Consider the following 57,671-nt stretch of genomic DNA (forward strand, 5'->3'; position numbering starts at 1 on the left):
GTTAGAGCAGAAATTGTCGCCCAGTTCCGGGCAGTGGCCAGGGCTGGCCTAAACATTACGCATGTCGATAATCATATGGGCAGTCTCTATGGCTTGGCTACGGGTCGAAGCTATCTCCCTTTTGTGTTCTGGGAGTGCTCCAAAAGAAAGCGGCCCTTTCGCATCTTCCGCAAAATTTATAAAAAAGACACCTTTCTCGCCTCCATTCCGAATGCGGAATCGATGCTGGAAGGGATCGTAGAGCTGGCTGATGCACTCGGTGTCGGAATGCCCGATTATTTGTTGAGTCATCCTTATGACGTGGAAGAGGGGGAGACCTACGACAGCTTCAAAAAATCGTTAATCGAGAAAGTATACGAGCTTCCGGAAGGGGTGAGTGAAACCTATATTCACCCGGCTGTGGAGAATGATGAGCTTAAAGCTTTTTTGCCGGCCTGGCAGAAACGGGTTTGGGAATACGAGCTTATACAGGATGAGGACTTTGCTTATGCCCTCAAGGATGCACGGGTAACTTTAACGAATTACCGCTCTATACGACCGCGTTCAGGGAGAGCCAGGGCACGAGCGGCATTGGCTTTAGCGGGCAGGCTTTTAAGAAAATGACAGTTTATGCTGGACATGTATTAACTCTAATTGTGCTTAAAGGGACAGGGAATTGTAGTAACGGCTCAAACCAAGTACAATAAAGCCGACAGAAGAAGCAGCATAATATTGGAGGCCAATGGTTTGACTGCATTAAAACTATTAGAGAACTGCAAGTCTCACATTCGCGGGAATCGGCCGCTTTTTATTCAAGGCGTTTGGCTGACTATTGCTTTCTTGTTAATGATCGTGATTACCCAACTGGAGGAAGGCCGTCCGTATTTGGTCGGACTGGCCGCCTTGCTTGCAGCGACGCTGCCTTGGATAAAACGGAGATTTACCCCGCTTCATACCGCTATCCTCGGTTATATGGCCGGTTTCTTGTTATATCGGGCATTCAATGATTGGATCGGCAGCATGATGATCGGTCATGAAAGGATCATCCTGCTGAACCGGCTCTCACTTATTTTAATAATCGCCCCCATCGCGCTTTTATCGTTTATGTATCGGGAGAAACCAATCCCTTATTTGGGCAGGCCTGATTTGCGGGCCAAGCTGTTTTTCCCATTCATTGAATCGGGATTTCATCAAGTCACGGTCAGGACATTTCTGATTATAGCCTTCCTTATCAATGCAGCTGTATTTGCTCCTTTTATATTCATGCGAAAGGAAAGCTTGGATCCAAGCTTTTTTGTGATCGCGATATCTTTTGCGGTTATCAACTCCATCCTCGAGGAGGTTCTATGGAGAGGTGTGCTGCTACGGAGGTTTGGGGAAGCGATAGGGGTCTACCCGGGTTTGATGGTTACCAGTCTCGGATTCGGGCTGCAGCATCATTCGCTCGGGTTTGATTGGTGGATCTGCCTGCTGTTTGCAGGAGGCGGGATCTTCTATGGAGCGGTCGTCCTGCGATCCGGCAGCCTCTATCCTGCAATTGTCTGGCACGGGGTGCTGAATCTGCTAATGGCATACAGCGGCCTGATTCTACTGCAAACCTCCTGACGGATGAAGGATAGCTGACAGGGTGAACCGGACCTATGTGCCGGCTAGTGCCCCCTTACCCGCGATTCAGCGGATAGGTGACGATTTCATTCGGCTTGAACGACTGCTCGCAGTCGGGGCCAGGGCGTACTCGGAACATGAGCTTCTCTGTATTGTAATCAATCAGGGCAATCCCGTCACCGCTCGGAACTCCGGCAAATTTTACAGGTCGGGCTGAACAAATTATACGGAATAAGGATCGTGAAGAAAACTAGGTGAGTACCTATTCCCTTTCCGGTGAGTATAATGTACGGAGAAAATAAGGGGAGGATGCTATGGGAACTTTCCCGGATGATAAGTTGGATTTGCAGAAGCTGTTTGACCATTTGACCAGCGGTCAATTTCCTTTTTCCTCCGATGATCGGGTGGCCTCGCTATTTCCTGACCCGGATTGGATACAAAATTATGTCCAAGGGTTGATAGCTGACCAGATTCCCGAGGTGAAAGGAACGGAATGGAGTCCAGACCCGGAAATTTTCGAAACTCACCGCTCCGTCTTTGTTCGGTTCAAGCTGCCGGAGGAGATCGATCCGTATTTGTTGAAAATCCGGGTTCAACCGGCTTCCTTGCGGTTGGATGGATGGGCGGACAAGGAGCTGAATATCAAGCTGCCGGCTCTCGTGGCGGCAAGCAGGAGCAAGGCAGTCATGAAAGAAGGGGTTGTGGAGATCCGCATGCCGAAGTCTTCCGATAAGGGGAGAGGAAAACAATTACACCTAGGTTTCTATTAAAAACATATCGCGCTTTTCCAGAAAGCAGAGGACGATCCTAACAGTCCCTAAAATGATGGATAAGTTTCAACAGGTGCGAGATAGGTTAAAACTACCATAGAAAGCACTCTACTTTAATCAGAAAGAAAGGTGATTTCTATGTTAGGCTGGGCAGCAACCTTTTTCATCATCGCATTAGTTGCAGGGATATTCGGATTTCTAGGAATTGCATCCGCTGCGGCAGGCATAGCCAAAATATTATTCTTCGTCTTTCTAATTCTATTCATTATCTCTCTATTTATGGGGAGAAAGACTCGCGTTTGATCCAGAATCTTGGCCGGTTCTTACGTACTTTACTCGTCGTCAATGATATTCTGAACGTCCAATAATCAATTTCGAAGGAGGAATTAACCATGATTAAAGCGACTAAAGTTCATACCGTGGGAAAGCTGACAGAAGCGCAGGAACAGGTTAATGAATTCCTTAGAGAAGGATATGCCAAGGATCACGTCTATGTTCTGACTCATGACAGGGATCGTACTGAACGCGTCGCCGATCGGACGGACGCCGAGCAGATCGGGGTGGACGAGGAAGGGCTGGGAACAGCGGTGGCCAACCTGTTCCGCTCCCGCGGGAATGAGCTTCGCGCCCAAATGCGAGCGTTAGGAATTTCCCCCGAGGCAGCCGAAAGGCTCGAGCGGGAAATGGATAACGACAAAATTGTCGTCATCGGATGGGGAGGAGAACAGTACGATGAAGATCGTTATGATCCTCATATCACTTACTATCCTCCCTATGTCCTCTAATATAATCAAGGCCTGGGAGATCAGAGATCAGGCCATGACAAGCAGCAAACCGTTCATCCTCTGTGATGGGCGGTTTTGTTGTTTTTTCATACAATAAATGTTAATGTTAAAAAAACCAACTAAGTTTATAGGTTAAAACAGTTTAATTCAGGAGGTTACTTTATTATGAATATCGCCAAAAATTTAACGGAATTGATAGGAAACACTCCTCTGCTGGAGCTTTCTCACTATAATCAAATCCATCTACTTGATGCGAAACTAATTGCTAAGCTAGAGTATTTCAATCCGTCAGGTAGTGTAAAAGACCGAATCGGCTATGCGATGATTAAAAATGCAGAGGATCAAGGATGGATTAATAGGGGTCACATCGCGTTTTATTGACTTTCTAGTGGAATGTACATTTACTGCGTAAGTAACTAATTATTCTAGTCTCAATCATTTTTTCATCAAATAGATCAGGGTAAAGCACAGAATGCACAGATAGGCCATCGATAAAAGCATGTAAATTCACTGCTTCCATTTATTGTGTCAGTGTACTTGGAGGGACTGCATATATTATGCTCACTGAATCGAAGAAAAAAGAGCAACGCTTGCTATTATTTTTGGCAATTGCCCAAGGAGCTTATTTTATATTGGGGATCGTCTTCATGCTTGGGATTGACCCTGTTATCGATCTGTTCCAGCAATTAAAAGAAAGTATATTTGTAAGTGTTATATTTCTTATAACTGGAATAGGACTTATATATCTAAGCTTCGCTTTACCTAAATTAACAAAAAACAAAAGTGGCAATATCTATACTCGTATCTTTCAAAAGATAGGGAATACTTTAAGTGTTAAGGTTGTTGTCACCATTGCTTTTTTAGCATTTTTAATAGAAGTAACTCAAGCAATACCTTATTGGGCGATGTTAGGACTGGTAACTTATCATCAATTGCCTCCACTTATATGGCTACCTACTGTAGCTATTTATAATATCTTGATGGTCCTGCCTTCACTTGTTTTATTATTTTTATATAAAACCAATCCCATAAAGACGGAATTAAAATTAGTAGGGTTTAGGAATCGATTGATGAAATCCAACGCAACTTTGTGGGCAATTGGAGGTGCAGGGGGGATATTTCTACACCTGGGATTAAATGGGATCATTCCACATTAATAGACCACATGACCATCAAAACCTAATCACACCAAGCGTCCATTCAGTTTATGCTGAATCTGACATCGTATTTATAAGGACTTTACAAATGAAACGCCTACCTTTGCTGAACTAAAAAACCTTCTGGAAAAGCAGCCTTTCATATTATGTGTTTGAATGGAGGGGTATTTTGACATATTTTCTTTTCAAGCTCCTTCAAACCGAAACTTCCCTTTCTCTTCCACTTGTTGCCCCATCTCTCTCATCAGAAAGAACTTAAGAAGCGTTTTATAACTATTGAATTTTATCGTATTTTTTACATTTAAATTTCTGAAAACAGAAGCGTCATGAAAACGATAACTAACGTTTGAAAAGCTCGTGATTCATTAATGTGCTGATTTAAAGACAGAAATACGTTGAAATTATACATAAATTTTACAAATAATGTTCATGGGGGTAGAAGACTAGAGTCTGAATCTATAATGGGTACGCAAATAAACCGAGTTTCTTATTGTGATTTTACATATTAAAATTTATAAAATTGCCGCCAGCCAGTCGGTAAAGGGACATTGGCATGCTGCTATTCCCGTCCTTTTCTGTTAGCTTCGCCTCCCACTCCTTTAAATAAAAGTAAAAATTACTATTTACAAAAAACGATTCATGAGCTAGTATTGGTAAGGAGTTTAATTGTAAAAATTACATAAAGGAGGAGTATTCATGCTGCTCGCTTCGATGGAGCAGGTTACATTTGGATATACGGATTCGCCTTGTTTGGAAAAAGCCGATTTGCGGTTGTACGCCGGTGAATTTGTGGCTGTTACCGGACCTAATGGTGCATCCAAAACGACGCTGCTCAAGCTTATGCTCCGACTATTGAAGCCTTGGAGCGGTCAAGTATGGTTAAGCGAGCTCGGAATCAGGGGAAGGAAGCTATCGATAGGCTATGTCCCGCAAAAAATCGCCTCTTTCAACAGCGGGTTTCCGAGTAAAGTGTTGGAACTGGTCCGTTCCGGAAGGTTCTACGGGACATTATGGCTGCGGAGATGGACGGCGGAAGATGAGCAGCAGACGGAGACGGCCTTACGGCAGGTCGGAATGTGGGAGCTGCGGGATCGCAAAATTGGCGAATTGTCCGGGGGCCAGAAGCAGCGGATTTGCATAGCCCGGGCGTTGGCCCAGCAGCCGGATTTGCTCGTGCTTGACGAGCCTGCGACGGGCTTGGACAAGGAGGCCCGCAGTCATCTTTATCAGCTGTTGGCTGCCCAGGTCAAGGACTACGGCCGAACCGTTGTCATGGTGACACATGAACTTACGGAGGTTAGCGAATATTTAGACCGGGTCATTCAACTGCAAAGAGAGGAGCACGGAAGATGGAAATGCTGCACTTCGATTTCATGCGGCGGGCATTTTACGCCGGTGGATTAATCGCGCTGCTCGCTTCCGTGCTCGGCGTCTATTTAATGCTTCGCAAACAGGCGCTGATGGCGGATACGCTGTCCCATGTCTCATTAGCCGGCGTAGCGGCCGGGGCTATTCTAAAAATAAATCCAACGTTAAGCGGGTTTGCGATTGCAGTCGTCGGGGCGGTAGCGGTGGAGAGCATCCGGCGCTTCTATCCGTCTTATAGCGAGATGTCGATTGCCATCATCATGACCGGGGGCTTGGCGACGGCTGTCGTTTTGATGAGCTTGAATCCAAGTGTGAATCAAGGGTTTTCCGCCTATTTATTCGGCTCAGTAGTTGCCGTCAACCCGCAGCAGCTTTGGCTTATGCTAATCGTTACGGTCATCGGCGGACTCTATTTTTGGCTGCTTCGCCGCCCTCTGTACCAAATAACCTTCGACGAGGAAACTGCCAAAGCGAATGGGCTTCCCGTTCGTTGGCTGTCGTTCTCCTTCAGTATATTGACTGGAATGACGGTAGCCGCAGCGATGCCGATTGTCGGTGTGCTGCTCGTATCGGCATTGATCGTTCTGCCTGCGGCGCTTGCCATACGTCTGGCGGCGGGCTTCACTTCAGCGATCCTGTTGGCTATGATCTTTGGGTTAACCGGAGTGTATACAGGGCTGACCTTTTCTTATCAGCTCGGGACGCCTCCGGGAGGGACGATTGCATTGCTGCTGCTGTTTTTATTGTCGGGAATAGGGTTGAAGAGGGTTTGGCTGCGAATCCGCATGCACAGGAATCGTAAGCTAGTCGATAGCGGGCAAGGGCTGCCAGTTGGAGCGTCCAGGACGCCGCAATAAGGGATACATTATTTTGGAGGGGAAAGAATGAAGTCACAATCCGTATTTAATAAAGCTCTCGTTATTATTGCAGCTTGTATGTTTATTCTGGCAGGCTGCGGTGCAAACAAAACTATGCAAAGTGAAGGCAGCTCGCCCTCACCTGAGGAAGAACCTAAAGAAACTAAGCTCAAAGTGGTTACTACGATCTACCCGATTTATGATTTTACCCGTAACGTTGCTGGAGAATATGCGGAGGTCATTCCCCTGATTCCTCCGGGAGCTGAGCCGCATGGCTGGGAACCAACTCCGCAAGATATGAAAACCATCGAGCAGGCGGACGTATTCGTATACAACGGAGGGATGGTGGAATATTGGCTTGAGCAAGTTATGGGGAGTATCCAGAATGACAAGCTGGTGAAGGTGGAAGCGATCGAAGGTTTGGAGCTGATGCCCTTCACTCATGATCACGGACATGACCATTCTCACGGTCATAGTCATGGTCATGATCATGGAGGAGACGCTCATGATGACGAACATGGCCATGACCATAAGGGCGAGTCTCATGGTGACGAGCATGGTCACAACCATGAGGGTGACGCTCATGGTAAGGAGCATGATCACGACAATGAAGAGCATGGCAGCCACGATCACGATCATGCCGGTGAACTCGATTCCCATGTATGGACGGACCCGGTTCTTGCCCAGAAGCAAGTTCTTAATATCATGGAAGGCTTGGCGAAGGCTGATCCGGCGCATAAAGACGATTACAAGAAAAATGCGGATGAGTATATAACAAAGCTTCAGGAGCTGGATCAATCGTTTAAGGAAATGACCGATACAGCTAATAGAAAGCAATTTGTTGTCCAACATGCTGCGTTTGGCTATTTGGCGGAACGGTATGGGCTGAAGCAACTGCCGATTGCGGGCTTGTCTCCTGAGCAAGAGCCGTCTCCTGCCCAGATGGCTGAAATTATTCAATTCGTTAAAGATAACGAGGTCGGCACGATCTTCTTTGAAACGTTAGCCGATCCGAAGATTGCCTCGGTTATAGCGAAGGATACCGGGGCCCGGACCTCGGTGCTTAATCCTGCGGAAGGATTGACAGCAGAGGAGCTGCAGCAAAATTTGGATTACATCGCTATCATGAAACAAAACTTGAACGCATTGCAGGCTGCTTTGAATGAGTGAGCTTAGCTCAGGTAGCCTTCTGACGAAGCTTACTATCGAATCTAGCTGGGGAAATTCGCACCAATCCATCGAAGACAAATCCATCGAGCGCTTGACTAGCCTTCCTCATTCATGCACTATATAAATATAAAACGTTATATAAGGGGTAGTAGAATGGCGGAAAACCAATCAGTTCAATCCATGCTGGACGCCATGTCCAAAAAAGGCTGGAGAATAACCGATCAGCGCAGAAGACTGGCCGAACTGTTTACCATAACCGACGGATACTTGTCGCCCAAAGATGTTTATGAATATATGAGTCAAAAATATCCCAGTGTAAGCTTCGACACGATTTATCGCAATTTGCGTCTACTGAGCGAGATGGGGATTCTGGAGCAGTTTTACTTCCTGGACAGCGGCCTGAAGTTCAAGGCGAATTGCTCCAATCATCATCACCATCATTTAATTTGTGTGAACTGTGAGAAAACAGTCACCTTTGATTATTGTCCCATGTGGAATATTTCCGGGCTGCCCGAGCAGTTCGACATTTTGAATCACCGGTTTGAAATCTACGGAATTTGCAGCGATTGCAAAACCGATTCGGCAAGCTGATTGCCGCCTGCTTTAAGCTTGAATAGGTCCAAGCCTTTCCTGAATCCGACAGCGGAACAGGAGAGGCTTTTTTCTTTTTATCCAGATATCAAACAAAACTGCTACTCGGGGATGCGAAAATTCGTGTTCGCTAATGAAATTAAGAACGGGCAACCATCCTTGAGGGACTCTGTTTGGAATTTTTCGCATAGGCCGTCGTTCCTCTTTGAAACGAGTCTGTTCAGATAATTAGGCGGAACATAATTTTCAGGTAGGCATTTGAAGGAGTAACAAAAGCGGATTTTTGTCATATGTTGTGGTATCGAAAGTCGAGGGGAAGCGAAATAAATGCGAGTCCCTCCGGCGTAATTTACAGAAAATATATGGGAGGATAACAAGATGAACGAGTTCCACAACCAAATTCAAAACCTGGAGGTTTCCGGATTCCAGGCCGGACAGGTGATCCCATGGGAAGTCCAACAGCAGCAAGAGGCAGACCCCGCCCGTCTATGCATTGGTTTTTGTGTCGGCTTTTGTACTAACTGCTTCAATTGCACCAGCTGCTTTCGCTGCTTTAACTGCTTTAACTGCTTCCGCTGCCACAATTGTTTCCAATGTTTTCGCTGCCATAACTGCGCCCATTGCCGCTAATTAGCCTTTATCCGATTTCCAGTGATGGGACCGCTTTTCTATTTTCATGATCATGGAATAAGGAAGCTGGTCCCTATTCTGGCCATTCTAGCCGATGAATGGTCTCCTTATATATACATCTAATAAATCAAAGGAATAAGCCATAGTTCGGAGTGATGCCGCGCTATGGTTTTTTGTTGCGGAGAAATAGAGAATTATGGAGCCGGGCAGCGTCTAAACAGCGTCCATATGGAATCGCACGGTGTTATTTAAGGAATACAAAACAAGAGTTTTGAAGCGTCGGAGGCCCTTTCCTCGGAGCGAAATGACTGCTTTCTTTAGTGCCGAATATATAGATGGGCATGTTGGACAAATAGCTGGACATAAAATGACTGTGAAGCTCGCGCGAATATAGAAAAGCTCTATAGTTAGGAGGAACAGGATGTCTGTTTTAAACCCTTCTATGCGTCTAAAAGTGAATCGGGATACATTTTTTATTCCGGATTCAACCGGTGGTGCTTATTTTCGCAACAACTCGGTCACGTTCCGGATGGAAGGCCGGACGATTGATCAGTGGATTGAACAGCTGCTGCCCATGTTCAATGGAAATCACACGCTGCACGAACTGACCGATGGCTTGCAGAGCCCCCATCGAGACCGGGTCTACGAAATTGCGGAGGTGCTGTATCAGAACGGCTTTGTCCGGGACTTGAGCGCAGATCGTCCCCATCAATTGCCTGCTGATGTTCTCGGGAAGTATGCCTCGCAAATTGAATTTTTGGACAGCTTGGGCCAATCGGGGGCATACCGGTTTCAAAATTATCGTCAGTCTAAAGTGCTGGCCATAGGCTCCGGGCCTTTCTTTGTCTCCCTGGTTGCGGCGCTGCTTGAATCGGGATTGCCCCGATTTCACATGCTGATAACCGATTCGGAGCCGACTCATCGGCAAAGGCTGACGGAATTGGCGGAACATGCCCGTCAATCGGATTCCTCCGTGGCCATTGAAGAAATTTCCTTCCATAAGGACGGTTGGCGGGAAGGAGTACGGTCCTACGATGCGATTCTGTATGTGTCGCAGAACGGAGAGCTGGAGGAGCTGCGGCTGCTTCATGCGGTTTGCCGGGAGGAGAGCAAGGTTCTTCTGCCTGCTCTCATTGTCCAGCAAGCAGGACTGGCCGGGCCGTTAGTCCATCCGGAAGCGGACGGCTGTTGGGAATCGGCCTTTCGCCGCCTTCATCAATCGGCGATTAGCAAAGACCCGCAGCTGCATACTTTCTCGGTTACAGCCGGCGCGATGCTGGCGAATATCATCGTGTTTGAATGGTTAAAAAGGGCTGCGGGAGTGACCAGAACGGAACTGAGCAATAAATTTTTCCTGCTCGATTTGGAAACGCTGGAAGGCGGTTACCATTCCTTCCTGCCTCATCCGCTGGTGCACGGGCATCGGAACGTGGAAAGGGTTGACGATTTGGAATTACGGCTCAAGCATGATCCGCCTAATAAGGAATTCAGTTCCTTGTTTCCATACTTTATGCGGCTGACTTCGCCGCAATCGGGCATATTCCAGCTTTGGGAAGAGGAGGACCTGATCCAGCTGCCGCTCTCCCAATGTCGAGTACAAGCGGTCGATCCGTTAACCGAAGGACCGGCAGAGCAGCTTGCGGACATTGTCTGCTCCGGTTTGACGCATGAAGAGGCGCGGAGGGAAGCCGGACTCGCAGGAATAGAGGCCTATGTTTCAAGATGGATCTGTTCGCTTGGAGCAGCGTCTTTTCCGGGGTGGGGAGAAGAGGGAAACCTTACGGATGAGCGCAAACCTCCAGTTGCCGTCGGAGCGGGAGCGACGATGACCGAAGGGCTTGTTCGCGCGCTGCAAGCTTATTTGAACGAGGAATTGCGCAAGCAGTTGACGAAGCGCGACACTTTGGTCTCCCCCTTACGGTTAGATGCGAATGAAGATAGGCACTGCCGGTATTACTGGCAGGCATTGACTACGATGCAAAGGGCCCCGGAGATCGGCTGCGGGGAAGAAATATTCGGCTTTCCCGTTGTATGGGCTAAAGTGGAGGGCCGATGGTATGGCAGTGCCGGCTTGAATAGGACTCTGGCCTGGCGCCATGTGCTGCAGCAGGCTCTGATGAGTATCCAGAACAAAGAGGCGGTAACAGCTGCATATGCGCTGGTAGCTGAATCGGTGCTGCTCGAGGAGAAGGCTCCGCAAAGCATGGTGATTCCTGCGCATGAGGAAGCGGAACAAGCAGATGTTTTGCATCGCGCCTTAACCATACTGGAGAGCGGTCGGCAGCAGTTGATGGTTTACGATTTGTCGTTGGAACCATTTATGAATGAGGAACTGGCAGGAGTGTTCGGAGTGCTGCTGCGAGAGGAGGCATCCGCGTGAGTGCTGTTGTCGTGACGATTGTCGGAGAGGGGCTGCTGGCGGACCTTGTAGGCGAACGGCTGGCTGCCCGACACAAGGTCGTTCGTCAGACTGATTTCAAGGCAGAAGCGGCGGAGGAGACGAAGCTGAACCTCGTTCTTCACGATGCCTGGCACCCTTCCGTTCACCGCGAGGCGGAGGAGGTGCTGCGGTCGCGGGGCGTTCCCTGGCTGCGCGGCTTTGTTTCGTTCGGTGAAGGAATCATCGGACCGCTGGTACGCCCGAAGGCGTCCGGCTGTTCCCGCTGCGCCGATATGCGCCTCTTGATGGCAGGCCGTGACCGCCGGGAAATGTGGGAGCTGGAGCGGAAGCTGGAGAAGGACGGAGGGGTGGCATTCGACGCCTGGGCTTCGCGTACAGGTCTGGGCCAGATGGCTCATCTGCTGGAAGCCGAAGTACAGAAAGTGCTGCAAGGCCGCCGATCCCGGTTGGAAGAACGGCTCATTATGGTCCAACTGCAAACGTTGAAGAGCTCCAGTCATTTCTTTTTGCCCGATCCGGCGTGTCCTGTTTGTTCCCGGCTGCCTGAAGATTCTGCGACGTCGGCCCGGATTTGCTTGCAGCCCAGTCCGAAGGTGAATGCGGACAGCTTCCGCAGTCGGTCATTGGATGAGCTGCAGGAGGTTTTGGTTAAAGATTATGTGGACTACCGAAGCGGATTTCTGAATGGAAAAGTGCGCGATCTGCTCTCTCCCTTTGCCGATGCGAGTGTTAATCTGCCGTTATTTACGGACAATGAGGGCTGCGCGGGCAGGACCCATTCCTATGAGGTTAGCGAGCTGACGGCTATCCTTGAGGGCTTGGAGAGATACTGCGGCATAGCCCCTCGTGGCAGGCGAACCGTCGTCCGCGATAGCTATCGCAAGCTGGAAGACCTGGCGCTCAATCCTGTGCGGGTAGGGCTATATGAGGAGGAACAATATAGGCGGCCCGGTTTTCCGTTCCAGCCGTTTGATCCTGATCTCCCGCTAGATTGGGTGTGGGGCTACTCCTTTATGACAGAGCGCCCTATTCTCGTTCCCGAGTCGCTAGCTTATTACGGCATGGGCTGCGGGCAGCGTTTTGTTCATGAAACGTCCAATGGCTGCGCGTTAGGCGGAAGCCTGGAGGAGGCCATTCTGTACGGCATATTGGAAGTCGTGGAACGAGACTCGTTCCTGATGACCTGGTACGCGAAGCTGCCGCTTCCGCGGCTCGATCCATCCTCGGCCCAGGACCGGGAATTGCGGTGGATGATCGATCGATTGCAGACGGTGACGGACTATGACATTTACTTGTTTAACTCGACTATGGAGCATCGCATTCCAAGTGTATGGGCCATAGCGAAAAACAGAAAACGGCAAGGAGCAAATCTCATTTGTGCGGCGGGGGCTCATCCAGACCCGATGCGGGCGATTAAAGGCTCGATTCATGAATTGTCCGGGATGCTGCTCAATCTGGACGGGAAGTCGGAGAAAACGCGGGAGAACAGCTTGCGGATGCTTCACGATCCTTTTCTGGTGAAGGACATGGAAGATCATTCCATGCTGTACAGCTTGCCGGAGGCGGAGGCCCGACTTGAGTTTTTGCTTGCTGCTGATCGCCCTTTACGAACACTTGCTGAGGAATTTGAGTTCAGGGAAAGATATGCGGATTTGACCGACGAGCTGAGCGATATTTTACACGTATTATGCCGGTTGAAGCTCGAGGTCATTGTGGTCGATCAAACGGCGCCGGAAATTGCCCGGAACGGACTGCACTGCGTGAAGGTGCTGATTCCCGGCATGCTGCCGATGACATTCGGATATCATCTGACCCGTTTGGCGGGGCTGGAAAGATTGCGGAGGGTGCCGATGGAGCTGGGTTATGTGAAGAAGCCGCTGACGAGAGAGCAGCTTAATTCGCATCCGCATCCGTTCCCGTAATAGTCCATGCTTGGCAGAGACTTAGGAGGAATTCATGATGAGTCTGGACGATTTTTTGCGTCAATTGCATGTGGAAACTGAGGAAGCCAGACCCGCGGATTGGGAAGTGAACTGGGCGGACGCCCCGCTGCCCTTTAAGCTCTATCGCGGCCTGCCCACCGTTACGCTTTGTTCGGAAGTGCCGCTGACGTTGGAAGGGCAGAAGGCGCCCGTGAAGCCGGATACTCGGTCCGTCGGTCATTTTCTCTGGTATGTCTTTGGCCTAACCCAATGGTGTCAGGCCATTCCTGCTCTGGATTCCGAGGAGCAGAAGGAAGCCTTCTTCCAGCTGCGTCGACGATTCGTTCCCTCCGGCGGTGCGTGCTATCCAAGCGAATTGTACTTGTATTTGAAGCTGGAGGATTTGCCGGCGGGAATATATCATTATGATGTGGCGCACCACCGGCTGGTACAGCTGCGGGAAGGCTTGTTTGATTCTTACTTGGACCGGGCGCTGGGTCATCGGTGTCCGATATCGGATTGTTTTGGCGTTGCGCTCGTATCTACCTTTTATTGGAAAAACTTTTTTAAATACAGTAACTTTGCCTATCGGCTGCAAGGATTGGATGCCGGAGTGCTGATCGGACACCTTCTGAAAGTGGCAGAACAGGTTGGATTCTCCTCTGCGATATTATTCCAATACCTGGATCGAGCGGTTAGCCATTTGCTTGGAATTAACGAACAGGAAGAAAGTGCATATGCGCTCCTTCCGTTGTCGCTCGAGCCGATTAACCTTAGTTTAGATAACGACGGTGGAGAAGTCCGGATGGAAACCGCCATGGAACTGTGCCGGGAGCTGCCGTTGCTCTGCCATGATCATTACATGCGGTCTCGCCATATTAAGGATTACTCCATGCTTACTCGGATGAACGAAGTGTCCAGGCAGGAATCGTGGCCATCGTTTCGACTGATGAAACCGGGAGAGGGAGAGCAACGGCAAGGGATAACGGCCTCTCAAATGTCGGGAGAAGCGTTTACGCTGAAGGAGAGTAACGAATGGAATAACGGAGGAAACCATGAACTAAATATCGAAGGGAATGGACAGGGCGAGATTATCGCACTGCCCGCCGTAAAGCGGCTGTCTTACGATTTGGCTTCCGCTTGCTGCCACCGTTCTTCGCCCGATCTTGATTTCGTGCTTAGTCGCATAAATCAAGTGCAATTGGCCGCTCTGCTGCAAGAGGCGACGGCTGCCTTCGGTTTCCAGAGCGATTTGGAGCGAGGTCAGGGGAGGCCCAGCCCGCGTCTTTCTTTATACGGTTGTTTGTACGGCATCGAGGGTATTCCGAACGGGGCTTATCAGTATGACGAAGCCGCTCATTCATTAAAGTTGATCCGGCCCGGGGACCACCGGCTTTGGCTGCAGCACGGCATGAGCCTGCATAATGTCAATTTATGTCAGGTACCTCTTTGCCTGCATGTCGTGGGTGACAAGAATCATCTGAGAACAGTATGGGGCTACAGAGGCTATCGGATCCAGCAGATGGAAGCGGGGATGCTCGTCCAGCATTTGCTGTTGGCCGCATCCGCCATCGGGTGGGGAGGACACCCGCTTCTCGGCTATGACGTGAATCTGGCCGATGAAATCTACGGCTTGGCCCCTCAAGGCGAAACCTGTCTGATCCAGGTGCCGATTGGCCCTTATCGCCCCCGCCTTCGATTGACGGGTGGCTTGCATAGTTAAAGGAACGGATTGTTTTAGCCTCCTGTCGAAACATCAAGCTGAGAGTAGCGCCGATAATTAATACGGGCTCCCGACGCGCGCAGCTATGGCGCGCGTTTTTGGCATGTCATGATGGAAGTCCCCCGCGGCTATCAGACCGCTCTTAAAACTCAATCTCTTGTATTCATGAATCAGGCGCACTTTGTTACGGGATGGCTGACAGGGCATCCTGAATCATAGCTTTGTTATGATATAGCCAATAGAGAGCTTCTAAGTTTGCCCGGGCCGCCTCTTCGTTGTCCATATCGAAGAAATAAGCGGCAAAGAACTGTCGATATTCCCGATCATGAGTTAACCTCCAATCAATCTAGACCAATCGTTAAATGCTATCCAGGCCAATAATGTTACGAGCGATGTTAAAGGTCCCGGAAATTTCCTTGATATTATCGTTTGATTCTATTTCAAATGAAGGGAAATATTTACACCCTGTTGAAGTACAGTGTATTATGATCTTAAACGAATATATAAATTACTATTTTGAACATGTTTGAGATTTAAGCTGCACAAGCTGTCCAGCCGAGCTTCCATCTGATTAATAAAAGAAGAGGGAGTATATAAATGAATAAGAATCAGTATAAGTATACCTTGAAATGCTCGGAATGGCTGCGAAACACGATCATCTAACAAGTAGAAATGTTGTCAGGGAGGTTATCGGATGAAGAGGATGCTATTACCCATTCTGGTGCTATTGATTACAGCGGCTTGCTCCGCCAGGGTTCATGGAGAGCAAATGAATTCAAGCTTATCTTCGGATCATATGACAGAGGATAACCAACAAAGTGTCATAACGATAGAGACGCCCATGACCGTCTCTGAAACGTTGATTCCCGGCACGAATCAGACGTTGAAGATCAAACTGGTGGAGGGCTCTTACTTCGAGGATGATCATCCGGGTGCTTACATGGGCGCCAATTATGAGGGAGCTTTCGAATTCGAAATCAGTGACGACCAGGGAGAGGTTTTAGGCAGAACAAAGGTTAATGACTTTTACCAGCAGGAAAGCTTGACGTTTGTCGATTCTTTCGAGCTTGTCTTCCATGATTATAACGAAGACGGATATTGGGATTTTACATTAGGACAGCCTATGAACAGCAATGGAAAGCTGTATAAGCTTTTTACGATAGGTCCGGACTATACGATTCGCGAGCTGCCGGTTAAGGATCACCCCGAGCTGTACATCAGCGGCGGGGAAGGAAGCCGTTATTCGGTTAAGCTGGAGATGGAAGGGGAGGAGTTTGTATACCAGTCCTATGACCAGCTAACCGGTGAATACGTTCATAAAGCGTTGAAATGGCAGGACGATGCATTTGTTGAAGTATCTCGGGACATACGGGATATTGAGGACACTCAAGATACTCAGGACACCCAGGATACTCGGGATTCTCAGGAAACCCAAGTGATTTTGAACGATTTGCCAGAGACGGTCACGGAGCTGAAAATGAGCCTTTCAGGCAAACTGGAAGGGGAACTGCTGCCTTATTTTTTTTACCAAATTGAAGATGGTCATCATTACTTGGCCGAAGGAAGAATAGATGTGGAGGATAATGGTGATTTTGCAGCGGATATCCGGCTAAAATCGCCCACCAATGGGTTCGGTAGTATTGTGTTTTACGGCGATGCGGATCATGATGGGCAATTCGACGTAGAGAAGGATACGGATAGAAAGCTGGGAAATTCCTTTTTTCAGTTCGAGGAGTCGCTTATCGTCCCGCTGTCGGGGCTTGAAACAGAGTAAGGTATCAACCATCCATATCAACTATCAACCTATGCGCCAATCACATCATCCATTCCAGCTTTCAAAATCAACCTTCAGAATCAACCATTCGGTTGATTCTTTTCTTTTTCCAACGAAGTACGATGGTTGCATAAGGAGTGATGAAGCCCATGAAACCCATGAAACCGATCATTGAGGTAAAGCAACTTGAAAAAAGCTTTAAAAAACATAAAGCGCTGCAAGGTATATCCTTTGATGTTTATCCGGGGGAAATATTATGTTTCCTCGGACCTAATGGTGCAGGGAAAAGCACGACTATCAACATCTTGTCAACTACGCTGCGCTGCGATCAAGGGGACATTCACTTTCATGGAGAGAGGGTGACCCACAAATCCTCGAACTACAAGCAGCGATTAGGGATTGTGCCCCAGGATCTGGCGATTTACGAGGAAGTGTCGGCAGAGCAAAATGTGAAGTTTTTCGCCTCCTTATATGGACTGCACGGTAAAGAGCTGCAGCGGAGGACGGATGAGGCGCTTGCTTTTGTCGGTCTCTCCGAACGGAAGCGGGATAAGCCGAAAACCTTCTCCGGAGGGATGAAACGGAGACTCAATATTGCCTGTGCCATCGCGCACGAGCCGCAAGTCATCGTCATGGATGAGCCTACGGTCGGCATCGATCCGCAGTCCCGCAATCATATTTTGCAATCGATCCAACGATTGAAGGAGCAGGGGGCGAGCATTATTTATTCGACGCATTATATGGAGGAGGTGGAGGAAATCTCCACCCGCATCGTTATTATCGATCACGGCCGAATCATTGCGAGCGGGACTAAGGAGGAATTGAAGGAGCAGTTGGAGGAAGAAAAGCTGTATGAGGTCGATGTAGAGGATTCCAGCGGACTGAATGAAGATGAGCTGTATCGGATTGACGGAGTGAAGAAGGTCTACATCGCTGAAAACCGCATTCGAGTAACGACATTGAAAGGAATTGAAAATTTGGACAAAATTATTCAGTTCCTCATGAATAGAGGATTCAAAATTATAAACATGACTTCTTCCGCAGCCAGCCTGGAAATGGTGTTTCTGAAGCTGACCGGCAGAACGCTGCGGAATTAGGAGGCGGTAACTATGCAAGTTCAAAGGGCTCGCGGTTTTCTCGCTTTATTTAAACGGGATTTGCTCAACCTGCTGCTTAGTCCCGTTCTTGTATCGCAAAATACGGTCTTTCCTTTTTTGCTGGTTCTCATTCTTGGATACATGGGCCGCGGCATCTACTCGGGAGGGGAAGTGACCTCCTATGATTACTACGGGATTACCATTATGATCTTTATGGTTCTGAATGTTTCGATGACCGCGTCCAACAGTTTTATGGAGAGAAGCATCAAAACGAGTAACCTGCGCATTTTGTATTCTCCCATGCCTACATCTTTTGTCTATTTGTCCAAGATCGTCGCCACCTTCATCTTCACCAGCATGAGCCTGCTCCTGATTGCCGGCTTGCTCCATTCTATCCTTGGGGTCCATGTAGGAGGCCGGGATGCGGTGTACGTTATGCTGCTGCTGCTCGGGTTCAATCTGTTTTCCTCTGCGCTCGGCGTTGCATGCTGTTGTCTCTTCAAGAGTGAAGAGATAAGCAACAAGCTGCTCAGCATCGTCAACAACATTCTCGCGTTGATCGGCGGCTTATTTCTTCAATTGGATGGGTTGGGCAAGACGGTCGAGGCAATTTCCTATCTGTCTCCAGTCAAATGGGTGGCGGAAGGCATCTTCCGGATGATCTACGATCAAGATTTTGGCCTGTTCTTCCCTACTCTCGCGATATGCGCGGCCGGCTCGCTCTTGCTGGTCGGGGGCTGCAAACTATTCTTTAGGGCGGAGGATTATGTATGAGGGGAATGACTCATGTTTTCATAAATAACATTTATCGAATGATAAGCCGCATCCATTATTTGTTCTTGTCCCTTGGCTTAACGATTGCCGTCATGGCGCTGGCCATTTTTTTTACCTCGCAGCTGGAAGTGGAGGGCCGTCTTGCTGTCGTCGGAGAACCGGGCCATTTGCCCGCCAGTGTCCACGAATACCGGCTGGAGTCATTAGAGCAGGTGCCGCCCAAGTCTCAGCTTGTTCGGAATAAATATGACGCCGTCCTGATCGATCAAGGCAACGGACATTATACCGTAGAGACGATCAAAGGGGATGAGTTCAAGCTAAAGCTTCAGCAGGCGCTTGAGCATCCCGGCAGCCCTCCTCCTGAGGAAAAGCGGCGGGGGGCCGCAGGCCAAATGTTAGGCTTTTTAACCATGATAATCCTGATGGGAGGGCTGCTGTTTATGACCTTTTTTCCGGAGGATAAAAGGAACGGGACTTTCCGCAGATTGGCGGTATCTCCGGTCCGTATCGGCAGCTACATGATCGCGCAATGCCTCTTTTGTTTTGCCATCATTTATGTGCCGACCTACGGGCTGATTATCGCGGCCCATCTGCTGCTGCACATCGATATCGGCCTGAGCCTGCTTTCCTATGGCTGGCTGCTTGGCCTGCTGGCTTTGCTGGCTACAGCCTTTGCCATGTTCATGACATCATGGCTGGAGCATAACGATAATATGCTTGTCCTGTCGGGCAGTCTCATCGTGCTCACCTCGCTGCTGTCCGGCAGCTTCTACAGCTTCTCACCCGAAGGGCCGATGAAGTGGGTCACGGCAGTGCTGCCGCAAAAGCAGTTTCTCACCGCGGTAGAAGGCTTGGAGCAGCACGTTCCTGTGGTGGAATGGGGCGGGTCCGTCCTGTATTTGCTTATTTTATCCGGTGGACTATTGGCCGCAGGCTGGCTGATCTGCCGAAGAAGGCTGGCGGACGGACGATATTGAGATTGTTCCGGCATGTGGCAGCCAAGCTGACCTTTAATGTCAGGAAGACTTACAACATGGGGATCTAAATGGAATTCATGCAGCTAGTTTGCTCCGTTGAGGTTAAAAACGAAAGCTAAGTGGAAAACCTCCATCTATTTTGTGCCAAAAGAGGGATATCAGCAAAAAAACTCCATTTTAAATGCGGTTTTTCCATTTAGTCCAGTTCATTCGCCCCATTCGCTTCCATTTACCTACACAAAATACAGTTAGACGCTACCCTTCTCCTAGGCGAAAAAAAGCAAGGTACCTGATCTCTTCGCGCTCCGGTCCCTGCAAGGTTTCCAGCTGATTTTCGCTCAACGAAAGTGGACTTATAACAACCAATGTAAGCAGGGAGGAAATGATGCTACTGCAAAATCCAAAATCGTTAAGAGAATTCCCCCTCCATTCCATTGCTAACCCGCAAATAGATAAATTCATTAAACCATACGGGCTGGAAGAATTAAAAATCAACCTTAAGGTGATGGGAAATTATTGATTCGCTTTGATGATACATCAGAGGTACGGATCATTGGCGCCGGTGAACCCCATTTACTTTCAACCCGGGTGGAGAGAGTTGGAAATAAATTATTTGTGGAAGGAAGAAATTTAGGCCGTTACTTGCTGAAGCGCCAGAAGCACAACTTTTAACCGAAATCGTCGTTCCCAACCGAGTTAGAATCGACGCCTCTTTATGGCCGGAGTATTGATCCTGGATGGCGGAGAGGGGGAGGTAGCGGTCAGGGGCAAATATGGCGAGGCGTCGGGATTAACCCGGCTCCAGCAAGTGAGAGTGAATTTAATATTCAAGGCAAAATCGGTTTTGGAGGCCTCGATTTGCTGGAATGCACCTCCGAATCATAGCTATTGATGTTCGGCTGGCGGTCTGGCATGATAAAAAAAGGAGGGGAGCGTCTGCCCTGACATCATTATCAGAATTCGGATGGGATAGCAATGAAGGATGGCGTAAAGCTGATTACAACTAAATTAAAAGCCCCCGCTCCCCGCAAAAACTATGTTCGCAGGGAAGCGTTGTTTGACAAGCTGGAGCTTGTCCCGGAACGTAAAGTGACGGTGGTGCAAGGAGCGGCCGGCAGCGGGAAGACCACTTTGATCACCTCCTATATGAAGGAGCATCCGGAGTTAACCTTCCGTTGGATAGCACTGGATGCGGATAACAACGATTTGTTCTCGTTCTGGTTTTATTTATTGGAGGCCATCAAGGCCGATTTGGGCGGGCATGTGGACGACTTGTATTCGATCTTCGATGCTCTTCCGCAGAAGCATGAAATGGATAATCTTCTCATTCTGCTTGTTAATCAGCTTGCAGCCGCAGAAGGGTTTACTCTCGTGCTGGATGATTTTCATACGATGGAAGATCCGGATCTGCTGAGAACGTTTGAATTCTTTATTAAATACTGCCCGGAATCGGTCCGCTTTGTGCTGCTGACGCGGGAAGCCCCGAAATTGTATTTGGGAGAATGGATGGTATCCGGACAGTATTTGGAAATTGGCGAACAGGACTTGAAGTTCTCCGCTTCCGAAGCGGCGCAGTTTTTGCAGGACACGCTTGGCGCGCAAGTGGACGAAGAGACCGCAAGCAGGCTTAATGAGCTGACCGAAGGCTGGGCCGGCGGCTTGCAGCTGATGGCGTTGGCGCAAACGCATCAGAAGGCGCTGCCGCTAAGCGAGACCAAAGGCTTGAACAAATATATGATTAATTATTTGTCTAATGAGATTCTGTCGTCCGTAAGTCCGGAGGAGAAGCAATTTCTCATTCGCACGTCGATCTTGAATTATTTTAACGAGTCGATTTGCAACCGGCTGTTGAATAAAGAAGCTTCCCAGTCTTTGATAAACAGCTTGTCCGATAAAAATATGTTCATCGTCACCATTGACGAGGATGAAGGAGTATATCGTTATCATCATTTGTTCGGGGAATTTTTGCGGTGGAAATTTTCGGAATGGGATGACGAATCCAAGCGGGAGTGGCATGGTCAGGCGGCTGCCATCTATGAGCAAGTCGGAGATTTGGAGGAAAGTGTCAAGCATTATTTTCAGGCGGGATTTTATCGCGAGGCGCTGCTGGTCATCGTGAAGATGCGGCATACGGTCACAGGCTGGACTTATTTGCGGCAGGTTCCTCTGGAGTATCTGGTTGATAGCCGGGATCTGGTCTTTCAACGATTGTTCTATCATTTTTGCAATCTGGAATTTGAAGTTTGCAGACAAATACTGGATGACGTATCCGCCAGAGTGGAAGAGGATGCTTTCTGGAACATCCTGCAATTTACCCGTTTTTTCATGGATGAGGGCTTGCATGATCTCGAGATAGACCCGGGAACCACCGATGAAATTGAGCGGATGGATCTGAGCGACGTCACCAAAGCGATTATTTATTTGACCAGCTCAATGCTGCTTGGCTTGCGGGATCAATATGCCGAAGCGCTGGAATGTATTAATAAGGCGATTCGATTGGAGAGCCGATTTCACAATCCGTACATCCGTTACTTTGCTCTGACCTGCCAAAGCCAGCTGTTGGAGTCGTTAGGGGAGTTGAACCAATGTCAACGGGTTTATGAATCATTGTCCCGCTTGCTGGAGAATCACCGCTATTTGGCTCCTTTATCCGCCAACAGCTTGATCGGTGAAGCCGGGATTTATATGAAAATGATGCGGCTCGATAAAGCGGAGCAGCTTTTCGAACAAGCGAGGCTCAAGCTGCCGACAGAGTACTTGTCTATGGAGAGGGGCTATATTCACAATCGGATGGAAATGTGTTTGCTGCAAAAGGATAAGCCGGGAGCGGCACAATGGATGAAGCGTCTGACTTCGTTTCAGATTCTATATCAGCATCCGCTGTATCATTCCGCTCTGTTGAAGTATCAAATGCTGGCAGGGGAGGTGGAACCCGACCTGCTCCGTTCGTTTATCGAGTGGATGGAGCATGGCCAGGACACCTGTACGCCAAGGTACGACGATCAGCTGGTCTATGTAAGGATTTTATTCAGACGGGGAGACAAGGAGCAAGCCCTGGCATGTTTGGAGGACCTGCTTAAAAATGTCCGCAAGCACAAAATCAAATTCATTCTCATTGAAGCGATCCTGCTGAAGGTGGCTATTCTCGATGCGGATGGAACCGGAAGCGAGCGGGAGCTGCTTAATCTGGCCCGAGAGGCCATTCACTACAGCTTTGCAAACGGGATTGCTTCGCCTTATGTGCTGGAGGGCGATACGGTGCGCAAGGCGTTAATTGTATTCATGCGGGAAAGGGAGAAGGATTTGCTCCCGAAGGAAAAGCAGTTCGTCCATTTCGTTCTATCCTTATGGAGCCAGGACAAACCGGAGGAAAGCTTAAGCGAACGGGAATTGGAAGTGCTAAGGGTATTGTCGACCGGCTTGTCCAACAAGGAGATAGGAGAGAGATTGTGCATTTCTGTCGCCACGGTCAAGACTCATATAATTAAAATCTATGCGAAGCTGCACGTCTCCAACCGGATGGAAGCGGTAGAGAAAGGCCGCCAATTGGGACTTCTTCAGTAATGTCCGAATCAGTACAGGTAAGGGAGACTATATAAATTGAACTAATGATTGAATAGCTCATGAAGTGGAGAAAGAAAGATGCTTCCAGGGCGAGTTTTGGCTTTGTATTCCTACCATCCGAAGGCCCATCCAAATAGAAGGAATACAAAACAAGATGTTTGAAGCTTCGGAGGCACTTTCCTTCGGAACGGAATGAGAGCTATTCTTTAGTTCAAAATATATAGAACCACTCTTGGAGTGGTTTTTTTTATTGAGTGAAGGAATGGAATTCATAAGTTGGATCTGCGCCAATTAATACCTGTAACCGTTATGTTTCGCTATAAATGGTACTAAAGCCACTCTTGGAGTGGCTTTTTGTCATTATTTGCAACTCCACTTTCGTCGGTTGAAATTGTCACACAGCCTTTATGTAATCAGGAGTAATTAGGCCATTTTAGCTATTCATTGCTGGAGTTGACCCTGGATCCCATTTGATCTTCTTTCGTACTTTTATGACGATAGAATTGAACCATTCGAGCCGTTGCTGCAGGAAACAGCCCACCGACTCTGTGTGGCATCATCATAAAGCGAAACAGAACAACCCGTCTCGCGACTCGCCATAGAGGCATAGATGCTGAAGGGTCGCAATTAGAATAAAGACCGGCTGATCCCCCCACGTTGGCATTCTACTCGCATAGTCTACCTGCACAGACTACTCGCACAGCATGAGGATCGATCTAAATGGATTTCATGCAGCTATTTTGCTCCATTTGAGGTTGGAAACGAGATCTAAATGGAAAACCTCCATCTATTTTGGGCAAAAAGAGGGGAATGCGCAAAAAACCTCCATTTTAAATGGAGGTTTTCCATCTAATTCAGCACTGGCGTTGCATTAACTTTTTCAGCAATATTTCATTCAATTATTTACAAAACGTGTAAATTTTAGATTGTTTTCGTGGACAAAAATAAAGAAATCTCCTATGGTTGAGTTACCCAAAAACGTTATCCATAAACGCCTCAACAAAGGAGATTTCTATGGATAACAATACGAATTTAAGTGTCATTTGTCAATGTCTACAATTGTTAAAAGTCAGCCCATCTCGAGATTGTAATCTGGATTACCGTGCTCATAAGCTTTTCGTCGGTTCTTCTATGCTGCTGTTTATCGAGGCTCAGTTGCAGCAACGTGAATCCTACGCTGAAATGTCAGAGCATCTCATAGCTAATGAAAGTTTTCAACGGTTGCTCGGTGGGTTAAACAGCATAAGTGCCTCACAACTTTCGCGGAAAATGAGGCAACTTCCCTTGGCAAACCTTCATCTACTTTTCATGCAAGTGACAGAGCAGATCCAACAATTAACGAAGGACAAACGAGGAATCACGCCCAAAATCGGAAAACTCAAGCTCATCGATTCTACTCAGATTACCCTACCGGCGATCCTCTCCAAGTGGGCCTACTGTTCCGTATCTAATCACGGTGTGAAGATGCATACTTCTCTCGTCGTGGTCGATGCCAAGACGATGTATCCAGATAAAATGATCGCTTCGACCCGGGATATTGCGGACCATGAGGTCGTGCAGAGCTTTACCATCGACAAAGATGCGACATACGTGGTGGATCGGGGCTACCAAGTATATAAACACTTTCAAACATGGGTCACACAAGGGATTAAGTTTGTTGCTCGTGTAAAGGAAAACAGCCAACTGACGATCGTTAAGGAACGGGGCCTACCCAAGTTGGGGAACTTCCGTCGTGATGCAGATGTCACTGTGCCGGGACAACAGATCAAGTTACGACTAATCGAGTTCCAAGACAATCAAGGCCGTTTGTATCGACTTGTTACAAACCGGTGGGATTTAACCGCCCATCAAATCGCGGAAGTGTACCGCCATCGATGGCAGATTGAGCTCTTTTTCAAATGGATCAAGCAGCACATTCGTTTGGTGAAGCCACATGGATACACGGCGGAAGCCATCTGGAACCAGATGTACATCGCATTGATCGCCTACGGCCTATGCCTGCTCCTGAAGTTACAGTTGAATTGCAAGCAAACGATCTGGCAGTTACTTCGGTTGATCCGTCTCTATGCAGATAAGTCATGGGCGATGTTGCTTGAGGCCATAGAGCGAAAACCAAAACGAAAGTCAAAGGGGCGACCCAAGCGAAATGGTCGACCGCCCAAGCAAGCAAAGAAGTCGATGAAGCCTAGAATCATTGTAGAGATTTAATAAATAAATACCACAAATTACAAATTAAGGATAACGTATGGGTTTAGAGCCGCCATTACTTTTTAGCTTTTAAAGGCGAGATGAAACTGTAAAAATATAACTAATTTGGACGACAATTTGAACTTCTCTTGTTATCCGGATACCAATCAGACAACATCAAAAAGGTCTTTGCAACGCCAGTGCTAATTCAGTCCATTTACGCCATTTTTCTCCATTTACCTACATAAAATACAGCAAGATCGATTCTCTTGCCCCATTCGCTTCAACTTACCTACACAAATACAGTTAGACGTTACCCTTCCCCTGGGATGTAGGGTTGACGAAGAGACGAAGACAATTGTTGAATATAGATCGACGATAGAATCGTCGAAGACGCGGAGGAACTCTTCCAGGATGTCTAAATAAAGAGTCACTTTCTTCCGATTAATATAGTACTATTAATATATTAAGAAGCGGCTAGGGAACACAACTTCCGAAAGCCGCCTATGAACAGAATAGGACGAGGCTTGCAAGAAATATTTTATCGGAAGTGATGGTAAATTGACGATTATTGGCATTGATCTGGGAACGACGAACAGTCTGGTTGCCTGCTGGACCGATAACGGCTCTGTTCTCATTCCCAATATTTTGGGCAGTCCTCTTACGCCGTCTGTTGTAAGTGTAGATGAGAATGGAGAGATTCTGGTGGGACAGGTGGCCAAGGAACGGTTAATTTCCCACCCCCATATGACAGCAGCGGTGTTCAAGAGATATATGGGAACGAGCAAAACGTTTCGTCTCGGCTCCTATACTTTTTTGCCGGAGGAGCTGTCGTCCTTCGTCATCCGTTCGCTGAAGCAAGATGCCGAAGCTTATTTAGGGCATCCGGTTACGGAAGCGGTCATCAGCGTGCCCGCTTATTTCAATGACGCTCAACGCAAGGCAACTCAGCGTGCCGGGGAGTTGGCCGGATTGAGGGTGGAGCGGCTGCTGAACGAGCCGACCGCTGCGGCCATTGCTTACGGTCTTCATCAACAGGAGCCGGATACGAAATTTCTCGTCTTCGATTTGGGCGGAGGCACCTTTGATGTCTCTATATTGGAATTATTCGATCAGGTGATGGAGGTAAAGTCGGTCGCCGGGGACAATTATTTGGGCGGAGAAGATTTTACGGACCTGCTGATCTCTGAATTTCTGCAGCATCACCAGTTGGAGGCCGATAGCCTGGACGCTAAGGCGGCAACTTCACTGCGCAAGCAGGCTGAACATTGCAAGCACATACTGGGACGGTTTAAACAGGCGCCGATGAGCTTTACTTGGGACGGACAAGAGTACCATTGGCAGGTGGATCGCCAGCAATTCGAGGAGATGGCCAGACCTCTTCTGAACAAGCTGCGGGCCCCGGTCGAACGGGCTATGCAGGACGCCACGATAAGTCCGGATCAGCTGGATGCCATTGTTCTCATTGGCGGGGGAACGAGAATGTCATTAATTTATTCTTTCATCGGCAAATTGTTTGGCCGATTGCCTGCGGCACACATTCATCCGGAAGAGACGGTAGCGCTTGGAGTCGGCATACAAGCCGCTCTTAAAGAAAGAAATGCTGCTTTGAGCGAGGTGGTCTTGACCGATGTTAGTCCCTACACGTTAGGGACTATGATTGCGATTATGACGGAGTCAGGGGACTATGAGCCCGGGTACTTCTATCCGATCATCGAACGCAATACCGTCATTCCGGTCAGCCGTGAGGAACGGCTCTACACCCTTCACGATCAGCAAACGGAGATTAAGGTAGAGATTTATCAGGGAGAGAGCCGGCATACCAAAAACAATATGAAGCTGGGCCAATTGGATATATCGGTTCCCCCCGGACTTGCCGGCGAGCAGGCGGTCGATATTCGCTATACATATGATATTAACGGAATATTGGAAGTTGAAGTGACGGTTGTCACAACCGGAGCGAAGAAGCGGATGATCATTGAAGAGAACCCGGGAGCTTTGACCACAGAAGAAATCGCTCGCAGATTCCGGGAGCTGGAAGCTATCAAAATCCATCCTAGAGACCGAACGGAAAACCGGCTGCTGCTGGCACGGGGAGACCGTCTGTACGAGGAATCGCTTGCAGATAAACGACAAGTGATTGCCGCGCTGCTGCAAAGGTTCGAAGACGTTCTGAAACGTCAAAATGAACGGGAAATTCGTAAAGAAGCCGAGAAATTGAAGGAGATCCTAGACGAATTGGAAAGGGTTTAGGAATATGAATATGACGATGACGAAATGGGACATTTTGGGCATCGAGCCGACTCTGCAAACGTCCGAAATCAAACGCGCCTATGCTAAAATGCTGAAATTAAATCATCCCGAGGATGATCCCGCCGGTTTTCAGCAATTAAGAGCAGCTTATGAATCCGCTTTGCAGGAAGTGCAGATCCGCCAAGCTGATGATAAGACATCCACCGTCAGCCTGACGGATATCGGGGGAAAAGACAAGGACTCGCTCGGCTTGACTCCTTCCCAGCTCGCTTCTCCTAAAGCGAATGGGATGAACTTGTCAGCGGAGACGATAGCAGATCGATTCATGAGCGAAGTGGAAAAGATTTATAATGATTTGTTTACAAGAATCGATAAGAAGCGATGGCAGCAGCTGCTGGACAGCGAGCCAGTTTGGCAGCTGGACGTCAAGCAGATTCTGAATCAAAAAATGCTGGCCTTCCTGATGGAGCATTACCGTCTGCCGCGGCCCATTTGGGTACTGTTAAACGAATATTTTTTCTGGACCGGGAAGGAGCCGGAATTAATCGACCACTATCCAAAAAACTTTATAAACTTCCTTATGTATCAAATCCGCCAGTCGTGGGAGCTGCGTTATGATTTTTTTCGGAAAGACGTCGAATGTGATTACGACGCTTTTATTGATTATCGGGAGGAAGCTCACCGCGCATTGATGGTTAACGATCTGGATCAGGCTGAGCCCTATTTATCTGCAGCATTTCAAATATTTGAGGAAGATCCCGATCTGCTTAGATTCATTGGTATTTATTATATGAGGCAGGGGGATTGGAAGAATGCCCTTCCCGCCTTTGATCGCCTTATTGAGGTGAATGGCAAGGACGCGGACGGATACTTGCACCGGGCCGGAATTCACTTGAAGCTGGGACAGCCGGATAAAGCTCTGGCTGATTATGAGCGTGTTTTATTAGACAGACCGGATGATTTGACGGCGTTAAGCGGACTCGCTCAATGCCATGGGTACGAGGGGAGGCTGGAAGAGGCCAAGACGCTGTACGTCCGGATCATGAATCAATATCCTTACGATATCGACGCTCGTGTAAGATGGCTGGAAGTGAATCGGCGGCTGGTGGAGAAGCAGCAGGCTAGGCTGGCCGCAGCCCCCGGGAACCCCGAAGCGCTCTTGGCCGCAGCTGAGCTCTATTATGAGCTGGAGCAGTATACGGAATGCTGCCGGATGCTGGAGCAGCTCGATCAGGCGGGCCCGCTAAGCTCTGGAATGTATCTGTTGTGGGGACGGGCATCCGTCATGCAGGAGCAATGGGAAGCCGGCCTGGCGTCCTTCAATAAAGCTTTGCTCCTGTGCGAGAAAGAGGGGCTCAGCGGCCGCGAGATCTTCATCCAGAAGGGATTGGCCTATATAAAGCTGGATAATCCCGAGGCGGCTATTCGCGAATTCTCTTGTGCGTTAACGATGAATGGGTCCGATGCGGACGTTCTCTATCATCTGGCTGACGCTTATCGTCTTAATAGGGATTATGTTAAAGGGGTGAAGCTCTGTACCGCAGGGATTGCCATCGATCCTTCACGCTCGCCGTTCTATACTATGAGAGCCCTGTGTCACTTCGGGCTGGGCAATTTCAGAGTGGCAAGGAACGATTACCAGGTCGTGGTTGAACATGAAGCTCGCAAGCCCGGCGCCTGGTTCCGCAAATCGATTTGCCATCTCCATTTGTCAGAGTATGATGAAGCGAAGACAAGTCTGCAAACCGCGCTTGCATTGGGATATGACTCAGAGGCGTATTACTATCTGGCCGTCTCCTGCTTTTGGAACGGCGATTTGGAGGAGGCGCTGGAGGCTATTCAGCAATTTAAAGACCATGCTCCTGCAGCTCCCGACGGCTATTTGATCGCTGGAGATATTTACCGTGCCATGGGGCGGGAGGAGGAAGCCAAGGCAGAATATGCGAGCGGCTCTGACCTGTATCCCGATCACTACGAGCTTAATAAAATGGCCGCCTATTGTTTATTGAAGGAAGGAACGATGGACCGGCTGGGGACATTTCTCGGCCGTTTGCACGAAATTAATCCTCAGGATGAGTGGGGATTGCTGCAATTAATCCGGATTTGCATCGATTTCCGAGATTGGACGAAGGGCCGGCAATATGTTGAACAGTATTTGGCCGTGGTGAAGGAGGAGAATTACGATTCTTTCATCTGGATGTATTCCGGAGTTATTCTTTACTATCAAGGCTTGTATTCCATGGCAGCGGATCATCTGGAAAAAGATTATCTGGCCGGTCCGCGAGGCGACACTTGCAGCTATTTGAGCATGGTGTACTATGAACTGAGAAATATGGAGAAGGCCGAGCAATATGCGAGACAAGCATCGGAAATCGATCCGGCGAACGCAGATTACCGGGTCCGCTATGAAGGGATTGTGGGCCGGAAGATCAGGAAAGGATGGTTCCGATGGCTGGGAAGAGGCGCATCCTCTCACAAATTATGGCCTTCCACCGTTCCTTTACAGAGACATGAACTTCAGTTGGAACGCGCTTTACATTTTAAGTTAGGAGCTACAAGATGAAGAATAATAGCGATCAAGCGAATCACTTGAAGCCTGCGGATTTATGGTGTTTGGCTTTAGGTGCCATCTTATTCGAGTTGGATGATTTGGTGCCGGAAAATAACTATGACATCGAAAACAACGAAGAAATCCGGTCCAAGCACCGGCATTCGTTGCAGACCGATTGGGGAATCGACAGCAGAGAGACGCTGTTGAAAGCTCTCGATAGTCTGGTAGCGGATGGTCATAATCGATCCTTTAGTGAAATTCGCTTTTTTCTCTCTACATTATCGGGAACGGATCAAATCGCTTATCTTCACTCCCTTCCAAAAAATAGCAAGTCTTATATTCAATATCAGACGGTTCATGTCTATAATCATAAGCTTCCGGGCGCCGGGATAGCGGCCTGGGATTGGGGCAGGTATATCTACTTGTGTAAAAAGGGAGCTTTTCTCGGATATTTGACGGACGACGAAGCGCGAAATTTAATGTACCGGGTGGCGCGAATGGCTCAGCAAGCTTATTCCGATTGGTTGGAGTATGGAATCAGCTATTTGGTCGGCAGACAATTCTGGTTGAATCAGTTATCCAGTGATAAGGTCGATGAGCTGATCGGCTCTGTCCAGTCCATTTTATTGAACGAAAACAGCCTGTGGTGTAGATTGGATTGGAACTTGAAATTGGAGAGCTAGCGAGTCCAGTCAGATTCGCTGTCGCGAGAATGTAAAATATAGGGAATGTTGACAGTGGCTACCTCATATGATAGAGTGGTGGATGAAGAGGCATTTCGCTCCAGAGAGCGGGGTGCCTTCCTCTATATATAAGTTTTTTTACATTTACTGGCTTGACATCATGAATCCGGGGCGGTGATGTTTAAGTTCAATCCTTCAATCTCTCAATCTTGTCGGCAATAAAGAATAATAGTCCATGGAAGTGAATAAGAACAATGTCACTAGGGCAAGGACAGAAATTGCAGCAGAGGATTAAGAGAGTCGGGCGCAATAAGGAGACGCTGGTCTTCAGTTTAGAACGAACAGGATGTAAGAAGAGATGTGAAATCACTTGAAGCGGATAACAAACAGCCGGTGGGAAGGCTATCGGTTATCGGATCTGCGTAAAGATTTCATATCGGGGGTAACGGTCGGGGTCATTGCGATTCCATTGGGGATGGCCTTCGCCATTGCTTCTGGAGTAAAGCCGGAATACGGGTTGTATACAACGATCGTGGCCGGAATCGTCATCGCGCTTCTGGGTGGCTCCAGATTTCAGGTGGGGGGTCCTACTGGGGCATTTATTCCTATCCTTCTTGCTATTGTGCTCCAATACGGATACGAGAACCTGCTGATTGCCGGCTTTATGGCGGGAATCCTTCTTGTCGTCATGGGGCTGTTGAAATTAGGGACGGTTATTCAATACATTCCACGACCGGTTACGATCGGTTTTACATCGGGAATCGCAGTTATTATCTTTACTGGACAAGTGGGCAATTTTCTGGGTCTAACCGGCCTGGAGCAGAGTCAGAGCTTTATCGGAAACGTGCTCGATATCGGACGAAATCTTCATACGGTTCAATGGAGCAGCGTGGCCACGGCCGCCGTCAGTCTCGGACTGCTGCTGGCTATCGGCAAATGGCTTCCCAAGGTGCCTGCTTCCCTCGTCAGTTTGATCGGTTCTGCTTTATTTGCCGCGATATTGTTCGGGGACCAGATTGCTACCATTGGGTCGGAATTCGGAGCGATTCCGGGAACGCTGCCCGCGCTGCATATGCCGCAATTAACCTGGGATAAGGTTGTTATGCTGCTTGGCCCAGCCGTTACCATAGCGTTATTGGGGGCGATCGAATCTCTTCTGTCGGCCGTCGTAGCGGATGGAATGAGCGGGACGAGACATAACAGCAATCGGGAATTGCTGGGCCAGGGCGCGGCCAACATCATCACCCCGTTATTCGGCGGGATTCCGGCAACCGGAGCGATCGCACGTACCGCAGCCAACATTAAAAGCGGAGCGGTCAGTCCATTGTCCGCGATTATCCACGGAATCACCGTGTTGATCATTTTACTGCTGTTCGCGCCTTACGCCTCCCGGATACCGCTTGCGGGTATGGCGCCCATTCTCATGCTCGTCTCGTGGAACATGTCTTCGCGCCGCCATTTTATGCAGTTGATTAGAATGCGGAACGGAGATTCCGCCGTTGCGTTGGTAGCTTTTATTTTGACGGTATTCGTGAATCTGACCATAGCGGTCGGGATTGGCCTTGTGCTTGCCGCTCTGCTGTTTATTAAACGAATGAGCGAATTATTGGCCGTCACTAAAGTCATGCCGGCTGCTCGGGATACCTCAGCAACTGAGGAAGGAGTACAGCCTTCTGCGGCCAAGGAGCCTTGCGCGCCGATCCGGATTTATGCTGTGGAAGGTCCGCTTTTTTTTGGCGCCGCGCAATATTTTTTGAACACGTTGATGGATGCGGTTCGCTCCAAGCCGGAAGTCCTTATTCTGGATTTGGAGAGGATGCCCTTTATCGACGCCACCGGAGAAGCCAATTTACACGTGCTGGTCCGTCATTTTCAAGGGAATGACTGCCTTGTTCTGATTACCGGCATTCAGCATCAGCCTAGAGAAATGCTGATTAGATCGGGCCTGTATCCGCGAATCGGACAGACGCATTTTTTAGCCAGAACGAAAGAAGCTGTCGATTATGCGCTCACACAGCTAGACGTCCGTCCATGCGATGAGTGTCAAATATGTTTGTTGCGACAAAATGCCAAAGCCACCGACTAATATCTTTGTTAATGATCGTTATAAGTAAGTGTTCACAAAGTCAACTTTTCAGCACCGACTTTTTGAACAACCTCTATAACAACGAGTCCATGAATCAAGATTAATTAGGTAAAGGAGTTAGTAAACATGAGTCTACAATTGCAAGCAGCTAATCGATCGCATCTAACCCGTTCCGGTTTGAAACAATTGCGTAAAGAAGGCAGATTGCCAGGTGTAGTGTTCGGCAAGCAGACGGAGAATAGAATGATTCACATCTCCACACGGGAATTTCAACGCTGGGCGAAGAGCGGGGCATCGCAGGTTATCCAGTTGAGCATCGACGGGGCCAAGACCGTTCCCGTTCTGCTCGAAGGCTTGCAGAGCCATCCCGTTACCGGAGAATGGCTTCATGTCGATCTGCTTCAGGTGAACATGAACGAACAGGTCAAAACTCGTATTTCCGTTGAATTCAAAGGAACGCCTAAAGGAACGAAAGTCGGCGGCACTATGCAGATTCAAGGAACCAGCATTGAAGTGGAAGGATTGCCGGGCGACCTTCCTTCGTCCATCATTAAGGATATTGAGGATCTGGATGTGGGAGAATCGATTCTAGTATCGGATCTATCGCTTCCAGAAGGGGTCACCGTGCTTTCGCCGGCCGACGAACAGCTTGTTTCCATTGTTCCGCCAAGATTGGAGCAAACCGAAGAATCCGGAGAAGAAGCAGAGCAGGCCTAATTTATCATATAAGACATGGGGGCGCTTCCCAGCCGGGAGCGTCCCTTTTTTATGAGGGATTAATGACCGGGAACAGCTGATCTGGGATCGTTTTGAAATATATAGCGTTATCAGCATAATATTCGAAGCAAAACTTGAATTTCAAGCCATTGAAGGTTCGTCAAGTGCAGTTGTATCGCGATGGGTCTGGGCCTAGGTAGCAGAACTTAGCGTATCTAACACGCTACATTGTTCCAGGTTTTTTATTTTGGTATGATATTTTGAAGATATTCTATTAAACTATACCAAATGAGAATTGAGGTAATAGAATGGAAATTCGTTTTGTCAAAGGTTCAGACTACTATACGTTATCTCCACTAATTAATGAGTGGTGGGGCGGAAGGAACATGTCAGATATGCTACCAAAATTATTTTTCGACCATTTTACAAATACAAGTTTTATTGCAGAAATGGACGGAGAAATTGTAGGTTTTCTAATTGGATTTCTATCCCAATCCCAAACTAATGAGGCGTACATTCACTTTGTTGGGGTTCATCCTGAATTTAGAAAGCATAATATCGGAAAGGAACTATACAACCAATTTTTTAATGTGGTAAAACAAAATGGTCGTAATATTGTCCGTTGTGTAACGTCTCCTATTAACAAAGTTTCGATTGCCTATCACACCAAGATGGGATTTGAAATTGAAGAGGGAGATGAAATAATGGATGGTATTGCAATAAACACTAATTATGATGGACAAAATCAAGACAGAGTTTTATTTATAAAACACTTAGTTTAATGGGATCTCGCTATTGGAACCTTTAACGATCAGAGCAGCTGATGATAGATACATCCGATCCTATAATAATTAGCTTTGCAAACATAAACGAGGATTCCTATAATTAAGTTAACGGACAATGGAAAATGAGAATTCAATAACACACGAACGAGGTCATTGGAACCGTTAGTCTCGTTATGCAAAAGATGTAATTAATCTCTTTTTAAAGCAATATTGCAATTAAGTCTGTTTCTCCGATTTCTGCGAAGTGATTTATATCGAAAGGATTGGGGCTCATGGCGAAAACAAAAGTGATTACGAACGTTCGTGTAGTGGCGGAGTCAGAAATAATAGATCAGGGCTACGTGCGTGTCAGCGAAGATACGATTACGGAGATAGGAAGGGGCGACTTTACATCAGCTACAGACGACTTGGTTATTGATGGGGGCGGCCAGCTTCTGATTCCCGGTATGATCGATGTTCATATTCATGGGGCCAACGGCTACGACATGATGGATGGAACGGCCCAAAGTATAGAAGAAGTATCCCAAGCTTGTGCATCGACGGGCTGCACCTCTTTTCTGGCGACGTCTGTTTCATCCACTCTGGATAGTCTTTTGCGGATGATTGACCGCGTCAAGGAAGTTGCAGGCCGGGAACCGGGGGCCAGAATCGTCGGTATTCATACAGAGGGGCCTTATTTGAACGTCAAGCGGAAAGGAATGCAGAACGAGGCGTATTTGCGGCATCCGGATTTGGATGAGATGCAGCGGGTCGTTGTTCAGGCCGGTCCGTTGTTAAAAATGGTTACCGTCGCACCGGAGCTGCCCGGCGGAATGGAACTGGTTTCTCACCTAAGCGCACAAGGGATCGTCGTCGCTATCGCTCATTCCGATGCGACGTATGATGAAGCGCAGGAAGCTTTTCAGAGGGGCGCATGCCATATCACTCATTGCTTCAATGGGATGCGGCCGATTCACCACCGGGATCCCGGTTTGATTGTGGCCGCTTTCGATCAGCCGAGTGTCAGTGTTCAGGCGATCGTTGATCACGTTCATCTGCATCCGGCCATCGTCCGTATGATGTATCGGTTGAAAGGCGCGGAACGAATGGTGCTCATTACCGATGCCCTGCAAGCGATGGGATTGGGTGACGGTGAGTATACCTTTGGCGGACATCATGTGACGGTGAGGGACGGTGTAGCCCGCTTGAAGGACGGTACGCTCGCCTCCAGCACGGTGACCATGAACCAGGCTCTGCGCAATACGGTTGAGCTAGGGATTCCGCTTCACGAGGCGGTTACAATGGCAGCCAGTACGCCTGCCGAAATACTCGGCTTGCCGCGCAAAGGAACCATTCGTTCCGGAGCGGATGCCGATCTCGTCCTTTTGGATGACCATTATGAAGTCGTATGGACGATGGTGGAAGGCCAATTCGTCTACGGCCCGGAATCCCGGCTTGAAATCTAAAAGGCGAAATCGGATTTTATGGAAAGCGGGCCTTTAAGGCAGGCGCCAGAACAGGTTAAATCTACCATCCTACTAGTCTTTCTACTATAATATAGTAAACGGAATATAGTAAACGAGGGGATGTCTGCGAAATTTTAAATCACCAGTGTCCCTTGCCATGATGGTTTATCGATAGAGAGGGGGAGCACGGATCCATGAGACCGATTCAGGCGGTGGTGCTGGATTTGGACGGCACGTTGTTGAACTCAGACAAGCAAATTTCCGATCGCAACCGCAGCGCTGTGTTTGCACTGCGTGATCGAGGGATTCCGATTATTATCGCTACGGCTCGTCCGCTTAGATCGGTTAAGTGGCTGCTTCCCGAAGAATGGCATTCGCTTGGTTATCTGGTCTGCTACAATGGAGCGCTGACGGTTAACGAATCGGTTGGCATGTATGAGCATGAAGCGATCCCCCGTCTGACGGCCATCGACATCTATCAATTTATCGCGGCTCATGCTCCTTCCATTGCCGTAAGTTTCGAGGTGGAGGATGTGGCCTACATAGATCGCAGCCTGACGGAAAGAGAGCAGCGAATATTCGGAATTCCGTCTGACGTGCCTTTGCCGACTGTAATTACAATACAAGAGATTGAAGCCATTTCTCCCTCCAAAATACTACTGTCTAACCATAACGATATTTACAGAAAATTGGAGACGGCTTTCCGTCCGGAAGTTAACATTCTGTGCACCGACGGGCAAGAGCTTATTCAAATCATGAACAAATCGGTTTCCAAGGAAAATGCGGTGAGTAAAGTTCTCCAACAACTGGGAATCGGATTTGATAATGTCATCGTGTTTGGGGATGACCGCAATGATCTCGGCCTATTTGAAGCCTGTGGAATCCCGGTAGCCATGGGCAACGCCATAGAGGAATTGAAAGCTGTTGCATCGGTCATTACGGAAACTAATGATGACGACGGGGTGGCCTTAATGCTGGAGCAATGGATAAACAAGGAGGAACCTGCCTGTGAATTCAATGAAACGATCTAAAGCTTGGCGCTTGGATGCCCATCAGCATTACTGGAAGCTGGATCGAGGCGATTATGGCTGGCTGACCCCGGAAGCCGGCATTCTGTATCGGGATTACCTGCCGGAAGATCTGAAGGAGCATTTGCAAGCCCAATCGATCGGTCAGACGATCGTCGTTCAAGCGGCGCCTACAGTCGAAGAAACAGAGTATCTTCTGTCCCTGTGCGAGCAGGAAGAGACTTTGGCCGGAGTGGTGGGTTGGCTGGATTTGGAGGCCGATGATTTTGTCGAACAGTATGAACGGCTCAGTCAAAATCATTATTTTGTAGGGATCCGGCCGATGCTGCAGGATTTGCCGGATGATCGCTGGATTTTGCGGCCGAAGGTAATCCAGGCACTGCGCCGTTTGGCCCGCGACGAGTTCCCTGTCGATCTGCTTGTCAAGCCGAGACATCTGGGCCCTGTTCTTGAGCTAATGCAGCTCGTGCCTGAGCTTCGTGCCGTCGTGGACCATTTGGCGAAGCCTTACATTAAAGACGGAATAATGGAGCCTTGGAGAACCCAATTGAAGGAGCTGGCTCAATACGAGCGAGTCTATTGCAAGCTGTCTGGCATGGTGACGGAGGCTGATTTGACCGGGTGGCAAAAGGAGGACTTCATCCCTTATGTCCACCACGTATTGGAGTCCTTCGGAAGTGAGCGGGTGATGTTCGGAAGTGATTGGCCCGTCTGTCTGTTGGCGGCCACTTATTCTGAGGTCACCCATTTGCTGGAGTCGTGTCTTCCTGAATCCGTAACGGAATCTGAGCGGGAGCTAATCTTTGGCCATAACGCGGCCCAATTCTATCGCCTGAAAGTATAATGCTGTAATAAGGGGTTAGGCCTGAAGGTAAGTTATCTGGCGCGAACTAACTGGTTTTAATGCAGGTCATTCAGGCAAATGAGACGAATTTTGCTAGGCTGACTACAAATCTTGAGTCTGTTGAACAAGCCGGTTATATAACTTTGCTCAGACATTTAAAAATAGATGCATGCACTTATTTCACCACAATGGGAACTATCGTTCTTGCAACGTTACCTAAATATGGCATAGAATAATCATAAATAATATCGTAAGTGGCGAAGCACGCCCCGGTAATCCTTTCAGCATGGAGGGAAATCGGGGCTTTTCCATTTGCAAGGTCGGCATTTCCCGGCATCGTTATGAAGAATGGTACTCTCAGTTGAATTGTTGGAAGTTCGTTCATGATCGGAATAGGGGTGACTTGTTATGGGTTTTGAGGTTGAGCACGAAAAGTGGATCCAGAGACATTTGACTAAGCGTCAAGGGGAGCGAAAGGATGCGCTGAAAAGAGGACATGGGTATGGAAATCGCATGTTTGCAGGAAAAATATGGTGGCCCCTCATGGGGCACTTTATTGGCTTGCATCCGGAGTATGAAGTTAGGGACTGGCGGGGGCGGTCTTATTTTGTGGACTTTATGTGGATTTTGGGTGGACATCTTTTTGTATTCGAGATTATGGATTATGGTTCGCATGGCAAGGATCGGACTAAATATCGAATGGATCTGAATCGGGGTCTGTTTCTGCAATCTCAAGGATGTCACTTTATCGCGATTTCATTGGATGAATTGAAGGAAAATCCGTCGTTCATCTTAGCTATGCTTCGAAGTATATTGGCGCCCTATTTAGTTGCAACGATAGAGCAAAGTGGAAACATTCTGCATAAATTCGGAAAAATTGAACGGCAGTTGATGCGTTTGGCTATTCGGCATAATCGTGTTATTCGTCCTTCGAAAGCTGCAAGAGAACTTGAACTTCATAAGCAAACCGTCATCAAATATTGTCGCAGACTTGTAGACAAAGGAAAATTTCGGGCGGTGCCAGCAGGTATCACAGGTAGAATTTATCAATATGAGTACCTGGGTTCAACACAGAGTCCCGATTTGATTTAAAAAAGATCCACTGTAAAAAAAGTACGGTCGGGGTGATCAGCTTGTAGAGCGCAACGCGGGGTGCGATTCCTTTTTTATTCATTGATCGTCTTAATGAATGACAAATATAATTTGAGGAATGTCAGAGAAAAAAGCTGAATAAGGTTCCGGCCATGTAAAATAATTAGATTCTATGACTAGACGTTTTGGCAAAAACTACTTTTATCTTTTGGGCAGTAAAACTACAATGGTGGGAGAGCGCATCGCTGGCAGCGATGAGGTCAGGGGTTCGTTCGCGCCTACGGAGCGACAGCGGAGGTGCACGGCGTCTGAATCCACCTCTGGCTTCGTCAGTTAGATGAATGAGGATTCGAACATATGGAATATCCCATGGTTTCAGTGTGGAGTGGAAATTTGTATGAGAAACCATACAAACAATTGTATATAAGATGCATTAGGATCAAATTTGTATGAAAATTCATATAAATAGGCTCGTACAGACGGTTGTAGTGTGAATATTGTACGAAAAATCATACAAATAGTCGCTATTGTGACGCGAAGGAGTCGTTGTTGTATGAAAAATCGTATAAATTATGCTTCCGTTGATGGTGTTCGAGCGACATAAATGTTATTTCAACAGTCTGAGAAATGACATCGAGCCATTGAAGTGCTTATTATGGATATGAGGCACGAACTCAGCATCCCTTATAGATCCATTGTAAATCCGGCGTCCTCCCATCCAGGAGAACGCCGGCTTTATATGATCTTAAGGGTAGAAAGTGCTTGCAGCTGTCGTTGTCGGACACCAGCGAGATTGACGCAGGAACTGAAGCAGCGCATCCTTCGCTTTATCGGTTCCGATATAGTAGAGAGCGTCAGCGGCATGGGCGCGTACATACCGATTATCATCCTCCAGCGCCTGGACCAGCTCGGGGACCGCTTGTTCGGCCTGTGCCCCCAGCCTGGAGATACAGAGCCCGGTCATGAAGCGGACCTGAGTGTCCGCATCGTTCAGCGCTCGCTTCAGTGCGGTAATGATTTCTTCGTGCGGCGTCCCAATATTGCACAGCGCTTCCACGACAGTATATCGGACCGGCTCAGAAGAATGAGCGAGCAGCTTGATCAGGGCGGGAACTGCCGGGGCCGCTAGCTGCCTCAATTCGCCCAAAGCGAAGGCGGCATGGACGGCTATTTCATCCCGCTGGCTTTCCAGCGCTGCGGCAAGCCCGGCTACTGCGCCGTCTCCGGCGGCAGACAGCCCATAGGCGGCCGTGCGGGAAATAGCCTTCTTTTCATGCTGCAGCGCTTGAAGCAGGGCGGAGATTCCCTGTTCGCCCATCCGGGCCAAACCGTAGGCGGCATTCAAGCGAACCGGCTCGAACGCATCCTCCAGCGCCCGGGCGAGAGCAGGGACAGCGCCGGCTTCTCCGGCGGCCTCTCCCCACAGCCCCAGCCGATTGGCGGCGGCTACTCGGAGCTCCGGGTCCGCGTGCTGGAGCTGATCGAGCCAAGGCTGTGCATCTACGGCTTCCGGAGAATCGGCAGCCACCGTATCAGGTCCGAGGCGGCCAGACAGCCAGTTCCACGTATCCCGCCAGATCACCTCGTGCGGCCGGACCGCCGGGTTGAGGGAGGAAGGGGTAATCCATTCCTGCCCGCGATGATCCCAGCTCGGGGCTTCCGGAATTTGCGTACGCATAAATTCGAATTTCAGCATATACCGATGCTGACCGAGCTGATTAGCGGTAGATCGATGCCAAATATCATATTGAATCAGAGCGAACGTTCCGGCTTCGCCGTTAGCGGTCGCTTCCGCAGACGGATTCTCGTCCTGGAAAGTGCGGGTATCGTAATATTGACTTCCGGGAAGGACTCCCGTCGGACCAAGCTCTACCGGAGTATCTTGCGGGAAGTACATAATCATTGCCCACCAGGGATGGTGATTGCGCATTTTCTTATAGCCCCAATAGCTGTCCTTATGCCAGCCACCCGGTTGGGGGGAGCTGTTATAATGGCCGTGGCGATGGGCGTGCAGCATGTAGCCGGGGCCAAGTACGCTTGTCAGTGCTCCGGTAATAACCGGATGCTCGAATACTTTCTGCACCTCGCGGATGCGGGGAAGCAGATTGTTTCCCGGGTTGCCTTCATTTTGATACACCGCGTTCAACTGCTCCAACAGCTTTTGATGAAATTCCTTGGACAAATCGGTTTTGAGAATCAAAAATCCTTCGGCAATAAACTGTCTCATTTGTTCGTCTGTCAACAACTGCGGTTCGCTTTTCATTCTGTGTCCCTCCTAGAATGGTTCTTTTGTAGCTGAACTCATCTCTTATTTTACCGATTGAGGTCCGGATTGAAATGGAAGAAGCTCACCATTCCTTGCACAAAACTAACCTTTTTCTTGTCTCTTACGGAAAATGGAGGGGGCTTATCTTGTATTCCTATTCCAATGCAATTTTGCGGATGAAGAGAAAAATAAAGACATAATATGGCAGGGAATATATGGATTCTATCGAATATCTGTATCAGTGCATCTTAAATGAGGTGATTCCATGACGGTTTGGGCACAACAGTGGGAGCTGGACTCCATTTTTCCCGGGGGAAGTGACTCTGTCGAATTCATTGACTTTCTTATGAGCTTGGAAGAGGATATGGCGGAGATGAAAACAAGGCTCGACCAAATGGGCAGCCAGCTCGGAGAGCAGCCTGTTTTGGTTGATTTGCTGAGAAGCATTCAGGATCTGATGCTTCGTTCCAAACATGCTTTTTCTTTTACCTATTGCTTGACAGCTCAGGACGTGACCGACCAGAAAGCGAAAATGCTGCATGGTCGTGCCAAGCAAAACGAGGCTAATCTTCAGATGGTTCTATCCAGCCTCGGTGGAAAGCTGGCTCTAATAGAATCGGTCCGATGGCGGACATTGATTTCGAGCAATGAAATCAGGACCATCCGTTTTCCTCTGGAGGAAATGAGGGAGCTTGTAAAAGATTGGCTTGCTCCAGCGCAGGAAGGGTTAATAAGTGATTTGGCGGTAGAAGGCTATCACTCTTGGATGTCTTTATACACAGCTATTATTCGAAAAATGCGTATTCCCTTCGAGCAGGAAGGGAAACAAAAGCTATGGACAGTTGAAAAGCTGGAAAGAGTTTTTGCCAGCACCAACCGGCAAGAGCGTGAACAAGCGTTTACTAAATACTCGGAAGCCTTCAAAGAAAATGAAGAGGTGATTTCAAGCTGCTTGAACAATTTGGCCGGCTTTCGGTTAAAAATATATAAGCACCGGGGCTGGGATTCCGTGTTAAAGGAATCGCTTGATTTAAACCGGATGTCCCAACGAACACTGGAGAGGATGTGGGACGCGGTGGAAGGGAGCAAAGACAGGTTTTCTCGTTACTTTGCACGAAAAGCCGAGCTTCTGGGTGTGGATAAATTAAGTTGGTTTGATCTCCAGGCCCCGCTTTTTAACAACACAACTGTCTATAGCCTGGCTGATGGAGTTCAGTTTATTTTGCAGCAGTTTCGCAGGTATTCTTCCAGCTTGGCCGATTTCACAGCTAAGGCATTTGAACAGCAATGGGTGGAGACAGAAAATCGACCCAATAAGAGTCCCGTCGGTTTTCATGCAGGCTTTCCTCTTATCAAGCAATCTCGAATCTATAAAACTTACTATGGAACACCGCGTGATGTCGCAACGTTAGCTCATGAATTAGGTCATGGATATCATCAATCAATAATAAGTGAATTACCTCCGCTCGCGCAAAAGTACGGATTAAATATGGCGGAGACAGCCTCTATATTTTCTGAACGGATAGTTATGAATGGGTTGGTCCAAGCAGAAACAAACCAGCAGGGGCGGGCGGCTTTGCTCGATTTGCAAATTAAAAATAGTGTGGAGTATTTTTTTAACGTCTATACCTGCTACTTATTTGAGAAAAAATTGTATGAGGAAAGAAAAAAGGGACCCGCAAGCACTCATTGCTTGAATGAATGGATGGTAGAGGCGCAAAAAAAGGCTTTCGGGAACGTATTCGAAACGTATCATCCCTATTATTGGGCGTCAAAATTTCACTTATATATTTCCAGAAACTCCTTTTTCAACTACCCTTACACCTTCGGATATCTTTTTAGCTGTGGAATTTATACAATAGCCCAAGAAGAAGGGGCTGATTTTGAAAATAAGTATGAAAATCTGCTGCGAGATTCAGCCAGTATGACAGCGGAACAGTTGGCCGCTCAACATTTGGGTATCGATCTGACGCGGCCTGAATTTTGGGAGCAGGCTGTGGAATCCATTGTGGCTGACGTTGACGAATTTATGGAATGGACCGCAAATTTAAAGGAAGACTAGAGCGAATCCCGCTGGAAAAGCTCCCGGTATCCAGAGGGAGGGAGGCCGGTGTGCTTTTTGAAAAGCCGGGAGAAATAATACGGTTCCATCCCCAAGGATCGGGCGATTTCGGCTACCGGTTCGTCGGTAGCCGAGAGCAGTGCCTTCGCCTTCTCCATTTTGAACTGCTGGATATATTGAATAGGGGAAGTCCCGACCATTTCGTGAAAATGACGGATAAAATAGTTAGGATGAAAATGGACGAGGTCCGCCATATCCTGTACGGTTATATTTTCGTGACAATGCTGTTCGATATATTTCAACACGGTATGAACCTTATGCATCCGATGATCCTCGCTTATCGGCTCCAGCACATATTTGCCCTCCAGGGAAGCTTCGACGAACAGGCTTATCATTTCCAGCAGGACGGCCTTCTGCATCATTAAAGCTGTGAACCGGCTGCTCTCGTAATGCTGGATCAAAAGCTCAAACAAGCCCGTCAGCCGGGCGGGATCTTTAACCTCGATATAGTGTGGCAGGCCGAGCAGTTGAAACAGGTTCAAATCGCCAAGATGGGCTGTAAAATGGCACCAATATTTGCCAAAAGTATGCTCGCTAATTGTGGAATAAGACTGCTGGACTCCCGAAGGCATTATAAATAACTGCCCGGGCTCCGGGTAATAGGTTTGGCCGTTAATGATCAGACAGCCTTCTCCTTCACAGATATAATAGAACCGGTTAAAATCCGGAACGACGTTCATCTGCCGCCATTTCTTGTTTACTTTCGTGTAGGCGGCCAGCGATAATTGGACCTGCACGTTAGCCATGACATTCCTCAGTCTGGCAAGCTGTTTGTCCGGCTTAAGCATCCATTCCAGCCTCCTGTTCGGAATATGGGGGGGGTCTTTAGTGGCTCTGCACAGAGCTTTCATTTGCTCCGATCTTTATATAGTTCCTTTATCGGGAGTAAATTTCCTTTTCGTTTTCGCAAAATTTATGGCGACCGAAGTCTCTTTATAAGGAGCCCTGTGTATTCAATCCGATATTTTAAAAATATTACTTACTCTTCAAATATACTCGGATACAACCGACAAGCCGCTGTCGTCCATTGGATGACAGCGGCTTGTTGGTTGTATTAGGTGCAGAAAAAGCTGACTTAATAACACCCGTTTATTATAGAATGCCAAATCAATCTGCGGCTTCTGGGGCCGGCAATTGCTTCGGCACCAAATCATAGATTTGACCCGACTCGAAGGTGTCGATCAGTCGATCCAGCCATAAATAATAGTTTATGGCCTCTTCCATTTTATGAATGTCGTGATGAATAATTTCATTAAGTTGAGGATGACCGGGATCTTTTGCGAGCAACTGTTTAAGCTCGTGGATGGATTTTTTGAGTACCTGCAGATTCATTTCCAAGGAATGCCGCCATTTGATTACGAAATAGTCGGCGAAATTCTGGTACCAGTCCTGCTCCACCTCATAAAGATCCTTCCTCGAACCTTTACCCCAGACCTTCTTGACCATCTTCAAATCATGCAGAGTACGGACGCCTGTACTCATCGTTGTTTTACTCATTCCCATTTGCTGTCCCATTTCGTCGAGCGTCATAGGCTTGTCTTGAAAGAACATCATTCCGTAAAGGTGCCCTGTGGAGAGAGTGATCCCATACAAATCCATATTGTTGCCAATGGATTCGATAACGCGCTCGCGTGCCTTTTGGATGATGCTTGCCTGCTCGTCGGTTAATTGATTCCATTGGTTCATAAATTCCACCTCATCGAGAAGGATTGGTCTCTAGGATGAACAGGATACACAATTTTAACCACTGCCAACCGTATCAGCAAATTTTTCTCACCCTGTCGTAAATTATAGCCATCGTAGGTCTAACGTTATTGTAGTGAACTACATACAAAATGTAAAGAAACCGTCAGGGAAGCATTATTAAGTAAAACGGAGTATATGGAACGTATTGTATGTAAAGTTTTTTCTGAACAAACTTAACATACGTTTATTAGCGTTGACCGGACTTTTGTCTTATGAGTAAACTTAACAGGTACATGAGGGGAGCAGAAAAGGGGGGAGAAGATGGCTGTCATTTCCGTCAAAAATTTGACCAAAATGTTCGGGTCAGAGGTGGAGCGGGCATTTCCATTATTAGACCACGGCCTCACCAAAAAAGAAATTTATGAGAAAACGAAAATTACGGTCGGTGTTAATCGGATTAACTTCGATATTGAGCAAGGGGAAATATTCGTTATTATGGGACTTTCTGGAAGTGGAAAGTCGACGCTAGTCCGATTACTGAACCGGTTGATCGAGCCGACCCGCGGAGAAGTTATCGTCAACGGAAGGGACATTGTCAAAGTGGGGCAGGAAGAGCTGAGACAAATTCGTCGGAGCACGATCAGCATGGTCTTCCAAAAATTCGCCCTATTCCCTCATAAAACCGTCTTACAGAATGCCGAATTCGGATTGGAGATTCAAGGGATCAAAAAATCCGAACGAGGGGAACAAGCGATAAGAGCGCTTTCGCTGGTTGGTTTGCAGGGATGGGAGAACAGTTACCCGGACGAGCTAAGCGGCGGGATGCAGCAAAGAGTCGGCTTAGCCCGCGCACTGGCGAATGACCCGGACATCCTGCTGATGGATGAAGCGTTCAGCGCACTGGATCCGCTTATTCGCAAGGATATGCAGGATGAACTGCTCGAGCTGCAGCAAAAAATGAAAAAAACGATTGTATTCATCACGCATGATCTCGACGAAGCACTCAGAATAGGTGATCGGATAGCGCTGATGAAGGACGGTTCCGTCGTTCAAATCGGGACTCCGGAAGAAATTATGATGAACCCGGCAGACAAGTATGTAGAGAAATTCGTTGAAGATGTAGATTTATCGAAGGTGCTGACCGCCGAGCATGTGATGAGAAGGCCGGAGACCATCACCTTGGACAAAGGCGGCCCCCGTGTGGCGCTGCAGCTGATGCGCGAAAGCGGGGTCTCGAATTTATTTGTCGTCGATCTGTCCAAGAAACTGATTGGAGTCATTACGGCGGAGGATGCCTCCGCTGCGGTCCAAGGCGGTAAACGGCTGGAGGACATCGTGATCCGGGATGTGCCTATCGTGCCTCCGGATACCCATTTGAACGAGCTGTTCGATTTATGCAGCACCTCGAAATTTCCTGTATCCGTAGTTGGAGACAATGGAAGGCTGCTTGGCGTTATCGTCAGGGGAGCGGTGCTGGGAGCTCTATCGGGTAACCAACAGCAAGGGGGTGAGGCGTGATGCCTAAAATTCCTCTGGACAAATGGATTGAGAAGCTGGTGACTCTGTTAGAGGACAATTTGCAATTTTTATTCGATTTTTTGAAGGCCATTATTGGCGGAACGGTGGATGCTTTTTCCGGTTTGTTTCACCTGCTGCCGTATTACGTGTGGATTGTTTTATTCGCGGCCCTGGCCTTCTGGGTAGCACGCTGGGGACTGGCGATATTCACTCTCATTGGACTGTTTCTGATCCACAATCTGGGGTATTGGGAGCATACGATGGATTCGTTGGCTCTGGTAGTCACGTCTACCTTGATCTCGATTATTGTCGGGCTGCCGCTCGGTATTTGGAGCGCACGCTTTGACAGTGTCCGCAATGTGCTGACCCCGGTGCTGGATTTCATGCAGACGATGCCGGCATTCGTATATCTTATTCCGGCTGTTACGTTTTTTGGCCTTGGAGTCGTTCCGGGCGTCATTGCTTCTGTCATCTTTGCCGTTCCTCCCACGATAAGATTAACGAATCTCGGAATTCGGCAGGTATCGGCCGAGCTGGCAGAGGCAGCGGACGCTTTCGGCTCTACACCCGGACAGAAGCTGTTCAAGGTTCAGCTTCCGCTTGCGGCTCCCACGATAATGGCGGGAATTAACCAGACGGTTATGCTATCCCTGTCCATGGTGGTCATTGCCTCCATGATCGGAGCTCAAGGCTTGGGTGCGGACGTCTATAAAGCCGTCACCCAATTAAAAATCGGCGAAGGCTTTCAGGCTGGGATCGCCGTAGTTATTCTCGCGATTCTGCTGGATCGCTTGTCCCAAAATATCGCAAAAGATAAAAAAAGGAGATAGTTATGTTAAAAAAAGGATTAACATTTGTACTAACCGCTTCTTTAGGATTAAGTTTGTTGGCGGGCTGCTCTTCGGGAGATAAGGCCCAGTCGGATTTTATCGGGGATCAGGTCAACTATGAAATTATCGGTATCGACCCGGGTGCCGGTCTGATGGAAGCTACAGAGAAGGTGCTTGAGGAATATGAACTGACGGAATGGAAGCTGATCGAGGGATCGGATACGGCAATGACGGCTTCTCTGGAAAAAGCTTACAAAGACAAGAAGCCGATCATTATTACCGGCTGGACCCCTCACTGGAAATTCGCTAAATATGATCTCAAATATTTAGAGGATCCGAAGGGGATCTACGGGCCGGATGAGAAGATCCATACGATCGTCCGCAACGGCCTGAAGGAAGATGATCCGGGAGCTTATCAATTATTGGATAACTTCGAATGGACTCCTGCCGACATGGAGAAGGTGATGGTCGATGTCTATGAAGGCAAGAAGCCGGAAGAAGCAGCGGAGAAATGGGTGAATGACAATGCCGATAAAGTTGACGGGTGGATCAAGGATATCCCGCAAGGCGAAGGCAAGAAGCTGAAGCTCGCCTATGTCGCCTGGGATTCCGAAATTGCCAGTACCCATGTAGTTAAGTATGTCCTAGAGGAGAAGCTTGGCTACAAGGTGGAGGCGCTGCAGGTCGAGGTTGCGCCGATGTGGGTCGGAGTGGCTAAAGGCGATGTCGACGGAATGGTAGCCGCTTGGCTGCCGACGACTCACCAGAGACATTACGAAACCCACGAAGGTAATTTTGAAGATTTGGGGCCGAACCTGGTCGGAACGAAGCTCGGACTGGTCGTACCCAGCTATGTAGACATCAATTCCATTGAAGATTTAAAAAAGAAGGAATAGATCGGGACGCCGGGATGATATCGGTGGTCCAATAAAAATGCAAATGAAGCCGCCAGGCAGGGTGTCCCTGTTTGGCGGCTTTCTCATTATACCCGATAGTGAGGACGCCAGGTCATGTGTTCACTTTCTTACGGAATAGGGTTCTTACTTATGTTTCAGTCATGTTTCGATTTTTTGACAGAACCTCTCACCTCATTGACACTCGTCAAACGATTGTACTACAATGCATAGTGTAAGGAGTGAAGGCTGTGAAAGTAGATAAATATAATATGAATGAAGAAGGCTTGAACCGTTTTTTTGGACCGCTGGAGGCAAGAATCATGGAACGGGTCTGGGAGACGGGGAAGGCCAGTATTAAAGAAGTGCAGGAGCTGCTGGACCGGGAATCCCCGATTTCGTTCAATGCCGTAATGACCGTTATGAATCGGCTTTGCGAGAAAGGCCATTTAATCCGTCTGGCTAAACAGTCCCGCGGACAGGTTTCCTACTATTCGGCTGTTCAGACTAAAGAGCAATTTTTGAACGAGCAGACCCGGGTGCTGGCCGATGGATTAATGACGGACTTTGGTGCCCTCGTCGTCAATCATCTGATTGATTCGCTTGACCAGGCCGATCCGCAATCGATTGAACGATTAGAGCAAAAACTACGGGAAATGAAAAGCAGGGGCGAATCGTGAATGGAATGATAAAATCTAAATTGGCGTTCATCTCGGTAGGTCTGATTACGTTTTTCTTACTTTTCCAGATGGGGATTCATACCGCTCAGCAGCTGGGGGGAGCGGAAGGACAATGGGCTTTTTTAAAGCTCTGTCTGATGACCTTAAGCGAGAACTCCCGAATCCCTTCTATAATAGTAGCTGTTATTAACTCGTTCATCGTGTTGACGGTGGGCAGGATGCTCCTGCGGGTGGGCAGCCAGATTTATCTAACCTGTAAGTGGAATCGTTATTTTCAATCCCGGATCGATCAGGAGACCACCAGGGAATTGATGCATCGGTATAGAGAATGGAAAATTCCGATTAGAGTCATTCGGGACGATTCCTGGTTTGCTTTGGCTGTCGGACTGCTGAAGCCCCGAATTATCGTATCCAGCGGATTGCTCGCCATGCTCTCCGACGGAGAGAGGGAAGCCGTATTGCTTCATGAGAGACATCATTGCATGAGGCGGGACCCGTTAAAAATATTCATAGTCACCCTTTGCCGGGATGCCTTCTGGTATATTCCTCTTATTCGCGGACTCGTCCATTACTATAAAGTAATGAAAGAGCTGCTTGCGGATCGTTTTGTAATGAAGCAGATGAGAACAGAATATGAACTCGGAGCCGTACTGCTCAAAATAGCGAAACGCCCGCCGGCGCCCCGCCGAATGGTTGGTGTTTCCTTCGCGGATACGTCAATCAATTACCGGATCGAGCAGATCATCGAGCCCGGGCGCCCGGCGACGGCCCCTCAGGTCCGGTTTCCCGCGGTTATTATTTCGTTCGCCCTGTTGATGCTATCTCCTTATGTATTGATTGGCTTGGGCGGGTGCGTGTATTAACATCTCGGATACGGAGGAGAAGAGAGTGAAGAAACAGATTGTTATTTGGGCCGTCATCGTATTTTTGGTAGGTCTGGCCATTTATCAAAATACCGGGAGCCAAGGGCAGAGCCAGCCGGCTGATCTGGAAGAGCTGCCCCAGGTAGGATTTAGAGCCCCGGCCTTTTCGCTAACCGGCCTGGACGGTACAGCTTATTCGCTTGCAGATGAATCGAAGCCAATGGTTATTAATTTTTGGGCTTCCTGGTGCGGCCCCTGTGAGATAGAAGCCCCGGATCTGGTTAAATTGTATGAGAAATATGAAGGAAAGATAGAGATCTATGCGGTCAACGCCACAACCTTCGATAAAGAAGATAAAGCTCGCGAGTTTGCCGAACGCCATGGCTTCAAGTTTCCCGTCCTGCTGGATGACGATCGGAACAACAAAGTGATGGATCAATACCAAGTTTATGCTTTCCCGACTACTTTCTTTGTAAACCGCGACGGCGTAATTGTCGATAAGGTGCTCGGTATAGTCGAACCCGATGAGCTGGAGAAAAAATTTAAACGAGCCATTTCATCCAAATAGCGGAAGGGGGATGCGGAATGCCGGAAGTGCTTCAAGCAGGTTCATTTATGATTCGCACTAGCTGGCTTGTCCTTGCCTTGGCCGCCATTGCAGGATACATGCTAATAAGACTAAAGTTGAAAAATGCCGCTGATCAGGAACGCCAGCTTCCCGATCTGGCTGCGAACGGCATGCTGATCGTCATCCTGACATGGAAATTCAGCCCCATTCTGTTTAATCCCTCCATCTTATGGACGAATCCGGTCAGCCTGCTGTTCATTAACGGCTCGGGCAGGGGAATAGCGTTAGGCTTGGCGCTGGCATTAGTCTATCTGGAGCTTAAAAGCCGTAAGCAACGGCTATCCCGCTGGTATTTGCTAGATCTGCTGTCTTACTGGGCCGGCTGCATAGCGCTGATTTATTTCCTGTTCATCTGGCAGTATGGGACGGCTACAAGCCTGCCCTGGGGAATTTCGATCTCAGATCCGGCATTTAAATATCATCCGGTTAACTTTTATATCGTTATCCTGCTCCTCCCTGTTTACCTATGGATGTGGAAGCAAGATCATTTGCTCGGAACAGGCAAGCTTTTTTCTAATTTTGCAGTCTTTTTCGGGATAGCTTTGTTTATCAGCACCTTTTTCAAGTCGACTCCTGCCTTGTGGCTGGGAATGTCGGGGGACCAATGGATGGCAGCAGGGATGACGTTGATCGGGCTGCTGCTCATTCCGCGAACACGGCAAGAACCGGCATAAGATATTATGAAGATCTAATAATTAGTCTAAATGATCCATTCAGGAGGCTGTAAAAATCGTGAATATACATACAATCTGGCAAGGAAACAGGAAGTTTAAAGCTATAAGCTCTGGAAATCATGAGGTTGTCATGGATGCCAAAGCGGAATTCGGTGGGAATAATGAAGGCAGCTCGCCTATGGAGCTTGTGCTTATGGGGCTGACGGGCTGTATGGGAATCGATGTGACGATGATTTTGGAAAAAATGAAGATGGCTCCGGCCATGCTGGAGATTGAGGCGAGGGGAGTGCGAGAAGATGAGACTCCCCGTTCTCTTGCAAATATAATATTAACCTTTCATATGGAGGGGCCCCTTAATCCGGCGAAAGTATGGAGGGCCATTCGGCTGAGCGAACAAAAGTATTGCTCCGTAGCGCATTCGCTTAAAGCGGCCATTGACATCCGATTGATGCTAAATGGGGAAGAGGCCGCCCCGGAATAACACCTCGATAACGGGGCAGAGAATGCATGCGGCCATTCGGGATACCTGCTCTTAAGCGGTAATCATTACCTTGAGTAAACTTTCCCATTACGGACAGAATGGAAGATAAACGTTCAGTGGGAGGAAGTCACTCATGAGGTTGATTTTTTGGAATAAAAGATTTATCGTTAGTCTGCTTGCCGCCCTAATGAGTATAACGATCGGCTTGGAAACAGGCTTGGCGGAAGCTCCAGACCGCGGAACCGCCATTTATAAAGTGGACACGGATGAGAAAGTGGTAGCGCTAACCTTCGATATCAGTTGGGGGAACAAGTACGCCGATCCGATTATGGATGTACTGGCCGACAAGGATATCTACAAGGCTACCTTCTTTCTGTCGGGACCGTGGGCTTTAAAGCATGAAGATATTGTCAGACGTATCGATACGATGGGGTTTGAAATAGGAAGTCACGGCTGGAAGCATGTCAATTACAGCGAATACAGCGATGAATGGATTGCGGAGCAGGTAAAGAAGACGGAGGATGCGCTTATTAAGCTGACCAACAAGAAGCCTGTCTTATTCCGTACTCCGAATGGAGATTTTAATCCCCGGGTTATTAAAAAGCTGAATAAACTTGGCTATGAAGTTATTCAATGGGATACGGACTCTCTGGACTGGATGAAGCCCGGAGTGGATAAAATCATTAACCGTGTTCTTAAACGCGCTCATCCTGGTGATATTATTTTACTGCATGCCAGTGACTCCGTTCCTCAGACTCCTGCGGCGCTCCCCGTTATTATTGACGGACTCAAGAAGCAAGGCTACCGATTTGTAACCGTAACGGAGCTAATGGAGATAGGTGAGCAGAAGAACAATAAATAATGTGGGGTTGAAAACCATATCACTAAACCGCCGGCAAGCCATTAGGCTATCAGGCGGTTTTGTTTGTTGTATGACCGGCATACATAAAGAGTCTATGTCAGTGCTTGTTGAATTTTCTTTAAGTTCTCCTGCAGCTTCTGGCTGCTTTTGAAGTCGATTTTACCATGGTAGGCTTGTTCCTCATGCAGCTGTTGATTTAGCGATTGTGATTCAAAAGTCGCCATCGCATTGCCGGTTGCTTCACTATAGCGCTGCTCAGTCATGGCGAGTAATTGCTCATTAAGCCGTTCCAGCTCTGTCAAATTGCTTTTTAATGATTCCAGTGAAGCAGAGGAAGTGTCCGGAGCTGCAGAATGGACCGCACCCAGCTTCTCCCGTTCGGTATTTAACAAGCTTCGCATTTGCTCGACCTGAGCCTGAGCGGAGGAGGGCACCTCCATATGATCGAGAATTTGTTGACAGGCGTCCATCCATTCCTGGACCCGGTTTAAGATATGGGGCATAGCGATTCCACCTTTTTAAATTAATCTGAATATAGTAAGCTTACTAGACGGGCATTCTCATGAATCGAAAAGCTGATTTACTGCATTTACTTATAGTTTGGTGCAGTTTGGAATATTTATTCGCATTATCCGGATAGATTTGGCTTTTTTCTGTACAGTGCCTGTCTAAATAGGTATAATTAGTTCGGTTCCTGTCATTATATGTCGTGCATTATTAACAATTAATATACATTTTGTCATTAATAATTTAATAGTTTATGAAGTGGAGAAAGAAAGGCGTCTTCAGGGCGAGTTTTGGCTCAATGCCACTTATATAGATAATTTATTATTTAGAAAAGGTGAAATTTGCGAATGAAAGCATTGAAATATGTCATCGTCTATTTTATTATTTTGCAATTTGTTGTTCCGCTGCTTGTACCTTCGCATGAAGTCTATCACAATCGAATAGATTACGAGCTGACGAAGAGCAACCTGCACGATATCGATGCGGTGCTAGACCAAATCAAACGACAGATTTCGCGGAATAAATCCGATAATTACATCATTTTATTAGGGGACTCCGTAATTTATGGCAGCCCGGGCAACTCGGATCAGCCGGTCAATGTCTATATGGAGCAGCTTGCTCGACAAACCTACGGGAATGAAGCCCCTGCGATTTACAATCTTTCCATGCCAGCCATGCAGCTAGGCGATATTTATACGATGCTGCTTAAGCTGGACGAGCATAAAATATCGACCGACCGGGTGATTTTTAATATTCGGTATGCTTCTTTCGTGGAGAGAACGCCATGGCCGCCGGCTGTGTTTTGGCTGAAGGATGAGCTTCGCAAGCTGGATCCGGAGACGTTCGCCCACATTCGTCCTCAGTTGGAAGCGACAGGATATACCGGTCCGGAAGGATTATATGAAAGATACAAGCACCTGCTTCATGAGGATTTGCTGCCGAAAGTTTCTATGTTTCGATATAAGGATTTTATTATCAAATCGGTTAAGCATGCGTATTCCAAAGCAAGAGGGATTCCGATCCCGGATGATGCACTCGGAGATCCCCGCCCATGGTTTGAGAAGGAAGGACTTGAGCAATATTTGAAATCGGACGAGATCGCGAACAGCTACTCAGATATGTCATTCGATTTATCAGAGGAAAGTCCGGACGTCTTTTTCCTGAATCAAATTGCTAATCATCAACAAGGCACCGATACGATGATCGTTCTGACCGGTGTCAACCAGCAGTTAATGAAAGACTATGTTCAGAAGGAAGGATATAAGCAGAACATGAGCCGAATAGATCGAATGATGGAAAGCTTCCCGTTCCCATACATTAACCTGGAAGGGAAAATCGATGACGCGCTATTTACGGACCATACTCACTTCACGGCCGAAGGACATGAAGCGTTGGGAAGTCTGTTATGGAACGCTTATATTAAATAAAGGGAGATAACGTTCAATGCTTTTCCATACTCCAGAATTTATGGTTTTAATGATCACCACAATGATCCTTTATTATTTATTGCCCAACCGGCGAATATTTTTACTTTCGATAGCCAATGTCATTTTTTACGCGGTGGCTGGAATCGGTCATCTGTTCGTCTTTATTGCCGTCTCCATATTTACCTATTATTGCTCCAAGATGTTAAGGGGCAAGCATGGCAAAGCCTTTTTAGCAGCGGCTGTTCTAGTGAATGTATTTAATCTTGTCTTTTTCAAATATACGATATTTCTGCTTCGCAGCATGGAGCAGCTTCTATCCATACAGCTGCTGACCGAAAATTCATTCTGGTTGACCATCGTGCTGCCCATCGGGATTTCCTTCTACACGTTCCAGATGATTGCTTACGTGGTCGATATTTATAAAGGAAAAATCAATCCGAGCCGCACTTTATTGGAATTTTGGGTATTTATCGCCTACTTTGCCAGCCTCATTGCCGGTCCGATTATGCGGGGGCAGGAATTGCTGCCGCAGGTGGAAAATATTCGCTCCATTCGCTTCGATCATCGGAACATGAGAATCGGTGCCGCTTTTCTCGGACTGGGCTTGTTCAAGAAGATTGTGCTTGCCGATTACATATCAGGCTATGTGGATACGTTCTTCTCCAGAACGGCGGAGCTGACCGGAGCCGAAGGCTGGGTCGCGATTTATCTGTTTGCGTTCCAAATCTTTTTTGATTTTGCGGCATACAGTGAGATGGCCGTTGGAATCGGTTATCTGTTTGGAATTAAGCTGGTAAACAACTTCCAAACTCCTTATTTGAGCACGAACGCCACCGAATTTTGGCGTCGCTGGCACATTACACTGTCGTCCTTTATCCGTGATTACATTTATATTCCTCTCGGCGGGTCCAGAAAAGGGAAGATCAGACAGTACGTCAACCTGTTCCTGGCTATGACGATTTCGGGGATTTGGCACGGCGCAGCCTGGACCTTTATGATCTGGGGGATGTTCCACGGGGCGCTGCTAATCGGTCATAAGCTCTATAATAAGGGGAAAGAGCGTCTTGGATTGACGAAGCTCGATTCCAGCAAAATTTATCATGTATTTGCAGTAATAGTTTTTTTTCATCTCACCTGTATCGGCTGGGTTTTCTTCCGGGTCTCCGGCTTCCAGAACGCCGTGTCGCTGCTGCAGCGGATGCTGACGCCCGAAGCGTTTCTATTTCCCAAGGAGCTGCATAAATATTTGCTGGTTGTCGTGGTTCTGTACCTGCTGCATATCGTTGAATATTACTTGTTCACCCATGCATCGAAGCTTTCCCGGGTATGGCATGTCCGCTTCCCAGCGCCCGTTCGCGCGGTTGTGTATACCGTCATAATCACTGTGTTCATCCTTCTGTTAAGAACGGAGCAGAACACGTTCATTTACTTCCAGTTCTAGCTGTTTGTCCGATGAAATGCGTTTAACGAATAACTATTCATATAAGGCTATTTTATCGGTGATTTGAGATTGCGGCCATGACTGTCCAAAACAGGGATGGCCGCTTTATTTTTCCGGAGGCATTTTTCTAACTTTGGTTCTTATCATTCCCGAATGAGTGATGTTTACTTCCACATCCAAGGAACGGATCGATTCTTTGTTTAGTTGGAAACCATCTTCTTCTTGTGTTTTTTTCCATAAACGGAAATTTTTTCGGTAGAGAACATGTTCCAGAGAATAGAGATCGACATTATGTTTAAGGCCGTTTTCATAGGTTGTCATAACTTCCTCTTTGATTTTTTGTTGTGCTTTTTCGATTAATTCAGATTCTGTTATTGAATCTAGAGATTCGAACAATTCTCCTTCTAGCTTCAGGGTGATTGAAAAATGGGGAGATTCTTCTTCCGCGATGTATCGGATACCGATTTTGGGCCGGCCGGCCGAAATGACCGCTATTATTTTTCCGTCATTTTTAATGGCCAAAGGGGAACGAACCGTTGAGGGCTCCATCCATCGGAGTCCAACCAAGCTTTCTTTGTCAAACCATCCTTTTAATGTATTGTTTTTTATGGCAAATACTCCGTTGACGGCCAGTTTCTTCTCATTCTTATTATTTTTCTTCCATTGGTCCTTGTTGACAGATATAGATGGAAGAAGAATAGTTTGATCCGGTTCCCTAAAAATGGAAATAAAGCGAACGTATCGCATCGGTTTAATATAAGACTTTTGCTCATAGTGTTCCATCGGTTCATTAAGAATAGTATTTAATACTGTAAAGTTAAAAAAACCAGGCGTGGTATAAATATCCTCGATGGATTCGTGGGTCCCGTATACCCAAGGAGTATAGCGGATTTCCCGAAAGCGAGAAAGTGTCTCTTCCACATTCTCCAATCCATGTGTCAGCATATCATTTGTCAGGACGACGTTAGTGATATGGCTCCACATTGTTCTTTGCTGTGTCGTATTAAATAGATTGTTCATTGCAAGATCAATCGTCTCCCCTTCTCCTTTACCTACCCACTGTAGAGGAGGCTCGCTTACTTTGCCGGTTTCCTGCTTCGAAACGAAACTGAAATCGATATATTGAGCGTAAATAATGTACTTCCCTTGTTTATAATCCAGTCCGACCGAAACTGCATAGTTCACGTCCTGCAAGTCTTTAATATCCCAGCAGCCGGATAACAGCAATATTGCGGTCAGGCCAATTAAAAGCCGTCTTTTGATCAAGAAGAATCCCCCTTCTTGCGAGTGGAATCGAGGGTGTGCAGCATACTTGGTCTTTTCTTAACATTATCCCTCGGTTTAATTAGTAATCCCGCTAACAAATCTCTGGGTGACAAAGGGGAAAGAGGAGATAAATAAGGCAGTCCGAACGATTCCAGTCTGGACAAATAAGTGACGAGGGTAATCAAGGCAAGGCAGAATCCATACATTCCCAGGAAAGAGGAGCAAATAAGCACGAAAAAGCGAATGACGCTCACGGTCCCGCTAAGGGACTGATTGACAAGCGTAAAAGTAGCCACAGCCGTTATGGCTGCGACAAAGAGCATCGTTGGCGATGTTATCCCCGCGCGGATAGCCGCATCGCCGACGATCAACCCTCCGACAACCGTTACCGTCTCGCCGACAGCTTTAGGCAACCGGACCCCAGCCTCTCGGAAAATTTCGAACAATCCCAACATGAGAAAGGCTTCCATCGGGGAAGAAAGCGGAATCCCGATCCGCGAACTGCTTACCGTAGCCAGCAATTGAAAAGGCATTTGGTCTATATCATAAGCCGTTAACGCGACCCATAACCCGGGTGCAAGAATGGAGACGGTAATTCCGATTAACCGAAAAAATCTCTCCAGGGCTACATAATAAAAAGGCAGGTGGATGTCTTCCGGAGACTTCAGAAGCGATGTTAAGTTGGTAGGCGCTATAATCGCCATGGGCGAAC

49 protein-coding genes and 1 pseudogene (2 of these 50 only partly in view) are annotated in these 57,671 nt (G+C 47.9%); 44 read left to right on the top strand and 6 right to left on the bottom strand.

Annotated features, from left to right (window positions below; all coding sequences use genetic code 11):
- The 32 genes and pseudogenes from KJS69_RS11800 to KJS69_RS11955 form a co-directional block, all read left to right on the top strand.
- On the top strand, positions 1-603 hold the 3' portion of the coding sequence (locus KJS69_RS11800; RefSeq protein WP_213583954.1) for a polysaccharide deacetylase family protein. 312 nt of this gene lie to the left of the window's left edge; the window shows 603 of its 915 coding nt (coding positions 313-915); its start codon lies beyond the left edge, outside the window; it ends in the stop codon at positions 601-603.
- A gap of 123 nt (positions 604-726) precedes the next feature.
- Positions 727-1,584, top strand: coding sequence for a CPBP family intramembrane glutamic endopeptidase (locus KJS69_RS11805; RefSeq protein ID WP_213583955.1), 858 nt, complete (start codon positions 727-729; stop codon positions 1,582-1,584).
- 314 nt (positions 1,585-1,898) lie between these two features.
- Positions 1,899-2,354 (top strand): Hsp20/alpha crystallin family protein, encoded by a 456-nt coding sequence (locus KJS69_RS11810; RefSeq protein ID WP_213583956.1) that lies wholly within the window; start codon positions 1,899-1,901, stop codon positions 2,352-2,354.
- A gap of 138 nt (positions 2,355-2,492) precedes the next feature.
- Positions 2,493-2,657: a DUF1328 domain-containing protein gene (locus KJS69_RS11815; RefSeq protein ID WP_213583957.1), complete on the top strand. Its 165-nt coding sequence runs from the start codon at positions 2,493-2,495 to the stop codon at positions 2,655-2,657.
- Between the two features lie 89 nt (positions 2,658-2,746).
- Positions 2,747-3,139: a YflT domain-containing protein gene (locus KJS69_RS11820; RefSeq protein ID WP_213583958.1), complete on the top strand. Its 393-nt coding sequence runs from the start codon at positions 2,747-2,749 to the stop codon at positions 3,137-3,139.
- 162 nt (positions 3,140-3,301) lie between these two features.
- Positions 3,302-3,499 (top strand): annotated as a pseudogene (locus KJS69_RS11825) (pyridoxal-phosphate dependent enzyme); the annotation flags it as partial.
- 197 nt (positions 3,500-3,696) lie between these two features.
- Positions 3,697-4,296, top strand: a complete 600-nt coding sequence (locus KJS69_RS11830) for a GAP family protein (RefSeq protein WP_213583960.1) — start codon at positions 3,697-3,699, stop codon at positions 4,294-4,296.
- A 696-nt stretch (positions 4,297-4,992) separates the two neighbouring features.
- Positions 4,993-5,700 (top strand): metal ABC transporter ATP-binding protein, encoded by a 708-nt coding sequence (locus KJS69_RS11835; RefSeq protein ID WP_213583961.1) that lies wholly within the window; start codon positions 4,993-4,995, stop codon positions 5,698-5,700.
- Entirely contained in the window at positions 5,646-6,521 is an 876-nt protein-coding gene (locus KJS69_RS11840; protein ID WP_213583962.1) for a metal ABC transporter permease, read from the top strand. Before KJS69_RS11835 ends, KJS69_RS11840 begins: the two co-directional genes overlap by 55 nt.
- Positions 6,522-6,548: 27 nt before the next feature.
- On the top strand, positions 6,549-7,691 hold the full coding sequence (locus tag KJS69_RS11845; protein ID WP_213583963.1) for a metal ABC transporter substrate-binding protein: 1,143 nt from the start codon (positions 6,549-6,551) through the stop codon (positions 7,689-7,691).
- 153 nt (positions 7,692-7,844) lie between these two features.
- Entirely contained in the window at positions 7,845-8,282 is a 438-nt protein-coding gene (locus tag KJS69_RS11850) for a Fur family transcriptional regulator (RefSeq protein WP_213583964.1), read from the top strand.
- A gap of 378 nt (positions 8,283-8,660) precedes the next feature.
- Positions 8,661-8,912, top strand: a complete 252-nt coding sequence (locus KJS69_RS30240) for a heterocycloanthracin/sonorensin family bacteriocin (RefSeq protein ID WP_213583965.1) — start codon at positions 8,661-8,663, stop codon at positions 8,910-8,912.
- Between the two features lie 421 nt (positions 8,913-9,333).
- Positions 9,334-11,292: a putative thiazole-containing bacteriocin maturation protein gene (locus KJS69_RS11860; protein WP_213583966.1), complete on the top strand. Its 1,959-nt coding sequence runs from the start codon at positions 9,334-9,336 to the stop codon at positions 11,290-11,292.
- A complete protein-coding gene (locus tag KJS69_RS11865) occupies positions 11,289-13,235 on the top strand; it encodes a TOMM precursor leader peptide-binding protein (protein ID WP_213583967.1) in 1,947 nt (648 codons plus the stop codon). Before KJS69_RS11860 ends, KJS69_RS11865 begins: the two co-directional genes overlap by 4 nt.
- A gap of 37 nt (positions 13,236-13,272) precedes the next feature.
- Positions 13,273-14,958, top strand: coding sequence for a SagB family peptide dehydrogenase (locus tag KJS69_RS29665; protein WP_249730486.1), 1,686 nt, complete (start codon positions 13,273-13,275; stop codon positions 14,956-14,958).
- Positions 14,959-15,652: 694 nt separating this feature from the next.
- The gene (locus KJS69_RS11875; protein ID WP_213583968.1) at positions 15,653-16,732 is read left to right on the top strand and encodes a hypothetical protein; all 1,080 of its coding nucleotides are present in this window, start codon (positions 15,653-15,655) and stop codon (positions 16,730-16,732) included.
- 158 nt (positions 16,733-16,890) lie between these two features.
- Positions 16,891-17,829: an ABC transporter ATP-binding protein gene (locus tag KJS69_RS11880; RefSeq protein ID WP_213584099.1), complete on the top strand. Its 939-nt coding sequence runs from the start codon at positions 16,891-16,893 to the stop codon at positions 17,827-17,829.
- Positions 17,830-17,841: 12 nt separating this feature from the next.
- Entirely contained in the window at positions 17,842-18,603 is a 762-nt protein-coding gene (locus KJS69_RS11885; protein WP_213583969.1) for an ABC transporter permease, read from the top strand.
- Complete coding sequence (locus KJS69_RS11890) at positions 18,600-19,580, top strand: ABC transporter permease (RefSeq protein ID WP_213583970.1); 981 nt, start codon at positions 18,600-18,602, stop codon at positions 19,578-19,580. The genes KJS69_RS11885 and KJS69_RS11890 overlap by 4 nt, the downstream gene beginning before the upstream one ends.
- A 382-nt stretch (positions 19,581-19,962) precedes the next feature.
- Positions 19,963-20,100, top strand: coding sequence for a hypothetical protein (locus KJS69_RS11895; protein WP_213583971.1), 138 nt, complete (start codon positions 19,963-19,965; stop codon positions 20,098-20,100).
- A 455-nt stretch (positions 20,101-20,555) separates the two neighbouring features.
- The gene (locus KJS69_RS11900; protein ID WP_213583972.1) at positions 20,556-23,144 is read left to right on the top strand and encodes a winged helix-turn-helix domain-containing protein; all 2,589 of its coding nucleotides are present in this window, start codon (positions 20,556-20,558) and stop codon (positions 23,142-23,144) included.
- Positions 23,145-24,158: 1,014 nt separating this feature from the next.
- Positions 24,159-25,352 (top strand): IS4 family transposase, encoded by a 1,194-nt coding sequence (locus KJS69_RS11905; protein WP_213583973.1) that lies wholly within the window; start codon positions 24,159-24,161, stop codon positions 25,350-25,352.
- Positions 25,353-25,892: 540 nt separating this feature from the next.
- On the top strand, positions 25,893-27,584 hold the full coding sequence (locus KJS69_RS11910) for a molecular chaperone HscC (RefSeq protein WP_213583974.1): 1,692 nt from the start codon (positions 25,893-25,895) through the stop codon (positions 27,582-27,584).
- A gap of 4 nt (positions 27,585-27,588) precedes the next feature.
- A complete protein-coding gene (locus KJS69_RS11915; RefSeq protein ID WP_213583975.1) occupies positions 27,589-30,147 on the top strand; it encodes a J domain-containing protein in 2,559 nt (852 codons plus the stop codon).
- Positions 30,144-30,818: a DUF1266 domain-containing protein gene (locus KJS69_RS11920; RefSeq protein WP_213583976.1), complete on the top strand. Its 675-nt coding sequence runs from the start codon at positions 30,144-30,146 to the stop codon at positions 30,816-30,818. Before KJS69_RS11915 ends, KJS69_RS11920 begins: the two co-directional genes overlap by 4 nt.
- Positions 30,819-31,188: 370 nt before the next feature.
- Positions 31,189-32,904 carry a SulP family inorganic anion transporter gene (locus KJS69_RS11925; RefSeq protein ID WP_249730475.1) on the top strand — a complete coding sequence of 572 codons (1,716 nt, stop codon included), beginning with the start codon at positions 31,189-31,191 and terminating at the stop codon, positions 32,902-32,904.
- Between the two features lie 126 nt (positions 32,905-33,030).
- Positions 33,031-33,621, top strand: coding sequence for a 50S ribosomal protein L25 (locus KJS69_RS11930; protein ID WP_213583977.1), 591 nt, complete (start codon positions 33,031-33,033; stop codon positions 33,619-33,621).
- Positions 33,622-33,929: 308 nt separating this feature from the next.
- Positions 33,930-34,403 carry a GNAT family N-acetyltransferase gene (locus KJS69_RS11935; RefSeq protein WP_213583978.1) on the top strand — a complete coding sequence of 158 codons (474 nt, stop codon included), beginning with the start codon at positions 33,930-33,932 and terminating at the stop codon, positions 34,401-34,403.
- Positions 34,404-34,678: 275 nt separating this feature from the next.
- On the top strand, positions 34,679-35,851 hold the full coding sequence (nagA, locus tag KJS69_RS11940; protein WP_213583979.1) for an N-acetylglucosamine-6-phosphate deacetylase: 1,173 nt from the start codon (positions 34,679-34,681) through the stop codon (positions 35,849-35,851).
- Between the two features lie 194 nt (positions 35,852-36,045).
- On the top strand, positions 36,046-36,882 hold the full coding sequence (locus KJS69_RS11945; protein WP_213583980.1) for an HAD family hydrolase: 837 nt from the start codon (positions 36,046-36,048) through the stop codon (positions 36,880-36,882).
- On the top strand, positions 36,869-37,723 hold the full coding sequence (locus KJS69_RS11950; RefSeq protein WP_213584101.1) for an amidohydrolase family protein: 855 nt from the start codon (positions 36,869-36,871) through the stop codon (positions 37,721-37,723). Before KJS69_RS11945 ends, KJS69_RS11950 begins: the two co-directional genes overlap by 14 nt.
- Positions 37,724-38,131: 408 nt before the next feature.
- Positions 38,132-38,815: a hypothetical protein gene (locus tag KJS69_RS11955; protein WP_213583981.1), complete on the top strand. Its 684-nt coding sequence runs from the start codon at positions 38,132-38,134 to the stop codon at positions 38,813-38,815.
- A 745-nt stretch (positions 38,816-39,560) separates the two neighbouring features.
- Here the strand turns inward: KJS69_RS11955 and KJS69_RS11960 are convergent.
- Positions 39,561-41,078 (bottom strand): HEAT repeat domain-containing protein, encoded by a 1,518-nt coding sequence (locus KJS69_RS11960; protein ID WP_213583982.1) that lies wholly within the window; start codon positions 41,076-41,078, stop codon positions 39,561-39,563.
- A 268-nt stretch (positions 41,079-41,346) separates the two neighbouring features.
- Here KJS69_RS11960 and KJS69_RS11965 point away from each other — a divergent pair, with 268 nt between their 5' ends.
- Entirely contained in the window at positions 41,347-43,143 is a 1,797-nt protein-coding gene (locus KJS69_RS11965; protein WP_213583983.1) for a M3 family oligoendopeptidase, read from the top strand.
- Here the strand turns inward: KJS69_RS11965 and KJS69_RS11970 are convergent.
- Together KJS69_RS11970 and KJS69_RS11975 are read right to left on the bottom strand one after the other, a co-directional pair.
- On the bottom strand, positions 43,140-43,991 hold the full coding sequence (locus tag KJS69_RS11970; protein ID WP_213583984.1) for an AraC family transcriptional regulator: 852 nt from the start codon (positions 43,989-43,991) through the stop codon (positions 43,140-43,142). The two genes, KJS69_RS11965 and KJS69_RS11970, sit on opposite strands and share 4 nt — an antisense overlap.
- Positions 43,992-44,310: 319 nt before the next feature.
- On the bottom strand, positions 44,311-44,889 hold the full coding sequence (locus tag KJS69_RS11975; protein ID WP_213583985.1) for a GbsR/MarR family transcriptional regulator: 579 nt from the start codon (positions 44,887-44,889) through the stop codon (positions 44,311-44,313).
- 321 nt (positions 44,890-45,210) lie between these two features.
- Between KJS69_RS11975 and KJS69_RS11980 the strand changes: the two genes are divergently transcribed.
- The 9 genes from KJS69_RS11980 (at position 45,211) to pdaB (ending at position 52,318) form a co-directional block, all read left to right on the top strand.
- Complete coding sequence (locus KJS69_RS11980; protein WP_213583986.1) at positions 45,211-46,407, top strand: quaternary amine ABC transporter ATP-binding protein; 1,197 nt, start codon at positions 45,211-45,213, stop codon at positions 46,405-46,407.
- Positions 46,407-47,237 (top strand): ABC transporter permease, encoded by an 831-nt coding sequence (locus tag KJS69_RS11985; RefSeq protein ID WP_213583987.1) that lies wholly within the window; start codon positions 46,407-46,409, stop codon positions 47,235-47,237. The genes KJS69_RS11980 and KJS69_RS11985 overlap by 1 nt, the downstream gene beginning before the upstream one ends.
- 2 nt (positions 47,238-47,239) lie before the next feature.
- Entirely contained in the window at positions 47,240-48,133 is an 894-nt protein-coding gene (locus KJS69_RS11990) for a glycine betaine ABC transporter substrate-binding protein (RefSeq protein ID WP_213583988.1), read from the top strand.
- A 248-nt stretch (positions 48,134-48,381) separates the two neighbouring features.
- Positions 48,382-48,810, top strand: coding sequence for a BlaI/MecI/CopY family transcriptional regulator (locus KJS69_RS11995; protein WP_249730476.1), 429 nt, complete (start codon positions 48,382-48,384; stop codon positions 48,808-48,810).
- Positions 48,811-48,815: 5 nt separating this feature from the next.
- Positions 48,816-49,673: a M56 family metallopeptidase gene (locus tag KJS69_RS12000; RefSeq protein WP_249730487.1), complete on the top strand. Its 858-nt coding sequence runs from the start codon at positions 48,816-48,818 to the stop codon at positions 49,671-49,673.
- A gap of 25 nt (positions 49,674-49,698) precedes the next feature.
- Entirely contained in the window at positions 49,699-50,241 is a 543-nt protein-coding gene (locus KJS69_RS12005; RefSeq protein ID WP_213583990.1) for a TlpA family protein disulfide reductase, read from the top strand.
- 17 nt (positions 50,242-50,258) lie between these two features.
- Positions 50,259-50,975, top strand: coding sequence for a prolipoprotein diacylglyceryl transferase family protein (locus KJS69_RS12010; RefSeq protein ID WP_213583991.1), 717 nt, complete (start codon positions 50,259-50,261; stop codon positions 50,973-50,975).
- 58 nt (positions 50,976-51,033) lie between these two features.
- The gene (locus KJS69_RS12015) at positions 51,034-51,456 is read left to right on the top strand and encodes an OsmC family protein (protein ID WP_213583992.1); all 423 of its coding nucleotides are present in this window, start codon (positions 51,034-51,036) and stop codon (positions 51,454-51,456) included.
- Between the two features lie 133 nt (positions 51,457-51,589).
- The gene (pdaB, locus tag KJS69_RS12020) at positions 51,590-52,318 is read left to right on the top strand and encodes a polysaccharide deacetylase family sporulation protein PdaB (protein ID WP_213583993.1); all 729 of its coding nucleotides are present in this window, start codon (positions 51,590-51,592) and stop codon (positions 52,316-52,318) included.
- A 92-nt stretch (positions 52,319-52,410) separates the two neighbouring features.
- Here the strand turns inward: pdaB and KJS69_RS12025 are convergent, their stop codons facing one another.
- Complete coding sequence (locus KJS69_RS12025) at positions 52,411-52,821, bottom strand: hypothetical protein (RefSeq protein WP_213583994.1); 411 nt, start codon at positions 52,819-52,821, stop codon at positions 52,411-52,413.
- Positions 52,822-53,172: 351 nt separating this feature from the next.
- Between KJS69_RS12025 and KJS69_RS12030 the strand changes: the two genes are divergently transcribed.
- Positions 53,173-54,252: an SGNH/GDSL hydrolase family protein gene (locus KJS69_RS12030; RefSeq protein ID WP_213583995.1), complete on the top strand. Its 1,080-nt coding sequence runs from the start codon at positions 53,173-53,175 to the stop codon at positions 54,250-54,252.
- 16 nt (positions 54,253-54,268) lie between these two features.
- Positions 54,269-55,693 carry an MBOAT family O-acyltransferase gene (locus tag KJS69_RS12035; protein ID WP_213583996.1) on the top strand — a complete coding sequence of 475 codons (1,425 nt, stop codon included), beginning with the start codon at positions 54,269-54,271 and terminating at the stop codon, positions 55,691-55,693.
- A gap of 105 nt (positions 55,694-55,798) precedes the next feature.
- Here the strand turns inward: KJS69_RS12035 and KJS69_RS12040 are convergent, their stop codons facing one another.
- On the bottom strand, positions 55,799-56,959 hold the full coding sequence (locus tag KJS69_RS12040; RefSeq protein WP_213583997.1) for a Ger(x)C family spore germination protein: 1,161 nt from the start codon (positions 56,957-56,959) through the stop codon (positions 55,799-55,801).
- Positions 56,956-57,671, bottom strand: the 3' end of a protein-coding gene (locus tag KJS69_RS12045; RefSeq protein WP_249730477.1) for a spore germination protein. It continues 811 nt past the right edge of the window; 716 of the gene's 1,527 nt are visible here — the last part of the coding sequence; its start codon lies off the right edge, out of view — the gene reads right to left on this strand; its stop codon occupies positions 56,956-56,958. Before KJS69_RS12045 ends, KJS69_RS12040 begins: the two co-directional genes overlap by 4 nt.

The sequence above is a fragment of the Paenibacillus sp. J2TS4 genome, from assembly GCF_018403245.1.
Classification (GTDB): domain Bacteria; phylum Bacillota; class Bacilli; order Paenibacillales; family NBRC-103111; genus Paenibacillus_L.

What these genes read in the sequence shown, in the direction of transcription:
- KJS69_RS11810 (WP_213583956.1), top strand. Translation starts at nt 1,899, where the DNA reads ATGGGAACTTTCCCGGATGATAAGTTGGATTTGCAGAAGCTGTTTGAC.
- KJS69_RS11815 (WP_213583957.1), top strand. Translation starts at nt 2,493, where the DNA reads ATGTTAGGCTGGGCAGCAACCTTTTTCATCATCGCATTAGTTGCAGGG.
- KJS69_RS11820 (WP_213583958.1), top strand. Translation starts at nt 2,747, where the DNA reads ATGATTAAAGCGACTAAAGTTCATACCGTGGGAAAGCTGACAGAAGCG.
- KJS69_RS11830 (WP_213583960.1), top strand. Translation starts at nt 3,697, where the DNA reads ATGCTCACTGAATCGAAGAAAAAAGAGCAACGCTTGCTATTATTTTTG.
- KJS69_RS11835 (WP_213583961.1), top strand. Translation starts at nt 4,993, where the DNA reads ATGCTGCTCGCTTCGATGGAGCAGGTTACATTTGGATATACGGATTCG.
- KJS69_RS11840 (WP_213583962.1), top strand. Translation starts at nt 5,646, where the DNA reads ATGGAAATGCTGCACTTCGATTTCATGCGGCGGGCATTTTACGCCGGT.
- KJS69_RS11845 (WP_213583963.1), top strand. Translation starts at nt 6,549, where the DNA reads ATGAAGTCACAATCCGTATTTAATAAAGCTCTCGTTATTATTGCAGCT.
- KJS69_RS11850 (WP_213583964.1), top strand. Translation starts at nt 7,845, where the DNA reads ATGGCGGAAAACCAATCAGTTCAATCCATGCTGGACGCCATGTCCAAA.
- KJS69_RS30240 (WP_213583965.1), top strand. Translation starts at nt 8,661, where the DNA reads ATGAACGAGTTCCACAACCAAATTCAAAACCTGGAGGTTTCCGGATTC.
- KJS69_RS11860 (WP_213583966.1), top strand. Translation starts at nt 9,334, where the DNA reads ATGTCTGTTTTAAACCCTTCTATGCGTCTAAAAGTGAATCGGGATACA.
- KJS69_RS29665 (WP_249730486.1), top strand. Translation starts at nt 13,273, where the DNA reads ATGAGTCTGGACGATTTTTTGCGTCAATTGCATGTGGAAACTGAGGAA.
- KJS69_RS11875 (WP_213583968.1), top strand. Translation starts at nt 15,653, where the DNA reads ATGAAGAGGATGCTATTACCCATTCTGGTGCTATTGATTACAGCGGCT.
- KJS69_RS11880 (WP_213584099.1), top strand. Translation starts at nt 16,891, where the DNA reads ATGAAACCGATCATTGAGGTAAAGCAACTTGAAAAAAGCTTTAAAAAA.
- KJS69_RS11885 (WP_213583969.1), top strand. Translation starts at nt 17,842, where the DNA reads ATGCAAGTTCAAAGGGCTCGCGGTTTTCTCGCTTTATTTAAACGGGAT.
- KJS69_RS11890 (WP_213583970.1), top strand. Translation starts at nt 18,600, where the DNA reads ATGAGGGGAATGACTCATGTTTTCATAAATAACATTTATCGAATGATA.
- KJS69_RS11895 (WP_213583971.1), top strand. Translation starts at nt 19,963, where the DNA reads ATGATGCTACTGCAAAATCCAAAATCGTTAAGAGAATTCCCCCTCCAT.
- KJS69_RS11900 (WP_213583972.1), top strand. Translation starts at nt 20,556, where the DNA reads ATGAAGGATGGCGTAAAGCTGATTACAACTAAATTAAAAGCCCCCGCT.
- KJS69_RS11905 (WP_213583973.1), top strand. Translation starts at nt 24,159, where the DNA reads ATGGATAACAATACGAATTTAAGTGTCATTTGTCAATGTCTACAATTG.
- KJS69_RS11915 (WP_213583975.1), top strand. Translation starts at nt 27,589, where the DNA reads ATGAATATGACGATGACGAAATGGGACATTTTGGGCATCGAGCCGACT.
- KJS69_RS11920 (WP_213583976.1), top strand. Translation starts at nt 30,144, where the DNA reads ATGAAGAATAATAGCGATCAAGCGAATCACTTGAAGCCTGCGGATTTA.
- KJS69_RS11930 (WP_213583977.1), top strand. Translation starts at nt 33,031, where the DNA reads ATGAGTCTACAATTGCAAGCAGCTAATCGATCGCATCTAACCCGTTCC.
- KJS69_RS11935 (WP_213583978.1), top strand. Translation starts at nt 33,930, where the DNA reads ATGGAAATTCGTTTTGTCAAAGGTTCAGACTACTATACGTTATCTCCA.
- nagA (WP_213583979.1), top strand. Translation starts at nt 34,679, where the DNA reads ATGGCGAAAACAAAAGTGATTACGAACGTTCGTGTAGTGGCGGAGTCA.
- KJS69_RS11945 (WP_213583980.1), top strand. Translation starts at nt 36,046, where the DNA reads ATGAGACCGATTCAGGCGGTGGTGCTGGATTTGGACGGCACGTTGTTG.
- KJS69_RS11950 (WP_213584101.1), top strand. Translation starts at nt 36,869, where the DNA reads ATGAAACGATCTAAAGCTTGGCGCTTGGATGCCCATCAGCATTACTGG.
- KJS69_RS11955 (WP_213583981.1), top strand. Translation starts at nt 38,132, where the DNA reads ATGGGTTTTGAGGTTGAGCACGAAAAGTGGATCCAGAGACATTTGACT.
- KJS69_RS11960 (WP_213583982.1), bottom strand. Translation starts at nt 41,078, where the DNA reads ATGAAAAGCGAACCGCAGTTGTTGACAGACGAACAAATGAGACAGTTT.
- KJS69_RS11965 (WP_213583983.1), top strand. Translation starts at nt 41,347, where the DNA reads ATGACGGTTTGGGCACAACAGTGGGAGCTGGACTCCATTTTTCCCGGG.
- KJS69_RS11970 (WP_213583984.1), bottom strand. Translation starts at nt 43,991, where the DNA reads ATGCTTAAGCCGGACAAACAGCTTGCCAGACTGAGGAATGTCATGGCT.
- KJS69_RS11975 (WP_213583985.1), bottom strand. Translation starts at nt 44,889, where the DNA reads ATGAACCAATGGAATCAATTAACCGACGAGCAGGCAAGCATCATCCAA.
- KJS69_RS11980 (WP_213583986.1), top strand. Translation starts at nt 45,211, where the DNA reads ATGGCTGTCATTTCCGTCAAAAATTTGACCAAAATGTTCGGGTCAGAG.
- KJS69_RS11985 (WP_213583987.1), top strand. Translation starts at nt 46,407, where the DNA reads ATGCCTAAAATTCCTCTGGACAAATGGATTGAGAAGCTGGTGACTCTG.
- KJS69_RS11990 (WP_213583988.1), top strand. Translation starts at nt 47,240, where the DNA reads ATGTTAAAAAAAGGATTAACATTTGTACTAACCGCTTCTTTAGGATTA.
- KJS69_RS12000 (WP_249730487.1), top strand. Translation starts at nt 48,816, where the DNA reads ATGATAAAATCTAAATTGGCGTTCATCTCGGTAGGTCTGATTACGTTT.
- KJS69_RS12010 (WP_213583991.1), top strand. Translation starts at nt 50,259, where the DNA reads ATGCCGGAAGTGCTTCAAGCAGGTTCATTTATGATTCGCACTAGCTGG.
- pdaB (WP_213583993.1), top strand. Translation starts at nt 51,590, where the DNA reads ATGAGGTTGATTTTTTGGAATAAAAGATTTATCGTTAGTCTGCTTGCC.
- KJS69_RS12025 (WP_213583994.1), bottom strand. Translation starts at nt 52,821, where the DNA reads ATGCCCCATATCTTAAACCGGGTCCAGGAATGGATGGACGCCTGTCAA.
- KJS69_RS12030 (WP_213583995.1), top strand. Translation starts at nt 53,173, where the DNA reads ATGAAAGCATTGAAATATGTCATCGTCTATTTTATTATTTTGCAATTT.
- KJS69_RS12035 (WP_213583996.1), top strand. Translation starts at nt 54,269, where the DNA reads ATGCTTTTCCATACTCCAGAATTTATGGTTTTAATGATCACCACAATG.